Source organism: Amycolatopsis sp. NPDC004368, assembly GCF_053602515.1.
Genome location: NZ_JBSGDT010000046.1, coordinates 1 through 57671 on the forward strand (window position 1 = coordinate 1; position 57671 = coordinate 57671).

At 72.1% G+C, this 57671-nt stretch carries 49 protein-coding genes and 4 pseudogenes (1 of these 53 running past the window's edge); 25 read left to right on the forward strand and 28 right to left on the reverse strand.

Features of this window, described 5'->3' with window-relative positions; translation table 11 throughout:
• The 5 genes and pseudogenes from ACWEOE_RS37550 to ACWEOE_RS37570 all read right to left on the reverse strand — a co-directional run.
• Positions 1-211 (reverse strand): annotated as a pseudogene (locus ACWEOE_RS37550) (hypothetical protein); the annotation flags it as partial.
• 254 nt (positions 212-465) lie between these two features.
• A complete protein-coding gene (locus tag ACWEOE_RS37555; RefSeq protein WP_452017834.1) occupies positions 466-786 on the reverse strand; it encodes a putative quinol monooxygenase in 321 nt (106 codons plus the stop codon).
• A gap of 57 nt (positions 787-843) precedes the next feature.
• On the reverse strand, positions 844-1869 hold the full coding sequence (locus tag ACWEOE_RS37560) for an NAD(P)-dependent alcohol dehydrogenase (protein WP_452017836.1): 1026 nt from the start codon (positions 1867-1869) through the stop codon (positions 844-846).
• Positions 1866-2618, reverse strand: a complete 753-nt coding sequence (locus ACWEOE_RS37565; protein ID WP_452017838.1) for an iron-sulfur cluster assembly protein — start codon at positions 2616-2618, stop codon at positions 1866-1868. The genes ACWEOE_RS37560 and ACWEOE_RS37565 overlap by 4 nt, the downstream gene beginning before the upstream one ends.
• On the reverse strand, positions 2618-3643 hold the full coding sequence (locus ACWEOE_RS37570) for an amidohydrolase family protein (RefSeq protein WP_452017840.1): 1026 nt from the start codon (positions 3641-3643) through the stop codon (positions 2618-2620). The genes ACWEOE_RS37565 and ACWEOE_RS37570 overlap by 1 nt, the downstream gene beginning before the upstream one ends.
• Before the next feature lie 196 nt (positions 3644-3839).
• Between ACWEOE_RS37570 and ACWEOE_RS37575 the strand changes: the two genes are divergently transcribed.
• The 6 genes from ACWEOE_RS37575 (at position 3840) to ACWEOE_RS37600 (ending at position 12772) form a co-directional block, all read left to right on the forward strand.
• The gene (locus ACWEOE_RS37575) at positions 3840-5267 is read left to right on the forward strand and encodes a helix-turn-helix domain-containing protein (protein WP_452017842.1); all 1428 of its coding nucleotides are present in this window, start codon (positions 3840-3842) and stop codon (positions 5265-5267) included.
• 60 nt (positions 5268-5327) lie between these two features.
• Positions 5328-5744 (forward strand): YkvA family protein, encoded by a 417-nt coding sequence (locus tag ACWEOE_RS37580; protein WP_452017844.1) that lies wholly within the window; start codon positions 5328-5330, stop codon positions 5742-5744.
• Between the two features lie 132 nt (positions 5745-5876).
• Positions 5877-6692 (forward strand): nuclear transport factor 2 family protein, encoded by an 816-nt coding sequence (locus tag ACWEOE_RS37585; protein ID WP_452017846.1) that lies wholly within the window; start codon positions 5877-5879, stop codon positions 6690-6692.
• Between the two features lie 127 nt (positions 6693-6819).
• On the forward strand, positions 6820-7353 hold the full coding sequence (locus ACWEOE_RS37590) for a hypothetical protein (RefSeq protein ID WP_452017848.1): 534 nt from the start codon (positions 6820-6822) through the stop codon (positions 7351-7353).
• 442 nt (positions 7354-7795) lie between these two features.
• The gene (locus ACWEOE_RS37595; RefSeq protein WP_452017850.1) at positions 7796-10909 is read left to right on the forward strand and encodes an amidohydrolase family protein; all 3114 of its coding nucleotides are present in this window, start codon (positions 7796-7798) and stop codon (positions 10907-10909) included.
• Between the two features lie 123 nt (positions 10910-11032).
• On the forward strand, positions 11033-12772 hold the full coding sequence (locus tag ACWEOE_RS37600) for an amidohydrolase (protein WP_452017852.1): 1740 nt from the start codon (positions 11033-11035) through the stop codon (positions 12770-12772).
• A gap of 157 nt (positions 12773-12929) precedes the next feature.
• Here ACWEOE_RS37600 and ACWEOE_RS37605 read toward each other — a convergent pair whose 3' ends face one another.
• From ACWEOE_RS37605 to ACWEOE_RS37615, 3 genes are all read right to left on the reverse strand, one after another.
• Entirely contained in the window at positions 12930-13952 is a 1023-nt protein-coding gene (locus ACWEOE_RS37605; protein WP_452017854.1) for an LLM class flavin-dependent oxidoreductase, read from the reverse strand.
• 75 nt (positions 13953-14027) lie between these two features.
• Positions 14028-15374: an MFS transporter gene (locus ACWEOE_RS37610; RefSeq protein ID WP_452017856.1), complete on the reverse strand. Its 1347-nt coding sequence runs from the start codon at positions 15372-15374 to the stop codon at positions 14028-14030.
• 110 nt (positions 15375-15484) lie between these two features.
• The gene (locus tag ACWEOE_RS37615) at positions 15485-15760 is read right to left on the reverse strand and encodes a hypothetical protein (RefSeq protein WP_452017858.1); all 276 of its coding nucleotides are present in this window, start codon (positions 15758-15760) and stop codon (positions 15485-15487) included.
• Positions 15761-15961: 201 nt separating this feature from the next.
• On the opposite strand from ACWEOE_RS37615, the gene ACWEOE_RS37620 reads away from it, so the two are divergent.
• The gene (locus ACWEOE_RS37620) at positions 15962-16222 is read left to right on the forward strand and encodes a DUF6510 family protein (RefSeq protein WP_452017860.1); all 261 of its coding nucleotides are present in this window, start codon (positions 15962-15964) and stop codon (positions 16220-16222) included.
• Here ACWEOE_RS37620 and ACWEOE_RS37625 read toward each other — a convergent pair.
• Positions 16213-18912: an ATP-binding protein gene (locus ACWEOE_RS37625; protein ID WP_452017862.1), complete on the reverse strand. Its 2700-nt coding sequence runs from the start codon at positions 18910-18912 to the stop codon at positions 16213-16215. The genes ACWEOE_RS37620 and ACWEOE_RS37625 overlap by 10 nt on opposite strands.
• A 285-nt stretch (positions 18913-19197) precedes the next feature.
• Here ACWEOE_RS37625 and ACWEOE_RS37630 point away from each other — a divergent pair.
• The 3 genes and pseudogenes from ACWEOE_RS37630 to ACWEOE_RS37640 all read left to right on the forward strand — a co-directional run.
• Positions 19198-19494: pseudogene (locus ACWEOE_RS37630) on the forward strand (ATP-binding protein); the annotation flags it as partial.
• A 1705-nt stretch (positions 19495-21199) separates the two neighbouring features.
• Positions 21200-21466 carry a helix-turn-helix domain-containing protein gene (locus tag ACWEOE_RS37635; RefSeq protein WP_452017927.1) on the forward strand — a complete coding sequence of 89 codons (267 nt, stop codon included), beginning with the start codon at positions 21200-21202 and terminating at the stop codon, positions 21464-21466.
• Between the two features lie 52 nt (positions 21467-21518).
• Complete coding sequence (locus ACWEOE_RS37640) at positions 21519-24131, forward strand: AAA family ATPase (RefSeq protein ID WP_452017864.1); 2613 nt, start codon at positions 21519-21521, stop codon at positions 24129-24131.
• An 8-nt stretch (positions 24132-24139) separates the two neighbouring features.
• On the opposite strand, the gene ACWEOE_RS37645 is transcribed toward ACWEOE_RS37640, so the two are convergent.
• Positions 24140-24772 (reverse strand): GTP-binding protein, encoded by a 633-nt coding sequence (locus ACWEOE_RS37645; RefSeq protein WP_452017866.1) that lies wholly within the window; start codon positions 24770-24772, stop codon positions 24140-24142.
• Between the two features lie 3 nt (positions 24773-24775).
• Between ACWEOE_RS37645 and ACWEOE_RS37650 the strand changes: the two are divergent.
• Positions 24776-25313, forward strand: a pseudogene (locus ACWEOE_RS37650) (transposase); the annotation flags it as partial.
• 85 nt (positions 25314-25398) lie between these two features.
• On the opposite strand, the gene fabI reads toward ACWEOE_RS37650, so the two are convergent.
• Together fabI and fabG are read right to left on the reverse strand one after the other, a co-directional pair.
• Positions 25399-26166: an enoyl-ACP reductase FabI gene (gene fabI, locus ACWEOE_RS37655; RefSeq protein WP_452017868.1), complete on the reverse strand. Its 768-nt coding sequence runs from the start codon at positions 26164-26166 to the stop codon at positions 25399-25401.
• Between the two features lie 40 nt (positions 26167-26206).
• A complete protein-coding gene (gene fabG, locus ACWEOE_RS37660; protein WP_452017870.1) occupies positions 26207-26911 on the reverse strand; it encodes a 3-oxoacyl-ACP reductase FabG in 705 nt (234 codons plus the stop codon).
• 335 nt (positions 26912-27246) lie between these two features.
• On the opposite strand from fabG, the gene ACWEOE_RS37665 reads away from it, so the two are divergent.
• The 6 genes from ACWEOE_RS37665 to ACWEOE_RS37690 are packed head-to-tail and all read left to right on the forward strand — an operon-like array spanning position 27247 to position 32516.
• Positions 27247-28569 carry an MFS transporter gene (locus tag ACWEOE_RS37665; RefSeq protein WP_452017872.1) on the forward strand — a complete coding sequence of 441 codons (1323 nt, stop codon included), beginning with the start codon at positions 27247-27249 and terminating at the stop codon, positions 28567-28569.
• A gap of 14 nt (positions 28570-28583) precedes the next feature.
• A complete protein-coding gene (locus ACWEOE_RS37670; RefSeq protein WP_452017874.1) occupies positions 28584-29249 on the forward strand; it encodes a response regulator transcription factor in 666 nt (221 codons plus the stop codon).
• Complete coding sequence (locus ACWEOE_RS37675; RefSeq protein WP_452017876.1) at positions 29249-30643, forward strand: sensor histidine kinase; 1395 nt, start codon at positions 29249-29251, stop codon at positions 30641-30643. The genes ACWEOE_RS37670 and ACWEOE_RS37675 overlap by 1 nt, the downstream gene beginning before the upstream one ends.
• A complete protein-coding gene (locus ACWEOE_RS37680) occupies positions 30640-31581 on the forward strand; it encodes a TAXI family TRAP transporter solute-binding subunit (protein WP_452017878.1) in 942 nt (313 codons plus the stop codon). The genes ACWEOE_RS37675 and ACWEOE_RS37680 overlap by 4 nt, the downstream gene beginning before the upstream one ends.
• A 23-nt stretch (positions 31582-31604) precedes the next feature.
• Positions 31605-32039, forward strand: a complete 435-nt coding sequence (locus ACWEOE_RS37685) for an acyl-CoA thioesterase (protein WP_452017880.1) — start codon at positions 31605-31607, stop codon at positions 32037-32039.
• A gap of 9 nt (positions 32040-32048) precedes the next feature.
• On the forward strand, positions 32049-32516 hold the full coding sequence (locus ACWEOE_RS37690; RefSeq protein ID WP_452017882.1) for a tRNA (cytidine(34)-2'-O)-methyltransferase: 468 nt from the start codon (positions 32049-32051) through the stop codon (positions 32514-32516).
• A 3-nt stretch (positions 32517-32519) separates the two neighbouring features.
• Here ACWEOE_RS37690 and ACWEOE_RS37695 read toward each other — a convergent pair whose 3' ends face one another.
• The 4 genes from ACWEOE_RS37695 to ACWEOE_RS37710 form a co-directional block, all read right to left on the reverse strand.
• The gene (locus tag ACWEOE_RS37695) at positions 32520-33500 is read right to left on the reverse strand and encodes a VWA domain-containing protein (RefSeq protein ID WP_452017884.1); all 981 of its coding nucleotides are present in this window, start codon (positions 33498-33500) and stop codon (positions 32520-32522) included.
• 94 nt (positions 33501-33594) lie between these two features.
• Positions 33595-34542 carry a DUF58 domain-containing protein gene (locus tag ACWEOE_RS37700; RefSeq protein WP_452017886.1) on the reverse strand — a complete coding sequence of 316 codons (948 nt, stop codon included), beginning with the start codon at positions 34540-34542 and terminating at the stop codon, positions 33595-33597.
• A 5-nt stretch (positions 34543-34547) separates the two neighbouring features.
• A complete protein-coding gene (locus tag ACWEOE_RS37705; RefSeq protein ID WP_452017888.1) occupies positions 34548-35612 on the reverse strand; it encodes an AAA family ATPase in 1065 nt (354 codons plus the stop codon).
• A gap of 149 nt (positions 35613-35761) precedes the next feature.
• Positions 35762-35899, reverse strand: coding sequence for a hypothetical protein (locus ACWEOE_RS37710; protein ID WP_452017890.1), 138 nt, complete (start codon positions 35897-35899; stop codon positions 35762-35764).
• 80 nt (positions 35900-35979) lie between these two features.
• Between ACWEOE_RS37710 and ACWEOE_RS37715 the strand changes: the two genes are divergently transcribed.
• On the forward strand, positions 35980-36762 hold the full coding sequence (locus tag ACWEOE_RS37715) for a GNAT family N-acetyltransferase (RefSeq protein WP_452017892.1): 783 nt from the start codon (positions 35980-35982) through the stop codon (positions 36760-36762).
• Positions 36763-37816: 1054 nt separating this feature from the next.
• Here ACWEOE_RS37715 and ACWEOE_RS37720 read toward each other — a convergent pair.
• Complete coding sequence (locus tag ACWEOE_RS37720; protein WP_452017894.1) at positions 37817-39154, reverse strand: NlpC/P60 family protein; 1338 nt, start codon at positions 39152-39154, stop codon at positions 37817-37819.
• Between the two features lie 376 nt (positions 39155-39530).
• Between ACWEOE_RS37720 and acnA the strand changes: the two genes are divergently transcribed.
• Together acnA and ACWEOE_RS37730 are read left to right on the forward strand one after the other, a co-directional pair.
• Positions 39531-42341: an aconitate hydratase AcnA gene (acnA, locus tag ACWEOE_RS37725; protein ID WP_452017896.1), complete on the forward strand. Its 2811-nt coding sequence runs from the start codon at positions 39531-39533 to the stop codon at positions 42339-42341.
• A gap of 192 nt (positions 42342-42533) precedes the next feature.
• Positions 42534-43241, forward strand: a complete 708-nt coding sequence (locus ACWEOE_RS37730; RefSeq protein ID WP_452017898.1) for an IS630 family transposase — start codon at positions 42534-42536, stop codon at positions 43239-43241.
• Here ACWEOE_RS37730 and ACWEOE_RS37735 read toward each other — a convergent pair.
• The 6 genes from ACWEOE_RS37735 to ACWEOE_RS37760 form a co-directional block, all read right to left on the reverse strand.
• Positions 43238-43708 (reverse strand): nitroreductase family deazaflavin-dependent oxidoreductase, encoded by a 471-nt coding sequence (locus tag ACWEOE_RS37735; protein ID WP_452017900.1) that lies wholly within the window; start codon positions 43706-43708, stop codon positions 43238-43240. The two genes, ACWEOE_RS37730 and ACWEOE_RS37735, sit on opposite strands and share 4 nt — an antisense overlap.
• On the reverse strand, positions 43701-44672 hold the full coding sequence (egtD, locus tag ACWEOE_RS37740) for an L-histidine N(alpha)-methyltransferase (protein WP_452017902.1): 972 nt from the start codon (positions 44670-44672) through the stop codon (positions 43701-43703). Before egtD ends, ACWEOE_RS37735 begins: the two co-directional genes overlap by 8 nt.
• Complete coding sequence (gene egtC / locus ACWEOE_RS37745) at positions 44669-45433, reverse strand: ergothioneine biosynthesis protein EgtC (protein ID WP_452017904.1); 765 nt, start codon at positions 45431-45433, stop codon at positions 44669-44671. Before egtC ends, egtD begins: the two co-directional genes overlap by 4 nt.
• 5 nt (positions 45434-45438) lie before the next feature.
• A complete protein-coding gene (gene egtB, locus ACWEOE_RS37750; RefSeq protein WP_452017906.1) occupies positions 45439-46788 on the reverse strand; it encodes an ergothioneine biosynthesis protein EgtB in 1350 nt (449 codons plus the stop codon).
• Positions 46785-48047 (reverse strand): glutamate-cysteine ligase family protein, encoded by a 1263-nt coding sequence (locus ACWEOE_RS37755; protein ID WP_452017908.1) that lies wholly within the window; start codon positions 48045-48047, stop codon positions 46785-46787. Before ACWEOE_RS37755 ends, egtB begins: the two co-directional genes overlap by 4 nt.
• A 177-nt stretch (positions 48048-48224) precedes the next feature.
• Positions 48225-49151 carry a LysR substrate-binding domain-containing protein gene (locus tag ACWEOE_RS37760; RefSeq protein WP_452017910.1) on the reverse strand — a complete coding sequence of 309 codons (927 nt, stop codon included), beginning with the start codon at positions 49149-49151 and terminating at the stop codon, positions 48225-48227.
• Between the two features lie 119 nt (positions 49152-49270).
• On the opposite strand from ACWEOE_RS37760, the gene ACWEOE_RS37765 reads away from it, so the two are divergent.
• The gene (locus ACWEOE_RS37765) at positions 49271-50467 is read left to right on the forward strand and encodes a Glu/Leu/Phe/Val dehydrogenase dimerization domain-containing protein (RefSeq protein ID WP_452017929.1); all 1197 of its coding nucleotides are present in this window, start codon (positions 49271-49273) and stop codon (positions 50465-50467) included.
• A gap of 82 nt (positions 50468-50549) precedes the next feature.
• On the opposite strand, the pseudogene pip reads toward ACWEOE_RS37765, so the two are convergent.
• From pip to ACWEOE_RS37790, 5 genes and pseudogenes are all read right to left on the reverse strand, one after another.
• Positions 50550-51487: pseudogene (gene pip / locus ACWEOE_RS37770) on the reverse strand (prolyl aminopeptidase).
• 29 nt (positions 51488-51516) lie between these two features.
• Positions 51517-52266 carry an ESX secretion-associated protein EspG gene (locus ACWEOE_RS37775; RefSeq protein ID WP_452017912.1) on the reverse strand — a complete coding sequence of 250 codons (750 nt, stop codon included), beginning with the start codon at positions 52264-52266 and terminating at the stop codon, positions 51517-51519.
• Entirely contained in the window at positions 52263-53549 is a 1287-nt protein-coding gene (locus ACWEOE_RS37780; RefSeq protein WP_452017914.1) for a WXG100 family type VII secretion target, read from the reverse strand. The genes ACWEOE_RS37775 and ACWEOE_RS37780 overlap by 4 nt, the downstream gene beginning before the upstream one ends.
• A complete protein-coding gene (locus tag ACWEOE_RS37785; RefSeq protein WP_452017916.1) occupies positions 53550-54164 on the reverse strand; it encodes a DUF3558 domain-containing protein in 615 nt (204 codons plus the stop codon).
• A complete protein-coding gene (locus ACWEOE_RS37790) occupies positions 54161-54547 on the reverse strand; it encodes a hypothetical protein (protein WP_452017918.1) in 387 nt (128 codons plus the stop codon). Before ACWEOE_RS37790 ends, ACWEOE_RS37785 begins: the two co-directional genes overlap by 4 nt.
• Positions 54548-54731: 184 nt before the next feature.
• Between ACWEOE_RS37790 and ACWEOE_RS37795 the strand changes: the two genes are divergently transcribed.
• From ACWEOE_RS37795 to ACWEOE_RS37810, 4 genes are all read left to right on the forward strand, one after another.
• Positions 54732-55337, forward strand: coding sequence for a TetR/AcrR family transcriptional regulator (locus ACWEOE_RS37795; protein WP_452017920.1), 606 nt, complete (start codon positions 54732-54734; stop codon positions 55335-55337).
• A gap of 78 nt (positions 55338-55415) precedes the next feature.
• Positions 55416-55982: a TIGR03086 family metal-binding protein gene (locus tag ACWEOE_RS37800; RefSeq protein WP_452017922.1), complete on the forward strand. Its 567-nt coding sequence runs from the start codon at positions 55416-55418 to the stop codon at positions 55980-55982.
• A 203-nt stretch (positions 55983-56185) separates the two neighbouring features.
• The gene (locus ACWEOE_RS37805; protein ID WP_452017924.1) at positions 56186-57565 is read left to right on the forward strand and encodes a hemolysin family protein; all 1380 of its coding nucleotides are present in this window, start codon (positions 56186-56188) and stop codon (positions 57563-57565) included.
• Positions 57562-57671, forward strand: the beginning of a protein-coding gene (locus ACWEOE_RS37810) for a hemolysin family protein (RefSeq protein ID WP_452017925.1). Its footprint extends 952 nt past the window's final position; only the first 110 of its 1062 coding nucleotides appear in the window; it begins with the start codon at positions 57562-57564; the stop codon falls past the right edge of the window. The genes ACWEOE_RS37805 and ACWEOE_RS37810 overlap by 4 nt, the downstream gene beginning before the upstream one ends.

The following is a 57671-nucleotide window of genomic DNA, read 5'->3' on the forward strand; positions in this document are numbered from 1 at the left end:
CCGCTGCGACGTGCTCTACGCCATGCTCCGCAACGGCACCCACTACCACCATCCCGAACCCGCTGCGGCTTGACAACGACATAGGGACACCCCCCGCGAGCTGCGCACTCGACGGGCTCGATCCGAGCAGCCGGCACTGCGGGGTGTTGCCGATCGCTGGTGCCGCCGGCACGGGCCGGTCGCCGGCGAAGTGAGACAGCAGCTCCTTCACTTGCTCCACAAAGGGTTTCGCCGAGCGCGCGGCCTCGTCCCGGACCACGTCCGCCGCGGCGCGCGGACCGCCGGGGGCCCGGCCGGTAGAGCACCGCGAGCGTGCCGAACTGCTCGGCGACCACGATCGGCGGGTGGTTCGGCAGCACCCGCCCTGCCTACCACGGATCACAGCTGCGTACACGAACACGGCGGCACAGGAAAACGGCGGCACGCCCCCAGGGCGCGCCGCCGTGTCGTCGGGGCCGGGCCGGCTCAGCCGACCTGCATCTCCCCCAGCTCCGACCAGGTGTCCTGCTCGAGCGTGGTGTTGATGATGTCCGGGGTCTTGCGCAGGTACTGCGGGAAGTCGGCCTGCGCCTTCTTGAAGTGATCGGCGTTGACGTGCGCCGCGGCCGCGTCGTCTTCGAAGGCTTCGACCAGGACGTACTCGGTCGGGTCGTCGAGGCTGCGGGACCAGTCGAACCACTTGTTGCCCGGTTCGGCACGCGTGGCCTCGGTGAACTCCCGCGAGAGCTCCGGCCACCGGTCCGCGTACTCCGGCTTGATCTGCCACTTCACGGTGATGAAGATCATCTGCTCCTCCTTCGTGCCCTCAGCAGACTAGCGCCCGTCCGCTCCTGTGCGCCGCGCTCACGGGACGAGGATTGCCCGGCCGCGCACGCGGCCGCCGTCGAGGTCGTCGAGGGCCTGCTGGAAGTCGTCCAGCGCGTACTTCGCGGTGTGCAGCTTCACCTTGTCCTGCGCGGCCAGCACCATCAGCTCGCACAGGTCGGTGTAGGACCCCACGAGGTTCCCGATGAAGTTGATCTCAGTGGAGATCACGTCGATCGTCGGGATGTTGATGTTCTCGCCGTAGCCCACCACGTGGTAGTCGCCCGCGCGGCGCAGCATCGCCACGCCGTCGCGCGTCGCGCCGCCCTCGCCGACGAAGTCGACCACGACCTCGGCGCCGTTGCCGCCGGTCAGCTCCTGCACCGCGGCCACGTGCCCGCCGTCGGCGACCACGCCGTGGTCCGCACCGATCGCCTTCGCCAGCTCCACCGCGTCGGCGTTGCGGTCGACCACGATCAGCTCGGCGGCCGTCATCGCCTTGAGCACCTGGATGCCGATGTGCCCGAGCCCGCCGGCACCGATCACCACGCACTTGTCGCCCGGCCGCAGCCGGCGCGACGCCTTCGCCGCCGCGTGGTATGCGGTGAGACCGGCGTCGGCCAGCGCTGCGACGTCCGCCGGCTCCAGCGAGTCGTCGAGCTTCACCACACTGCGCGCCGACGTCTTGAGCACCTGCGCGTAGCCGCCGGCGGTGTCGATGCCGGGGAACTGGCTGTTCTCGCAGTGCACGTCGTCGCCGCGCCGGCACGCCGGGCACAGCCCGCACGTGATCAGCGGGTGCACGATCACCTTGTCGCCTTCGGCGACGTTGGTGACCGCCGAGCCCACGGCCTGCACCCAGCCCGCGTTCTCGTGCCCGATCGTGTAAGGCAGCGTGACACCCGACTTCTCCGCCCACTGCCCCTCGAGGATGTGGAGGTCGGTGCGGCACACGCCCGCCCCACCGATGCGCACGAGCACGTCGTGCGGCCCGGTCACCTCCGGCTCGGGAACGTCGGTCATGCGCAGCTTCTCGTCGTACCCGACGACCTGGACTGCCTTCACGAAGCTCGTGCCTCCTCACCGGCTGTCGCCGAAACGGACGGGTCGTGGGGCCGGGCCGTCTGATCGGTCTCCGACCCGGGGTAACGCGTGCGCAGCAGACCGCGGCAGAAGTGCGCGTTGCCGTCGATCGAGATCCGGATCGACCGGGCGAACCGCAACCGCAGCGGCACCTCCTCGCGCGGGTAGGGCTCGCCGTGATCGTCGACGAGCACCGGTTCACCCGGTTCGACGCTCAACCCGAGCGTCGCCCGCCGCCGCAGCAGGGCGTCGGTGGTGCGGCCCGCCGGCAGATCGCCGAGCGTGACGTCGTGCAGGGCTTCCTCGCGCAGCTCCTTGTCGGCCCGCAGCAGGCCCGTGAGCGCCCGCTCCATGGCGGCCGTGTGGGCCTTGCGGCGGAAGGTGAGCCGCAGCTCGTCGAGGTCCTTCTCGGCCTCGGAGCCGAACGTGCCGAGGTACCCGGCGTCGGCGGCGAGCCCGCGGTTGATCAGGTCGGAGTCGTGGTGGTCGTCGAGCCGCACGACCACGCGCCGCGCGCCCGGCAGGGCGGTGAGCACGTCCTTCGCGTCCGAAGCCATGAGGTAGGCGAAGTTGGGCGAGCAGAACGAGGTCGGCAGCCGCAGGTGCACGGTGAGCTCGCCCTCGGCGGCGGCCACGGAACGAACGAACCCCAGATCGGTGATGGGTTCGTCGAGCTCCGGGTCGTACACCGAGCCGAGCGCACCGCGCGCCAGCTCTTCGAGGTCGGGCATCAGGCAACCGCCGCCGCTTCGGCCTTGGCGTCCGCCGGCGGGTTGCTCACCTGCAGCTCGGCGGGCACCGGGATGTCGTACATGGCCGCGGCGTTGAGGCCGAGGATCTTCTTCTTGATCTCCGTGGTCAGCGGCGCGTACTCCGTCATGTCCTCGGGGATCTGGAAGTCCACGAACTTCTCGACGAGCCACTTCGGCGTCCAGATCGCGTAGTCGCTGGAGAACTGGATGCGGTTCTCGTCGAGCCAGTACAGCAGCTCGCCGATGATCTGCGCGAAGTAGCGCGGTCGCGTGTGGATGAACGGCATCGCCACCGCCAGACCGGCGTGCACGTTCGGCTCTTGCGTGGCGATCCAGCAGAAGTCCTCCAGGCGCGGCAGGCCGCAGTGCTCGATCACGAAGTTGAGGTCGGTGAAGTCGGTGGCGACCTTGTCCACGTCGGCGACGTCGAACGCGTCGCGGTCCAGCGGCCGGATCGTCGGGCCCTTGTGGATGTGGATGTTCTTGATCCCCAGCTCCTGCGCGGCCTCCAGGTAGCGGTAGCTCCACTTGTCGTCGAGCTTCCAGCCGCGCGAGTCGCCGAACCACTCGGCCGTGTACAGCTTGGCGCCCTTGAGGTTGAAGCGCTTCGCGTCTTCACGCAGCTGCTTGAGGCCGTCCTCGCCGTAGCGCGGGTCCCAGCAGTGGTTGTAGGTGAGCTTGTCGGGGTGCTTCTGCGCCAGCGCGAACGCCTCGTCGGTCTGCCCGAAGTTGTTGTTGTAGAAGGCGGGCAGGGCCGCGGGCTGGAAGATGGCGTGGTCCACGTACCCGTCGGTGAACAGGTCCTTCATCAGCCGCTCGCCACCGTAGTAGAGGTAGTCCTCGTACGACCACACTTCGGACTCGGGGCTGAGGTTGCGGTGGTAGTCGTAGAAGCAGTCGATGAACTGTTTGCCGTGGATGTTGCGCTGGTTCTCCGGCCGGGCGTCCCAGAGCGCGACGTGCGCGTCGAGGATGAAGTACTTCTCGCCGTCCTTGCTGTACATGGGCTTTCCTCCGCATTCGTGACCACATCGGCACGTCAAGACCGGAACTTAGGGGGATCATCGCGGGTGCGGGTGGGCCATGCTGTCTCGATTTGAGACATCGGACGGTGCCGTGGTTACCCTGGTCCTCGTAGCCTTGACCGAGCCGGGCACACGATCGGCAGCGGACGCGGTGTGGCGTCTTCCGGGAGGTGGCATGACACGCGGTGAGGGGCTCGAGCCCCGCGGGGACACCACGCCGAGGCTGCGGGCGTCGTGGCAGCGCAGTGCGCGCTACGGGGTTCCCGGCGACGAGGTGAAACCCGTGTTCACGGCGACGGTCGACACGGGTTCGCTGCTGTTCGAATGCGGCGACGAGGTGCTGCGAGCCCTGCACGCGACGCTGGCCAACGAACCCATCAGCCTGATGCTCACCGACAGCGAGGGCCTGGTGCTCAGCCGCCTGTGCGGCGACCCGGGCATCACGCGGTCGCTGGATCGGGTGCACCTGGCGCCCGGGTTTTCCTACGCGGAGAGCAACGCCGGCACCAACGGCCTCGCCCTCGCCCTCGCCGACCGCGCCCCGTCACTCGTCCGCGCGGGTGAGCACTACTGCACCAGCCTGCGCGGGTACACGTGTGCCGCGGTGCCCGTGCTCGACCCGATCACGGGTTCGCTGGCGGGCAGCGTGAACCTCACGACGTGGTCCGAGCAGTCCTCGGGCCTGCTGCTCGCGCTGGCCCAGACGGCGGCCGGGCACACCAGCTCCCTCATGCTGGCCCGTGCCTCGGGCCGCCGCCCGCGCCCGGCGCCGCGCGGCGAGGTGTTCCGCGTGTATGCCGACCGCATCGACCCGCCCGAGCTCTCGGCAGCGTGGCAGCACGCGCTGCTCGAGGTCATGGACCCGATGGGCGGCGGCCGCACGGTCGCGGTGGTCGGCGAGCCCGGTGCCGGCAAGACCGCGCTGGCCGCGCTCGCCCGCCGCGAGCTGCATCCGCGTGAACGCGTGCTCAACGCCCGCCCGCCCGCGCCCGACGACGTCGACGCGTGGCTCGCGATGTGGACCCCCGAGGTCGGCAAACCCGACACGTGCGTGATCGTCTCCGGCGTCGATTCCCTGCCCGCCTGGGCGGCCGGCGAGCTGGCGGCCCGCTTCGCCGGCCACCCCGACGGTTTTGTCCTCACCGCCGCCGACTCCGCCGCGATCCCGACGCCACTGCGGTCCTTCGTGGACACGGTCGTCGAGCTCCCGCCGCTACGCCTGCGGCCCGACGACATCCTGCCGCTGGCCCACCACTTCGCCCACCGCGCCCGCGGCCGCGCCGTCACGTTCACCCCCGCTGCCGCCCGCGCCCTGGCGACCCACGACTGGCCCGAGAACGCCAAGCAGCTGCGCCGCGTCGTCTCCGAGGCCGCCGCCCGGGCCGACACCGTGGACACCCACCACCTGCCGCCCGAGGTGTTCACGACGACCGGCCACCGCCTCAGCCGCCTGCAGGCACTGGAACGCGACGAGATCGTCCGGTGCCTCGCCCAGCCCGGCGCCACGGTCGTGCGCGCGGCCGCCGAGCTCGGCATGGGCCGCGCGACGATCTACCGCAAGATGGCCCAGTACGGCATCAAGAACGGCCGTCCGAGGTCCTGAGCCGCGGCGTTCGCCTACGATGCGGGGCGTGATGGCAGACCTCGCCCCCGGGCCGAACCGGTGACCGGCGCGTTCTGGTGGGACCTCTTGATCGGGATCGCCGCCGCGCTGCTGGTCGCGTGGCTCGCGCTCGTGGTCGTGCTCGTCGTCGCCCGCCCGCGCGGAAACCTGCTGCGCGAGGCGCTGCGCCTGCTGCCCGATCTGCTGCGGCTGGTCCGCCGCCTGGCCGCCGACCGCGACCTCCCTCGTGGTGTGCGGATCCGGCTCGGGCTGCTCATCGCGTACCTCGCGTTGCCGATCGATCTGATCCCCGACTTCATCCCCGTCCTGGGCTACGCGGACGACGCCATTGTCGTCGCCGTCGTGCTGCGCTCGGTCGTCCGCCGGGCCGGGATCGACGCCGTGCGCGCCCACTGGCCCGGCACCGACGACGGGTTCGCTGGTCTGGTGCGGTTGGCCGGCCTCCGGCCTGCCTGATCGCTGACCCTTGCCGCGCCGTATAGGGCGTTATACATCAAGAGTGGTCGGCTCTTCAGGACTGTCGCCGCGGCGCCCGAGGAGGCAGGGTGGGGTCCGGGTGTCCGCTCGGGAGAAGGAGCGTGGGTCGAGATGCCGTGGTTCCCGGACTTCGTCAACGCCGCCGAGCTGGCGCGCAACCAGGAGCGCGCGCAGGGGCACGCGGATCCCGTCGGGCAGTTCTTCGCGGCGCTGACCCAGGGCGACACACGCCCGCTGGAGACCGTGTGGCCCGGCGAGGTGGTGGTGTTCGACCCGCGGGCCGGGGAAATCCGCGGCCGCAAGGAGCTGCGGCAGTTCGTGCAGGCCAACCAGGCCTGGCTGGGTGAGCTGCACGCCCGCGCGGAGACGATCGCCACCACGCGGGCCAGCCGGCGCGCCGTGGTCGAGCTGCTCGCGCGGTTCGGCACCGACGACCAGTCGGCCTGGCCGGTAGCGGTCGTCGCCGAGTCGGCCGGCGAGCGGTCCGTCGTCTTTCGCACCTACTGCAGCCAGTGGCCGGTCGACGGGCACCGGCACCTGCGCCCGGCGATCCTCGCGTCGGCCGACACGCCGCTCGGTGACGTGGTCGGGCACTACCTCGAGGCGCTCGACGCGGGGGACGCCGACGCGATCGTGGCCACCTTCTCCCCCGCCGGTTCCCTGAGCGAGCCGATCGGCGCGAACGCGCACACCGGCCCTGACGAATTGCGCGAGTTCTTCGCCGAGATCTTCTCCGACGGCGGTGTGCACCTGGAACCGTGTGTGGTCACCGACGACGGCGTGCGCTGCGTCCTCGAGTACAACTGCGTGCGCTGGGGCCGCCACGCCGTGCCCGCCCAGGCTGGGGTGGCCGTGTTCGACCGCGGCCACGACGGGTTGCTGAGCGCGGTCCGCGTGTACGACGACATCGAGGCACCGTCCGGCTGAGCCCCTGCCGCTGATTTGCGGCCGCGTACGCACCCGGGAGTACGGGCAAGTACCGCAGCTCGACGGACGACGCCCGTCCGCTTTCACCCGACGATGGACCGCACACGGCCATCGAAGGGGAAGCGGCATGGCGACCGGACAGCAGTGGCGGCTCAGCGCCCACGCCCGGAAGGTGTGGCTCGTCGGGCACATCGTGGCCGCGGCGGCGTGGTTCGGCCTCGATCTCGCACTGGACTTCCTCGCGGGCACGGCCCTGCTGACCGACGACCCCGCGGGGAAAGCGACCGCGCTGGGTGCGCTGCGGTTCTTCGCGGTGTGGCCGATGTTCACGGCGAGTGTGCTCACGCTCGTCACCGGTGCCGTGCTCGGGCTGGGGACGAGGTACGGGCTGGTGCGCTACTGGTGGGTCGCCGCGAAACTGGCGGTGAACCTGCTGATGGCGGTGCTCATCCTGGTCGCGCTGCGGCCGGGGATCGACGCGGCCGCCGGCTACGCCCGCGCGCTCACGACCGGCGAACCGGCGCAGCCCGTCGATCTGCTGCCCCCGATGGTCGTGGCGCCGAGCCTGCTCCTGTTCGCCTATCTGCTCACGGTGTTCAGGCCGTGGGGCCGGATCCGGCGCACCGCGCCCGCGAAAGCCCTCGCCCACGACGGAGCGTGAGCGGAACCGGCGCCGCCGGCCCGAAAGCGTGCAAGATCGTTTTCGAGCCGGCGTCCGCCCTCTTCCTGTTACGGTCGATTCCGGAGAGCATCGGAAATCGACCGGGAGGAAAAACCATGGTTCGCCTTCGCAGGGTTCTCGGTCACGTCGTGAGCGGGTTCGCGACCGCGGGCATGTGCGTGAGCGGCTTCGCCGTCGCCGAAGCCTGACCATTCTTCGCGAATCTTCTTCGCGAAAAGGAATCGTTTTCTCTCCATCCTTCGCGTGTCCACTTCACTGACCGGCGTTCGCTGCCCGCGCGCCCCGGACCGTCCGGCGGCGATGAACGTCCGGGCAGACTTCGCTGCTCTGTTCGTGTCTTCCCCCGGTCGGTTATTCACTCACGGCTTGGGCCGGTACTAGGGTCCGGTTCGACGCGAGAGACGGCGGAGGCGGGGACTCGGTGACAGTGAACAGGCGCGGTTTCCTGACCGGGGTGGCGGGCGCGGTGGGGGCGGTGGGCCTCGGCTCGGCCGGAGCGGGACTCGCGATCGCCGAGCCCCGCGCGGGTCAGCCACTCGCGCTGCGCCAGGGCACGAACGTCGCGGCGCAGGTCTCCCCCGACGGCCGGCTGGTCGCGCTCGACCTGCTCGGCGTGCTGTGGCTCGTGCCGGCCGGCGGCGGTCAGGCGAAGCGGCTCACCGGGGACCTGTTCGACATCGCCGTGCCCACGTGGTCGCCCGACAGCTCGACCCTGGTGTTCCAGTCCTACCGCGAAGGCAGCTTCGACCTCTGGACCATCCGCGCCGACGGCACGGGCCTGCGCCGCCTCACGAGCGGGCCGTTCGACCACCGCGAACCCGTGTTCTCGCCGGACGGCAGGACGATCGCGTTCTCGTCGGACGCCCCGGGCAGCTACGGCATCCACGTGCTCGACGTCGCCTCGGGCAAGACCACGCTCGTCACCGACACCCCGGACGAGGAGTACGAACCGACGTGGTCGCCGGACGGCACGAAGCTCGCGTTCGTGGCGGCCGGGACGAGGATCGACGTGGTGACCGTCGCCGGCGGCGCCCGGTCCACGCTCGTCAGCGAGCCGGGCACGGTCCTGCACAGTCCGATGTGGACACCGGGCGGCGCGGACGTGGTCTACACCCGCTACTCCGGTGGCCTGCCACCGGTCGCGGTCGGCGTCGCGGAGCTGGTGCGCGGCGGGAAAGCGCTGTTCTCGGGCGAGGACGTGTTCCCGTTCCGCGTCTCGTGGCTCAGCGCCGACGAGTACCTCTACACCGCCGACGGAGCGTTGCGCCGGCGAAAGCTCAGCGGGGGCGCCGCCACGGACGTGCCGTTCACCGCGCCCGTCTCCATCGACAACGGACCGGTTCACGCGCGCCCGCGTGATTTCACCTCGCAGAAGCGGAATCCCGTGCTCGGCATCGGCAGCCCGGTGCTTTCGCCCGACGGCCGCAGTGTCGCGTTCCGCGCGCTCAACGACATCCAGGTCATGCAGTTCGGCCGAGCGCCGCACCCCCTGACCGGCGACGGCTGGTGGAAGAGCGATCCCGCGTGGTCACCCGACGGCACGCGGCTGTCGTACTCCACCGACCGCGGCGGCACGCTCGACCTCTGGATCCGCGACCTGAAAACCGGGCAGGACCGGCAGCTGACGAACCTGCCCGACCTCGCGGCGGTGTCGGGCACCTGGGCACCCGACGGCACGAAGATCGCGTTCCTCGACCAGACCGGCGCACTGCACACCGCCGACGTCGCGACGGGCGCGGTGCGGCAGGTCTTCACCGCGACGTTCGAGCCCGGCCGCCCGACGTGGTCGGCCGACGGCAAGGTGATCGCGTTGGCCGCGGTCAAGCCGTATTCGGCGCGCTACCGCGAAGGGCTCAGCAAGATCCTGCTCGTGGACGTCGCCACCGGCCGGGGCCGCTACGTCGACCCGATGCCGGAGCGCTCGATCCAGACCCGCGGCGACGACGGGCCCGTGTGGTCGCCGGACGGGCGGCGGATGGCGTTCGTGGTGGCCAGCGTGCTCCACGTCGTCGACGTGCACGCCGACGGCACCTTCGCCGGGAAACCGCGGCAGATCACCGACGAGGTCACCGACGCCCCGAGCTGGAGCGGCGACTCGCACACGCTGCTGTACCTCAACAACGGCCGCCTGCGGCTGGTCGCGGCGTCGGGCGGGACACCGCGCACCGTCCCCACCAACCTGACCTGGACCAACGCCCGCAGCCGAGGGCGCGTGGTGGTGCGGGCCGGGCGGGTGTGGGACGGCACCTCGCGCACGCTGCGGTCCGATGTGGACATCGTGGTGGACGGCGGCCGGATCACGGGTGTGGAACGCGCGGGCAGCGGGCTCGACGGCACCGTCGTCGACGCGCGGGCGGGCGTGGTCGTGCCCGGGCTGATCGACATGCACAACCACCGCCAGATGCAGGGCTACGGCTACGGCGACCGCCAGGGCCGGCTGTGGCTCTCGCTGGGGTTCACCACCACGCGCTCCCCCGGCAGCCCGGCCTACCACATGGTGGAGGAACGCGAGTCGATCCAGTCCGGCGCCCGGATCGGGCCGCGGTACTTCGCGACCGGCGAGGCGATCGACGGCTCGCGCATCTACTACAACTTCATGCGCCCCACGTTCGACGACCGCCAGCTCGAGCTCGAGCTGGAACGCGCGGAGAAGCTCGACTACGACCTGGTCAAGGCCTACGTCCGGCTCAGCCCCGAACGGCACCGGCGCGTGATCGAGTGGGCGCACGCCCGCCGCCTTCCCGTGACGTCGCACTACCACCACCCGGCGCTCGCGTTCGGCGGCGACGGCATGGAACACATGGGCGCCACCAATCGCCTCGGGTACTCGCGCACGGTGTCGCTGCTCGGCGCGGGTTACGACGACGTGGTGGACCCGTTCGTCCGCCGCGGCGCCGCGCGCACGCCCACCTTGTTCGCCGCCTCGGCCCTGTTCCGCGACGACACGAGCCTCGTGACCGACCACCGCGTGCGCACGCTGTACCCGGCGTGGGAGTACACGTCGCTGCAGAACTCCGTCACCGCCGCGCAATCGGCCGACCAGACGGCGTTGCTGGACAACCTCCGGCGCCAGGTCGGGCAGGCGGCCGCGATCCTGCGCGGCGGCGGGCGGGTGGTGACCGGCACGGACTCCCCCATCGACCACACCGCGGTGAGCACGCACATGAACCTGCGCGCGATGGTGAAGTACGGCTTCACGCCATACGAAGCGCTGACCACCGCCACCAGTGTCGCGGGCGAGGTGCTGGGCGAACCACTCGGCCGCGTCGCGCGGGGCTGCTACGCAGACCTCGTGGTGCTCGGCGGCGATCCCCTCACCGACATCACGGCCGCGGCCGATGTGCGGCAGACGCTCGTCGCCGGGCGCGTGCACACCGTCGACGACCTGCTCGCACCGTTCACGAAGGCGGCCTCGACGACCGCGGTGAGCACGCGCCTGGCCGCGGTGCCCGACCACCCCGCCAACGCCACCTTCTGGTGGCACGACCCGCACTACGTGGCCTCGGCCCGCACGTCGTGCTGCAGCGGGCACTGATGTCCCGGTAGCAAAACGATCCTCGCGGCGGAAGATCTGTTTTCCCCGGTGATCCGTTGATACGGTCACCGCCGCCACGAACACGCGATACACCACGGGTTCTTTCGTCCGAAGGGTCGGCGTATGTGCCAGTTGTGCGGTTCCGAAGCCCAGTCGACGGTTTCGCGGCGGACGTTGTTCGCCGCGGCGGCCGGGCTGGCGGTCACGCCGATGGTGCTCGCGACACCGGCGAACGCCGCGCCCCACCCGGATTCGGGCGCCGATCTGATCCTCCACAATGGACGCGTCGTGACCGAGGCCCTGCACGGGCGGACCACGCCGGCGATCGCCGTGCGCGGCGGCCGGGTCGTGGTGGCGGGCCCGTCGGACCAGGTCCTGCGCCTGCGCGGACGGCAAACGCGGGTGGTCGACCTCAAGGGTGCCGCCGTCGTGCCCGGGCTGATCGACAGCCACCTGCACCAGTTCACCTCGGCGCTCGACCGCCCGAACGTGTCGCTGCTGGAGTCGCGCAGCATCGCCGACGTCGTCGCGGCCATCGGCACACGGGTGGCCACGAGCGCGGCTGGTGCGTGGGTGCAGGCACGGTCGGGCTGGCACGAGAGCCTGCTCGCCGAGGGCCGGCTGCCCGCACGGGCCGAGCTGGACCCGGTCTCGCCGGACAACCCGGTGTTCATCCCGCGCGGTGGCCACGTCGCGACCGTGAACAGTCGCGCGCTGGCCCTGGCCGGCATCACCCGTGACACCGCCGATCCCGTCGGCGGCGTGATCGTGCGCGACGCGAGCGGCGAGCCCACGGGCGTGCTGCTGGAACGCGCGCGCTCGCTCGTCACGCCGTTCCTGCCGCCCCCGCCGTCGGCCGAGCAGCAGCGGCAGCTCTTGCGTGACCAGATGGCCGAGCACAACGCGCTGGGCATCACCGGTGTCACGGAGCCCGGGCTGTCGCCGGACCAGATCGCGACCTACACCGACCTGTGGCACGCCTGCGAGATGACCACGCGGGCGCACCTGCTGTGGCGGATCGCCGCGCTCGCCGACGTCGACGCGGCCGTCACGGCGTTGAAGCCCCGCACGGGCGACGACATGCTCCGCTTCGACGGCCTGAAGTACCTCTCCGACGGCGGCGTGGAAGGCGGGTTCCTGCGCGACCCGTACCGGATCGTGCCCGGCGAGCAGACCGGTCCGGACTACCACGGCGTGCAGCTGCTGCCCCCGGGCGGACGCGACGAGCTGACCGAGATGTACCGCCGCGCCGCACGCCACGGCTTCCAGGTGCAGACCCACGTCGTGGGCGACGCGGCGATGGACTTCATCGTCGACGTGCTCGCCACCGTGCACCGCGACACGTCGCTCGAGCGGCTGCGCTGGGTGCTGATGCACCTGTTCCTGCCCAGCGGCCCCAACCTGGCGCACATGCGGAAGATGGGCCTGATCGCGAGCGTGCAGGACCACCCCGTGCTGCTCGGCGCCAACCAGGTCAAGTGGTGGGGCCCCGAACGCGGCTCCCGCGCCGTGCCGATCCGCGACATCCTCGACGCCGGCCTCGTCGCCGGCGGCGGCACCGACGCCCCGGTGGTGCCGCCGAGCCCCCTGTGGTCGCTCGGCTGGATGGTCACGCGCCGCACCCTCCGCGGCGACGTCCTCGGTCCCGAGCAGGCGATCACCGCCCGCGAGGCGCTGCACCTCTACACCCTCGGCAGCGCGCGCACGCAGTTCGCCGAGCACACCCTCGGCACCCTCGAACCGGGCAAACTCGCCGACCTCGTGGTCCTCGACGCCGACCCGCTCACGGTCGGCCCGGAGGCGATCAAGGACCTGTCGGTGAAGATGACGGTGGTGAGCGGGCGCGTGGTGCACGAAGCCTGACCGGCCCGGGTCAGTGCGGCCCCGTGGTCGCCTGCCGGGACGTCGTGGTGCTCACCGTGCCTCCCGGCGGTGTGCGCCGGCCGCCGAATGCGGACCTGCGTGGGTGAAGCCCAGACGGCAGGCCCGGCCCCCGCGGGACCGGGCCTGCACGCGGAACTCAGCGCCAGCCGAGCTCCGGCGCCACGTACTTCACGATGCTTTCCAGCACGTGTGCGTTGTACTCCACACCCAGCTGGTTCGGCACCGTCAGCAGCAGGGTGTCCGCGGCCTCGATGGCCTCGTCCTCCTTGAGCTGGCGCACGAGCTCGTCGGGTTCCGCCGCGTAGGAGCGGCCGAAGATGGCCCGCGTGTTCTCGTCGATCATGCCGACCTGGTCGCGCGAGTCGCGGTCGCGACCGAAGTAGGCGCGGTCGAGGTCGTTGGTCAGCGCGAAGATGCTGCGGCTGACCGAAACCCGCGGTTCGCGGTCGTGGCCGGCTTCCTTCCACGCCTCGCGGTAGGCCTCGATCTGCTTGCGCTGCTGGACGTGCAGCGGCTCGCCGGTCTCGTCGTCCTTGAGCGTGGAGCTCTGCAGGTGCATGCCGTGCTTCGCGGCCCACACGCCGGTGGCGTTGGAGCCCGAGCCCCACCAGATGCGTTCGCGCAGGCCGGGCGAGTGCGGTTCGACGCGCAGCAGGCCGGGCGGGTTGGCGAACATCGGGCGCGGGTTCGGCTGGGCGAAGCCCTCGCCCTCGATCACCTTGAGGAACACCTCGGCGTGGGTGCGGGCCATGTCCGCGTCGGACTCGCCGTCGGCGGGCTGGAAGCCGAAGTAGCGCCAGCCGTCGATCACCTGCTCGGGGGATCCCCGGCTGATGCCGAGCTGGAGCCTGCCGCCGGAGATGAGGTCGGCCGCGCCCGCGTCCTCGGCCATGTACAGCGGGTTCTCGTAGCGCATGTCGATCACGCCGGTGCCGATCTCTATCTTCGACGTGCGCGCGCCGATGGCCGAGAGCAGCGGGAACGGGCTGCCGGCCTGCCGCGCGAAGTGGTGCACGCGGAAGTAGGCGCCGTCCACGCCGAGCTCCTCGGCCGCCACCGCCAGGTCGATGGACTGGTGCAGGAAGTCCTTCGCCGACCGGGTCTCGGAGTGCGGGGTGTCCGACCAGTGGCCGAACGAGAGGAAACCAATCTTCTTCACGCCCGTGGAAGCGTACGCGGCCCTCGATTGATTCCCGCACGCGGTCCGGGTCACGTCCTCGCCGTGCGCCCTCCGTCAGGTGTCGTGCGGCACCGATCCCGGCAGCGGTTTGCGCGCCGACTCCCGCATGAAGACCACGCAGACGCCGCCGATCACACCGGCGATCATCAGGTAGTAGGCCGGCCAGTTGAGGTCCCCCGTGCCGGAGACCAGCGCGCTCATCACCGTCGCCGTCGTGCCGCCGAACAGCGACACCGACAAGTTGAACGCGATCGACAGTCCACCGGCGCGCACGCGCGTCGGGAACAGGGCCGGCAGCGTCGAGGGCAGGATCGCGGAGAACAGCACCAGCACGAGACCCATCACCAGCAGGCCGAAGAATGTCGAGGTGGTCCCGCCCGCGCGCACCAGCAGCACGGCGGGCAGCGACAGCACCACGAGCCCGAGGCAGCCGGCGAGCAGCACCGGCCGCCGCCCCGCCTTGTCCGACAACCGGCCGACGAAGGTGATCACCACCATCAGCAGCACGAGCACCACGATCTGCAGGATCTCCGACGCCGTCTTGCCGATCCCGGTGTGCTGCGCGGGCAGCGTCTCCGTGAGGTAGGTGGGCATGTAGCTGGTGAGCATGTAGTTGGCGACGTTCCACGTCAGCACCAGCCCGGCGCACAGCAGCATCGCCGGCCAGTACTTCGTGAACACCGCCCGCAGCTCCCCGCCGAGCGACTGCTTCTCCTTCTCGGTCTCCTGCAGCTTCGCGAACGCCGGCGACTCCTCCAGCCGCTGCCGCAGGTAGAGGCCGACGGCCCCGAGCGGCAATGCGAGCAGGAACGGGATGCGCCAGCCCCACGTCAGCAGTTGCTGGTCCGAAAGCACCGCGCTGAGCACCGTCGCGATCGTGGCGCCGAACGCGTAGCCGGTCAGCGTGCCGAACTCCAGCCAGCTGCCGAAGAATCCGCGCCGCCGATCGGGGGCGTACTCGGCGATGAAGGTCATGGCGTTGCCGTACTCGCCGCCGGTCGAGATGCCCTGCACCAGCCGCGCGAGCAGGACCAGCAGGGGTGCGGCGAGGCCGATGGCGCCGTAGCTCGGGATCACGCCGAGGGCGAACGTGCCCAGCGCCATGAGGATCACCGTGAGGGACAGCACCCGTTTCCGGCCGATGCGATCACCGAGCGGTCCGAAGATCAGCCCGCCGAACGGCCGGATCAGGAACGAGACGGCGAACACCCCGAACGTCGCGATCTGCCCGGCCGAGGCCGGCAGGTCCGTGAAGAAGACCTTCTGGATGGTCGTCGCGAGGTACCCGTAGACGCCGAAGTCGTACCACTCGGTGATGTTGCCGATCGCCGCCGCACCGACCGCCCGCTTGACCATCGCGGGCTCGACGACCTGGACGTCGCCGGTCTGCCCCTCCACCATGAATCCACCTTCCGGCCACCCGTCGTCCCAGCGGCCGCGTACGAGTGTCTCCCGGATCGGCGGGGTTCGCCGGTTCACCGGAAACCGCCCAGGTGAGGAGTGGATCAAGATCACCGTGGTCGCGGCAAGCCCGCCGGCTGCAGCCACTCCACGCACAGGACGCGACGGTCACCGGCCCGGTGCAGCCGGCCGCCGACGGAGACGCGGCGCAGGATCCTGGCCCGGGCCGGGGTGACGAGGTCAGGGGGCAGTTCGAGTGCCACGCAAGCCTGTCGGCCGTGCGGGGTGACGACGAGGCCGAGCCGCCCGTCCTGTGCGGATCGCACCTCCAGCACCCCCGTGACCACGACCCGCATACCGGTCGCGGAGCCGATCGTGCCCCTCACCCCGTCAGTCCTCCCCTGCGCCACCCGGCCCCTCAGCCTGCGCCGGCGCCGGGCCCGATCGCATCGGGAAGCCCCCGGGTGAGTGACCCCGGTGCCGCGCCCACGAGTTCACCCGGCTCGGAGGATGCGCCGGCCCTGCCGCCTGCGGCACGCTCGTGCGGATGAGCTCGGATCCGAACGCTCCGGCGGAACGGGGACCCCATGACCACCTTCGACGGCAACGCGATCGCCGGCACCCTCAACGCGGTGTTCGGCGGCGAGATGACCGCGGCCGCCGGAACGTGTGCCGCGTGTGGCGCGACCGAACCCCTGGCCTTGCTGCGCGTCTACCGCGACGCACCGGGTGTGGTGGCCCGCTGCGCGCACTGCGACACCGTGCTGCTGGTGATCGTCGAGAAGCGCGGGGTGTCCTGTGTGGACGCTTCGGGGTTCGCGGTGCTGGAGCAGCCCGCTCAGCTCTGAAGCCGGCGCCGGGAAGTGACGTTGAGCTTGTCGTAGATTCGGCCGAGGTGCCATTCCACCGTGCGCGGGCTGAGGAACAGCCGCGCGCCGATCTCCGCGTTGGACAGTCCTTCGCGCACCATGCGCACGATCTGGGCCTCCTGCGCGGTGAGTTCCGTGCCGGTCTCGACCGACCGCTTGCGCGCGGTGCCGCCGGTCGCGCGCAGCTCGCGGCCGGCGCGTTCGGCGAAGGCCTCCATGCCCATCTCGGTGAACATGTCGTGGGCCGTGCGCAACTGCCCGCGCGCGTCGGCCCGGCGGCGGGCGCGGCGCAGCCATTCCCCGTACAACAGGTGCGCCCGCGCGCATTCGCCGCGCACCCGCGTGCGGGAAAGCCGCTCCACCGCCTCGCGGTAAGCGCTCTCGGCGGCTTCGCCGGTGGCGAGCAACGCGCGTGAGCGGGCCTCGACGCCCAGCCCCCAGTCGGTGCCGCCGGCCCGCGTGGTTTCCGCGAGCTTCGCGAACGCCTCCTCGGCCACCGCGGTCCGCCCCAGCCGGGTGGCGGCCTCGACCAGCTCCACCAGCGCCAGCCACGGTTCCACGCCCATCACCGGCGGCCGCTGCCGCGCGCTGTCGGCCGAGTCCAAGGCTTCGGCGTAGTAGCCGAGGCTGTTGCACAGCACCGCGCGCGAAGCGCCGACGATGAGCAGCCCGAACCCCTCACCCCGGCGCACGGCCTCGGCTTCGGTGCGGGCGATCACGTCACGTGCCTCGTCTTCGCGGCCGCGCCACGCGGCGAGCAGGAGCGACCCGTAGGTGGCCGCGGGGATGCCGGTCGCTCGCGACACCTCGGCCAGCTCGTCGCGCAGGTGCGCCGCGATGATCAGATCGCCCGCGTAGACGTGGGCGCCGATGTGCGACGCGAGCGCGAGCGGCAGGGTGTCGAGCGCGCCCATGTCCCGCGCGAGCTGCAGGTGGCGCGCGGTGTCGAGGGTCTGCTCGTCCCACATGTTCCCGGCCATGATGTGCGCGAGCCAGAGCCAGTGCAGTTCCTTGAGCGAAAGCTCCGGCGTGCGGAAGGCGCTCAGTGCCCGGCGCAGCATCGGCAACGACGGCGCGAACCCGGCGGTGAAGCGGATCGCGAGGCCGTCGAGGAGCAGGTCGGCCGGGCCCGGCGGCCGCGGCGAACGAGGAGCGGCGCGGGCCGCCTCGGCCACTTCACGCAGCTCGGCGGCGGTCGCGCCCGCGAACATCCCGGCGAGCAGGGCGTCGAGGTAGGTCTCGCGGGCGAGCCCCACGTCGAGCTCCTCGAGCCGGCGGGCCGCGGCGAACAGCAACGGAGGTGCCTCGCGGCCTCGGTTGACGGTCAGCGAGATCCGGCCGCGCAACAGGTCGGCCTTGGCCTTCTCGAGCCGGGCGAGCGGGCCCGCCTCGGCGATCGACAGCAGCCGCAGCGCCTCCTCGGGCGCGCCGGCCACGTGCGTGATGTGGGCCGCTTCGAGCGTTCGCTTCGCCCGCGTCGCCGGGGTCGCCGAGAGTTCCGCGGCGCGTTCCAGCATGGCCGCCGCGGCCGCCATGCCGCCCCGGGCCTGCGCTCGGCAAGCAGAGCGCACGAGCTGTTCGGCCGCTTCCTCGGCGGGCGCTTCCGCCGCCTGCGCCGCGTGCCAGGCGCGGCGGTCCAGGTCGGCGTCGGCGTCGGTGACCTGCGCGAGCGCCCAGTGCGCGCGCCGCCGTTCGCTCGGGGCGGCGGCCTGGTAGATCGCCGAGCGCACCAACGGGTGGCGGAACCGCACGTGCGTGCCGATCTCGATCAACCCGGCCGACAGCGCCGGTTCCGCCGCCTCGGCGCCGATGTCGAGCAGCCTGGCCGCGCGCCACAGCGTCACGGGGTCGCCCTGGGGTTCGAGCGCGGCGACCACGAGCAGGCGTTTCGTCTCGGAGCCGAGCCGGGCGAGGCGGGCCTGGTACCGCTGCTCGACACGCCGCGGGATCGTGGTCGCCCCGGCCAGCGCGAAGCCTTCGGCGAGCTCCTTCGGGCTGAGTCCGTGCGAGAGCTCCACCAGCGCCAGTGGGTTGCCGCGGGTCTCGGCGACGATCCGGTCGCGCACCCGGTCATCGGCGGGCAGGCGCAGCACGGAGTCGAGCAGCGCGCGGGCCGCCGCGTCGGGCAGCCCGCCGACGACGAGCTGGGCGACGCCCGTGAGGTCCGTGACCGGCGCCGGCTCCCGCACGGCGAAGACCAGCGCCACCGACTCGGCGACCAGCCGCCGGGCCACGAAGGCCAGTGCCTGCGCGGATGCGCTGTCGAGCCACTGCGCGTCGTCGATCACGCACAGCAGCGACCGCTCGCGCGCGGCCTCGGCCAGCAGGCCCAGCACGGCGAGGCCCACGAGGAACCGGTCGGGGGCGGGGCCGGGGCTGAGGCCGAACGCGGTGCGCAGCGCGACCCGCTGCGGGTCGGGCAGAGCCTCGGCGCCGTCGAGCATCGGCGCGCACAGCTGGTGCAGGCCGGCGAACGCGAGCTCCATTTCGGACTGGACGCCCGCGGCCCGCGCGATCCGGAACCCGGCGGCACGGCCGACGAGGTGCTCCAGCAGCACCGTTTTGCCCGCCCCTGCCTCGCCGCGCAGCACGAGTGCCTGGCTCTTGCCACCGCGGACGGAGTCCAACAGCCGCTCGAGTGTCTCGCGTTCCGCGCGCCGGTCCAGCACTCACCCACCTGCCCGTGTGCTCGTTGTTCCCATCCGGTCACGGCGACCAGCAGGCCCCCGCAGGATATCCCGGCCCGTCGGCGGCGCCGGGTACACGGCGTTCACCGAACGGTCCGGTTCGTCCGGGTTCACCCGGGTCCCGGGGCCGCGCCCGGGTCGGCCCGGGTTCGAAGCGGCCGGGGGCGGTCCAGCGTCGACGCCGTGCCCGACCCGATCCAGCCCCGTCCGGTGGCCGACGTCACCCTGCACGGCCGTGCGGCCGAGGTCCGCCGCCTCGACCGGCACGTGCGGGACGGCCGAGGCGCGCTCGTCCTGCGGGGCGCCGCGGGCGTCGGCAAGACGGCGTTGCTGCGGCACGCCGTTGCCGGAGCCCGAGGGATGCGGGTGGTCGCGGTGTGTCCGTCGGGACCGCGGCCGTATGCGGCGCTGTCCGATCTGTGCGCCGCGCTCGGCCAGGCGCCGCCGGAGGACTCCGGCCCGTTCACGATCGGCGTGGCGATGACGCAGCTGCTGTCCGCCGCAGCGCCCCTGCTGTGCGTCGTGGACGACGCCCAGTGCGTGGACGCGCCCTCGGCCCGCGCTCTCGCGTTCGCCTCGCGGCGGCTGCGGGGGCGAGTGGTGCTGCTCTTCGCCGAACGCACGCCGACCGGGGTGCTGGACGCGCTGCCCGAGCTCGCGGTGCCGCCGCTGTGCCGCGCCGGGGCGCGTGCGCTGGTGCGTTCGCTGGCGCCGGGGCTCGTGAACGAAGCAGTGGTGGAGCGGTTCGTCGCGGAGACGGGCGGGAACCCGGGTGCCATTCTGCGCGGCGACGCAGGTCGCCCGGCCGCCACGCTGCGCGCCCGGGTGCGGCGGCTCGACACCGCGGGCCGCACCCTGCTGCTCGCCGCCGCGGAGCCGACCGGTGACGTGGCTCTGCTGTGGCGAGCCGCCGCGCGGCTGGGGGTCGCGGCCGCGGAGCTGCAAGGACTGCTCGAGTTCGGGGAACTGGTGATGTTTCCGGACCCGGCTTTGCGCGCCTGGGTGTATCACGCGGCCACGGTCGCGCAGCGCCGCCGGGTCCACCGTGCGCTGGCCGAGGTGACCGACACCGACCGCCGCGCTTGGCACCACGCGCACGCGACGCCGGGCCCGGTCGCCGCCGACGGCCTCGTCGCTCAGGTCGCCCGTGCCCGCGCTCGGGGCGGCCCCGGCGAGGCGGCGGCGTTCCTCCGCCTGGCCGCGGCACTCACCACCACGCCCGGCCCGCACACCGACCGCACCCTGGCCGCGGCCTCCGCCGAACTCGACGCCGGACGCCCTGCCGCGGCGCTGCGGCTGCTCGAGACAGTGGACGCGCACCAGCCCGAGGCCGTACGGCTGCGGGCTTGGCTCACCTTCACGACGACCCGGACCCCGGCCGCCGCTGAAGCGCTTCTCCTGACCACGCGCGCCGCCCCGTCGAGCCGAGCGTGTTCCGATGCGCTGGGCGCCGCAATCCTCACCGGGGTGGCTCCCGGGGCGGCGTGCGGTTCGGCGGACACTCCGGTCACCGGTCTGCTCGCGCGCGAGGCCGAGGGGTTCGCACAGCTGCGGAGTGCTCTCGCGCCCACCAGGTCTTCGTGGTTGGCAGGATTCGCCGCCGCTGAACTGTGGGACGACCGGGCGTGGCACCGGGTGACGCTGGGCACGGCTGATCCGGTTGCCCTGCCCGACTTCCTCACCGGACGCGCGTTGTTCGCGCTCCACACGGGCGATTTCGCCGGAGCGACCGCGCTCGACGACGAGGCCGCCGCGCTGAGCCTGAAGCTGGGCCAGGCTCCGCTGACACACGTGAGGGTGCTGATCGCGGCTTGGCGGGGTCGGGCAGCCGGCCGCGCGTCGGGCGCCGGCCTCACCCGCTCCTGCGCGGACCTCGCTGACGCGGTCGCGGCCAACGCCGTCGGCGACCACCGGCGAGCCCTCGCCGCCGCCCAGCGCGCCGTCGACTGCGCCGCCCCGGCGACGACGGGCTGGGCGCTCACCGAACTGGTGGAAGCCGCGGTGGGCGCGGAGCGGACCGACATCGCCGCGCGGGCCCTCGACCGGCTCGTCGACCGCACCGACCGCTGCGGCACGGACTGGGCGCTCGGTGCCCAAGCCCGCGCTCGCGCCCGGCTTTGCCGCGACCGCACCGCCGGCGAGCTGTACACCGAGGCGATCGTCCGGCACTCCCGGACGCGCCTGCGTCCCCTGCTCGCCCGCACCCGCCTCGACCACGGTGAGTGGTTGTGCCGCCAGGGGCGCCACAGCGAGGCAAGCGAGCTCCTGCGTGCCGCGCACGACGCGTTCGCCCGAATCGGAGCGACGGCGTTCGCGGCCCGCTCTCGGCCATCCCGAGCCGGCCCTCTTGACCTCCCAGGAGACCGAAGTCGCGGCGTTGGCCCGCGACGGCCTCACCAATGCCGAGATCGGTGCCGCGTTGTCGATCAGCCCACGCACAGTCGAGTACCACCTGCGCAAGGTCTTCGCGAAGCTCGGCCTCACCTCGAGGACGGAACTCCACCTCCGTTCCGGAAACGAACCGGCGGCCCGGTGAAGCGAATCGGCGGAACAACCCCGCCCGAACACGAAAGTGAGGCGGCCCGGTGATGGGAACCCTCGTCGGCCGCGACCGCGAGAGCGCCCGGCTCCGAGCGCTGCTGGAGGGCGGCGGCGCGACCGTGGTCCGCGCGGCGCCGGGCCTCGGGAAGACCGCGCTGCTCGAGCACGTCGCGACAGCGGCTGTCGATCGGCGGGTCGTGTGGGTGCGCGCGGTGGCGGCCGAGGCGGAGCTGCCGTATGCCGCCGTGGATCTGTTGTGTGCGCAGCTGGGTGAGGTGCCGCGGAGCGAGGTGCTGGAGCGGGCGGTCGGTTCACGGCCCGGCCCGGTACCGGGGCCGCTCGCGGTCTGCGGGGCCGTGGTGGAGCTCCTGGAGCACGCGGCGAGGGATCGGCCGTTGCTGTGCCTGGTCGACGACGCGCACTGGCTGGACGAAGCGTCGGCGGCTGTCTTCGGCGCGGTGGGACGGCGGCGGCGAGCGGGGGCGGTCACGGTGGTGTTCGCCGAGTCCGGTGAGCGGGTGAGCGGTCTGCCGGCGATCGAGCTCGGGCCGCTGGGCCACGCCGACGCGCGACTGCTGCTGGACGCGGGGCTGCGGGAGCCGTTGGACGACGCCGTGCGCGACCGGATCGTGGCGGAGGCGCGGGGGAATCCACGGCAGTTGCTGGAAGCGCCCCGCTCGGCCACCGCGGGTGGGTACGGCGTGGCGCCCGTGGTCTGTCCCGAGTTCGCGGCCGCGGCCGAAGAGCTGACGGCCGAGAGCCGGTTCCTGCTCGTGCTCGCCGCGGCGGAGCCGCTCGGCGATCCGGTGCGCCTGTGGCGGGCTGCCGCGCGGCTCGGCGTCGGAGTCGAGGCCGCGCAGCCGTTGGAAGCCGCGGGTTTCGTCGACTTCGGGGCGTGGGTGGCGTTTCGAGACGCACGGTTGCGACAGTGCGCATACGGCGTCGCGTCCGCCGCGCACCGACGGCTCGCGCACGACGCGCTCGCGTCGGTGACCGACCCGCGGCTCGAACCCGACCGCCGGGCGTGGCACCTCGCGCAGGCGACGATCGAGCCCGCGGAAACCCTGGCCGACGACCTCGCGCGGCTCGCCGACGACGCCGGCCGGCGTGGCGGCCTCCCCGCCACGGCCGCGTTCCTGGAGCACGCCGCGCTGAGCACCGCCGACCCGCGGCTGCGTGCCGAGCGAGCGATCACGGCGGCCGACGCGCACCACGCGGCCGGCGCCGTCGACGCGGCGGTGCGGCTGCTCGCCGTCGCGGAGCTGGGGTCCCCCGGCGCTGCCGGGCGCGCGCGGACAGACCGGGTGCGGGCACGCATGGCGTTCGACGCGGGGCGTGGCGGGCCCGCGGTCCGCCGGCTGCTCGCGTCGGCCCGGGAGCTGGAACGGTGCGAACCTCGGCTCGCGCGACCCGCGTACCTGGAAGCGCTGGGGGCGGCGATCTTCACCGGCCACGTCGACGTGGTGCGGGCCGTGCTGACGCGGCCGGCCGGCCGCCGGCCGACCGGGTCCGACCGGCTGCTCGAAGGCGTCGCGCAGCGGTACACGGCCGGCTACGCGGCGGCCGTCGAACCGCTCAAGCTCGCCCTCAAAACGCTCGACAACGACCACGAGAGCGACGCCCGCTCCCGCCTGCTGGCGTGCCTCGTGGCCCCTGACCTGTGGGACGACGACACCTGGCACGACCTCACCCACGCCGAGCTCGCCGGGGCCCGCGCGAGGGGCGCCCACGCGACCCTGCCGTACGTGCTCACCCACCGCGCCCTCGCCGAAGTCCACTTCGGACGGTTCGCCGTCGCGGAGTCGCTGGTGGCCGAGGCCGAATCACTCACCCGCCGCATCGGCACGCCCGCGCTCCCCCACGCGGCGACGGCGCTGGCCGCGTGGCGCGGGCAGGAGCTCCCGGCGTTCGCCGAGTCCTGCTTCGAAAACGGCGGCGTGGCACTCGCCACCGCCCGCTACGCCACCGCAGTGCTGCGCAACGGCCACGGTGCCTACGCCGAAGCCGCCGACGCCACCCGCGAAGTCCTCGAACGCGACGGAATCGAACTGCAAGGCTGGTCACTCGTGGAGCTCGTCGAGGGCGCCGCGCGCTCCGGCGACCTCACCACCGCCGCCGCGGCCGCCGAGCAGCTGTCCGAACGCGCGTGCCTCAGCGGCACGGAATGGGCCCTCGGCCTCGACGCCCGCTGCCGCGCGCTGCTCACCGACGGCCCCGCCGCCGAAGACCTCTACACCGAAGCCGTCGATCGCCTCGGCCGTTCCCGCATCACCCCGCACCTTGCGCGCGCCCACCTCCTCCACGGCGAGTGGCTCCGCCGCCGCGGCCGCCGCGTCGACGCCCGCGGCCCGCTGCGCACCGCCCACGAAGCCTTCGTCGCCCTGCGCGCCGACGCCTTCGCCACCCGTGCGCTGCGCGAACTCCTCGCCACGGGCGAACGCGCGCGCCGCCGCGTCCCCGAAACGCACTCCCAGCTCACCCCCCAGGAGCACCGCATCGCCATCCTCGCCCGCGACGGCCGCTCCAACCCCGACATCGCGACCACCCTGTCGATCAGCCCGCGGACGGTGGAGTACCACTTGCACAAGGTGTTCACGAAGCTGTCGATCACCTCGCGCACCGAACTCCACCTCGTCCTCACGACCCCCGCGGACGGCTGACCGCCTCCTCACCCCTTCCGCAGATCAGGCGGCGGCGCACCCGGCAACCGCCTCCGCACCCGGTCCCAGGCACTGTGCATCGCCGCCTGCACCCCTTTCGACGTGTGTGTGCCCCAGCAGCCGCACCCCCACCCCGCACCCGGCGGGCAGCTCGGAAACCCCGGCACACCGCGGGCGCCCCGCCCAGCGTCGAGCGCAACAGTTCCACGAGCTCGGCTGGAGGCACCGCCCGCGACACCACGAACAAGCTCCCCACCACCTGGTACCACCACGTCCGCGTCGGGGTAGCGGTTCGTGAGCTCGGCGACGGCGTCGAGGTTCATGGTCGGGTCGTCGTGCACCGCGGTGTGCGGGCACGAACCGGTTTCCACGCCGACGACCCGCTCCGGTGCCGGCACACCCGCCAGCGTGCGCCGCACGTGCAGGGCGTCTTCGCTCGTGAAGATGTCGTTGGTCACCACCAGCGGGCGGTGGCCCTGCGCGACAAGCATCGGCACGAGCGCCTCGATGAGCGCGGTCTTGCCCGACCCGACCGGGCCGCCGATGCCGATCCGGGCGACGCCCGGCGTGCGCACGGCGGAGAACTCGAGGTGGGAGTGGTCCGCGTACTGCCGCGACTCCGGGTCGCGCACACCGCCCACGGCCCCAAGGAGCCCAAACCCGCCCACGACGGCCGGCTGCGCGACTACGTCACCAGCCGGCTGCAGCAGCGATGGTCACCTGAGCAGCTCTGTCACGCTCTGGTCATCGAGACCCCCAACGACGAGGGCATGCGAATGAGTCCGGAGACGACCTACCAAGCGATCTACGTCCAGGCACGCGGCGGGCTGCGGCGCGAGGTCGCCGCCGCCCTGCGCCCGCACCGAGTCCACGATCGTGACCCTCGTCGAACGCTCCACCCAGAACGTCATGCTCGGGCACCTGCCCGGCGGGCACACCGCCGAGGAAGTCCGCGACGTGCTGTACCGCTGATCCAGACCCTGCCCGAACACCTCCGCGGCTCGCTGAGCTGGCACCAAAGCTGCGAGATGGCCGCCCACAAGCAGTTCACCGCGACAACCGGAGCTGTCCATCCACAACGCCACAGAACTCGAGCACGTCGCCCAACAACTCAACAGCCGACCACGCAAAACGCTCGGCCGGACAACCCCAGCCGAGCGCCTGCGTGATCCACTGACAACCGCAGAAACCATCAGGGGTTGCGAGGACCCCAAGAATCTGCCGAGGGTCCGGGGTCGCTCGCGAAAGCAGCTGTCAGTCGTGGACCTCAGATGCCGAGCGCGTGCACTCCGCCGTCGACCATGATCATCGAGCCGGTGGTGGCGGGCAGCCAGTCGGACAGCGCGACGCAGACGGTCTTGGCCGTCGGGTCGGGATCGGAGCTGTCCCAGCCGAGCGGGGCGCGGTCGTTCCAACCGTCCTCGAGGTCGGTGAAGCCCGGGATGGACTTCGCGGCCATCGTTTTCATCGGGCCGGCGCTGACCAGGTTCACGCGGATGCCACGCGGGCCGAGGTCGCGCGCCAGGTAGCGGTTCACCGACTCCAGGGCCGCCTTCGCGACACCCATCCAGTTGTAGGCCGGCCACGCCACGCGCGCGTCGAAGTCCATGCCGACGATCGACGAGCCGCGCGAGAGCAGCGGCAGCGTGGCCACGGCCAGCGACTTGAACGAGAACGCCGACACCTCCACCGCGACCTTCACGTCGTCGGCCGGCGCGTCCAGGAACGGCGCGCCCAGGCACGTCTGCGGCGCGAAGCCGATCGAGTGCAGCACACCGTCGAGACCGTCGACGTGCTCGCGCACGCGGTCGGCCAGCGTGTCCAGGTGCTCCTGGTTGACCACGTCGAGCTCGATCACCGGCGCGGGCTTCGGGAGCCGCTTCGCGATCGTCTTCACGAGCGACATCCGGCCGAAACCGGTGAGCACGACCTCGGCGCCTTCCTGCTGCGCGATCTTGGCCGCGTGGAACGCGAGCGAGGCGTCGGTGATGATGCCGGTGATCAGCAGCCGCTTGCCTTCGAGCAGTCCGGGCAACGGGTTCTCCAGTCCAGTCGGTGGGAGTCGGGAAGGAAGGTCAGTGACCGAGGCCGAGGCCGCCGTCGACGGGCAGCACCGCGCCGTTGACGTAACCGGCCTCGTCGGAGGCGAGGTAGCGCACCGCGGCGGCGATCTCGGCCGGCTCGGCGTAACGGCCGCTGGGCACGTTGGCGAGGATCTCCTTCTTGCGGTCCTCGCTGAGCCCGTCGGTCATGTCGGTGCGCACGAAGCCGGGCGCGATCACGTTGGAGGTGATGTTGCGCGAACCGAGCTCGCGAGCCAGCGAGCGCGAGAAGCCGACCAGGCCCGCCTTCGCCGCGGCGTAGTTCGCCTGGCCCGCCGAGCCCGAGAGGCCGACGACCGACGAGATGAACACGAACCGGCCCCAGCGGGCGCGCAGCATGCCTCGCGACGCGCGCTTGGCGACCCGGAACGCACCGGTGAGGTTGGCGTTCACCACGCGCTCGAACTGCTCCTCGCTCATGCGCATCAGGAGCGTGTCGTCGGTGAGCCCGGCGTTGGAGACGAGCACCTCCACCGGACCCTGGTGCTCCTCGACGAGCTTGAACGCGGCGTCGATCTGCTCGGCGTCCGTGACGTCGGCCTGCACCCCGAAGAGCCCTTCCGGCGCGCCGGAACCGCGGTGGGTGATCGCCACCTGGTGACCCTGCTCGGCGAGGTCGCGGGCGATCGCCAGACCGATTCCCCGGTTGCCGCCGGTGACCAAGACCGACCGTCCCACTGCACGTCTCCCTCTGCTCGGTGTCGCTGAGCGCTTTCGCGCCGGAACGAGGCTATCGGCCGCGCGAGACGCCGCCGCACCCGCGTCCGGCCGGGCGCGCGAGTCCGGTGTGGAGGTTAGGGCCCGGCGCGCCGGTCCGTTTGTGCAGACCAGAGGGTTCCTACAAACGAGGGGAAGGCGGGGCGTGCGATCCGCACAAAACGTGATCAGGATCGCCGGGCCGCGGAGCCCGACCGTGGCCGGGAAGTCCCCTAAGGACAGGTAAGGAACAGCGCCGGGACCTTGCCGCACGCGGATCGGGTGGTCACCGTGAGTCGCGACACAGGAGGTCAAGGATGACAACCCGGATCCCCACCCCGGCCACCCGTGAGGGCGAGCGGCGGGTCGTCGGCAACGTGCTGCGCGGCTCCATCGGCAACCTCGTCGAGTGGTACGACTGGTATGCCTACTCGGCGTTCACGATCTACTTCGCCAAGGCGTTCTTCCCCGGCGGTGACGCGACGGCCCAGTTCCTCAACACCGCGGCCGTGTTCGCCGTCGGGTTCCTCATGCGCCCGCTGGGCGGCTGGCTGCTCGGCCGCTTCGCCGACCGCTTCGGCCGCCGCAGCGCGCTCGTGCTCTCGGTGTCGATGATGGCGTTCGGCTCGCTGCTCATCGCCGCGACGCCGGGCTACTCGGCCATCGGCGTCGCCGCACCGATCCTGCTCGTGCTCGCGCGGTTGTTGCAGGGCTTGTCGGTGGGCGGTGAGTACTCGACGTCGGCGACCTATCTGTCCGAAGTGGCCACCCCCGGCAAACGTGGGTTCTATTCGAGCTTCCAGTACGTGACGCTCGTCGGCGGGCAGCTGCTCGCGCTCGGGCTGCAGCTCATCCTGCAGAGCGTGCTCACCGAGGCGCAGATGGGCGACTGGGGCTGGCGCATCGCGTTCGTGGTCGGTGCCGTGGCAGCGGTCGTGGTGATGGCGTTGCGGCGCAGCATGGACGAGTCGGCGAGCTACGAGCGGGTGGTCGCGGAACCGGGATCCGGGTCGGGCGAGCGCGGCGCGTTGCGCACACTCGTCAAGTACCCCAAGGAGATCGCGCTCGTCGTCGGCCTCACGCTCGGCGGCACGGTCGCGTTCTACACCTACGCGACCTACACGCAGAAGTTCCTCGAGAACACCGCCGGCATCCCGCGCCGCACGGTGACGTGGATCCTCTTCATCGCGTTGCTGGTCTTCGCACTGCTGCAGCCGGTGGCCGGCCGGCTCTCGGACCGGATCGGCCGGCGGAAGCTGCTGATGTTCTTCGGCATCGCGGGCACCGTGCTCACCGTGCCGATCATGACGACCATGGCGCACACGAAACAGCCGGTGCTCGCGTTCCTGCTGCTGCTCGGCGCGCTCGTGATCGTGACGGGATACACGTCCATCAACGCGATCGTGAAGGCGGAACTGTTCCCCACGCACATCCGCGCGCTCGGCGTGGGCCTGCCGTACGCGCTCACCGTCGCGATCTTCGGCGGGACGGCCGAGCTGATCGCGCAGGCGCTGAAGAAGGCGGGGCACGAGTCGCTCTTCTTCTGGTACGTCGCGGGCTGCATCCTCGTGTCGTTGATCGTGTACGGGACAATGCGCGAAACGTCGCGTTCGTCCGCCCTGGAGCGTGACGAGGACTGAGCGGGAGGACGGCCGTGCGCGTGCTGCTCGTGGAGGACGACCCCGGCGTCGCCGCTGCGCTCGCCGAGCCCCTGCACGCGCGCGGCCACACCGTGACCGGCGTCGGGCGCGGGTCCGACGCGCTGCACCGCCACCGCGAGGCCGACCTGGTGCTGCTCGACCTCGGGCTGCCGGACCTCGACGGGCTCGACGTGCTGCGCAAGATCCGGCAGGTGTCGCCGGTGCCGGTGATCGTGCTGACCGCGCGCGGCGACGAGCGGTCAGTGGTCCGCGGGTTGCGGCTCGGCGCCGACGACTACCTCACGAAACCCGTGCGGCTGGCCGAGTTGCTCGCGCGGATGGACGCCGTGGTGCGCCGGGCGAGCGCGCGCACCACCGCGGCCGACCAGGCCGTGGTCCAGGTCGAGGACGTCGAGATCGACCTCGGTGCGCGCCGCGTCCTCGTGGCTGGCCACGACATCGGGCTGACGACCAAGGAGTTCGCCGTGCTGGCCGTGCTCGCCGCGCGGCCGGGCACCGCCGTGAGCCGCCAGCAGCTGATGGACGAGGTGTGGGGCGACGCGTACCTGGCGATCTCGCGCTCGCTCGACGTCCACATGACCCAGCTGCGCGCGAAGCTCGACCGGCCGGGCCTGCTCACCACGATCCGCGGTTTCGGCTACCGGCTGGGCCGCGGCTGATGCGGACCCGGCTGCTGATCGTGCTGGTCGCGCTCGCGCTGCTCGTGGTGGCGGCGTTCGCCGTGCCGCTGCTGGCGAGCACGGCGGAGCAGCGCACGCAGCAGCTGGTGATCTCGCGCAGCAGCGACGTCGACCGGTTCGGGGTGCTGGCCCAGCAGGCGGTCGACGCCCGCGACCCGGCGGCGCTCGACGCGGAGGCCGAGCGGTACTCGTCGCTCTACGGCGAAGCCGTGGTGGTCGTCGACGCGCAGCGCGAGCCGCTGGTGCAGACGGGCGGGCTCACGGCTTCGGCGCCGGACGTGCGCGCACTCGTGGAGGCGACCATGCGCAACGAGCCGGCGCCGCGGGTCGAGCAGCTGAGCCCGTGGTCGGCGGCGCCGGTGCTGTTCGCGCGCCCGGTAGGCTCGGGCACGCGGGTGGCGGGCGTGGTGGTGCTGCGGGCCTCGGTGGCCGCGGCGGCCGCGGACGTCGCCGCCCGCTGGAGCGCGATCGCCGCCGGGTCACTGCTGGTGGCCACGGTGTTCGTGCTGCTGGCGGTGCTCCTGGCGCGGTGGATGGTACGGCCGCTGGTGGAACTGGAGACCGGCGTGCTGGCCGTCGCCGGCGGGCGTCGCGCACAGGTGCCCGAGAGGTCCGGGCCGCGTGAGCTGCGGTCGCTCGCCGCATCGGTGAACCGCATGTCCGACGCCGTGGCCGAGGCCGCCGACCAGCAGCACCGGCTCGTCGCCGACACCTCGCACCAGCTGCGCAATCCCCTGGCCGCGCTGCGGTTGCGGGTCGACTCACTCGCCGTCGGCGAAGGCGACCGGCCCGCCTACCGCGCGATCGCCGCCGAGGTCGAGCGCCTCGAACGCATCCTCGACGGCCTGCTCGCCCTGGCCACCGCCGAAAGCACCGCCACCCGCATCGCCGCCGGTGCGGACGGTGCGGCCGGCGAGCCCGCCGACCTCGCCGCCGTGATCGCCGAGCGCGTCGACGCCTGGCGACCCGCCGCCGACGACGCGGGCGCCACCCTGCTCCCCTGCCCCGGCCACGACGAGCCGGTGCTCGTCCACACCCCCGAGGGCGAGCTCGCGCAGATCCTCGACGTCCTGCTCGACAACGCCGTGCACCACGCCGGCCGCGGCGCCACGATCTCGGCCACCTGGGAAACCACCCCGGCCACCGCGACCCTCGTCGTGATCGACGACGGCCCTGGCCTCCCGGAAGCCGACCTGGCCCGCGCGACGTCGCGCTTCTGGCGCGCCGGCGGCGACGGCGCACCCCGCGGCACCGGTCTGGGCCTGGCCATCGCGCGCGAGCAGACGCGCGCCCGCGGCGGCACGCTGGAGCTGCGCGGCAACTCACCGCGGGGGTTGCAGGCGCGCGTGACCCTGCCGGCGGTGACGCCGTGACGATCACCCGCCGCACCGCCCTGCTGGGTGGGCTCGCGCTGGCCCTCGCCGGGTGCGCGCCCGCGTACCGCGGACCCGAGCGGAGCGTGACGATCGCCGCCGGGGAGCAGGGCGGGTTCTACCTGGCGTTCGCGGAGGTCCTGGCGGCCGAGGTGAGCCGGGCGGAGCCGCGGTTGCACTGCACGGCCGTGGAGACCGAGGCGAGTGTCGTGAACGTCGAGCGGGTGCGCGACGGCGGGGCGGACCTGGGGCTGGTGCTGGCGGACGTCGCGCAGTCCGCGCTGGCGGGCCGGGCGCCGTTCCCTGCGGCGGTGCCGCTACGGGCGCTCGGGCGGGTGTACGAGAACTACCTGCAGCTCGTGGTGCGGGCGGGTGACCAGCTCACGCAGCTGCGTGAGCTGGCCGGACGGCCGGTGTCCGTGGGCGCGGCCGGGTCGGGAGCGGCGCAGCTGGGCGAGCGGGTGTTCACCGCGGCCGGGGTGACCGTGTCGGCGCGGCACCTGCCGCTCGCGGACGCCATCGCCGCGCTGGCGGACCGGCGCATCGACGCGTTGCTGTGGTCCGGTGGCCTGCCCACGCCGGCGCTGGCGAAGCTCAACCGGACGACGCCGCTCGCGTTGCTGCCGCTCGCTTCGGTGATCCCCGCGCTGCGCGCCGCCCACGGACCGGTCTACGAGCAGGTCCAGGTGCCCACGGGTGCGTACCCCGGGGTCGGCGCGCCGGCGACGATCGGGGTCGCGAACCTGCTCGTCTGCGCGCCGCGGCTGCCCTCGGACGTCGCCGCGGCGGTGGTGCGGGTGCTCGCCGGGCGGGCGGCGGACCTGGTGCCGGCGCAGGCCGTCGGGACGCAGTTCCTCGACGTGCGCACGCTCATCGGGACCCAGCCCGTGGCGCTGCACCCCGGCGCCGCCGACACCTACCGGGCGCTCCACGGCTGACCGGCGCTCGCTAGATTGGGCGGGTGACCCCACCGCGCCGACCGCTCGTCGAGATGCCCTCGCGCGTGCGCTACCACGAGTGCGACGGCCAGGGGATCGTCTTCAACGCCCACTACCTGGCCTACGTCGACATGGCCTCGTTCGAGGTCGAGAAGACGCTGTTCGGCTCGCACGAAGCGTTCCTGGCCACCGGGATCGACGTGGTGGTCGCGGAGTCGAACCTGCGCTACCGCGCGCCGTGCCGCTACGACGACGACCTCGTGGTGTCGGTGTTCCTCACCCACCTCGGCACCACGTCGATGGTCTACGAGTCGGAGATCCGCCGCGACGGGCGGCTCACCACCGAGGCGAAGATCCGCTACGTGTTCATCGACCCGGCCACACTGCGCAAGACCGAGCCGCCCGCCGCCGTGCGCGAGATCTACTCGGCCCACCTGCCCGCACCCACCGCTTCCTGAGGTCCGGCCATGTTCCGCGTGCTCTTCTACCAGCCCGAGATCCCGCCGAACACGGGCAACGCGATCCGGCTGATCGCCAACACCGGCTGCGAGCTGCACCTGGTCGAGCCGCTCGGGTTCACCCTCGAGGACAAGCAGCTGCGCCGCGCGGGCCTCGACTACCACGACCTCGCCCGGGTCCGTGTGCACGCCGATCTCGCGACCGCGTGGCACGCGTTGCTGCCGGCCAAGGTCTACGCGTTCAGCGCGAAGGCCACCCGCCTTTACACCGACGTGGCCTACGAGCCCGGCGACGTGCTGCTGTTCGGCCCCGAGTCCACCGGCCTGCCCGACGACGTGCAGCGCGCGGCCGAGATCACCGATCGCGTGAAGCTGCCGATGGTACCCACGAGCCGCTCGCTCAACCTGGCCAACACGGCGGCGATCACGGTGTACGAAGCCTGGCGGCAGAACGGCTTCGCCCTGCCGCCAGGCTGAGGGCTACGGAAGTCTCTGGCCGATCAGCAGCGCCGCCGCCGCGCCGATCATCAGCACCAGCGTGCCGATCACGACCCACGGTTTGCTCGCGTCGGCGTTCTTGAGCTCGTAGCCGATCTGCTCGCCGAGGTCGGCGTAGACCTTCTTGAGCTCGTCGGCGCTGGCCGCCTTGTAGAAGTCGCCGCCGGACAGGCGCGCGATCTCCTTCAGCGAATCGTCGTCGACCCGCACGTCCTGCGGTTTGCCCTCGATGTCGACCGATCCGTGGGTGGTGCCGAACGAGATCGACGAGATCGGCATCTGCGCCTGCTTCGCCGCCTGCGCCGCCGTGTACGCCCCGCGGGGTGCGTACAGGTCCTCCGGCACGGTCTGCTTCCCGTCGCTCATCAGGACGATGCGCGCGGGTGGCGGTCCTTCGGCGCCGCCGACCACGGCCGAGAAGCTCTCGATCGACTGCATGGCCGCGAAAATACCTTCGCCGGTGGCCGTCGACTGCGCGAGCTTCAGGTTGTCGATCGCCTTCACCACGCCGGCGCGGTCGGTCGTCGGGTTGACGAGCACGGTCGCGGTGCCGGCGAAGGAGATCAGGCCCAGGTTCACGCCGGGGGTCATGTTCTCGGCGAACTGCTTCGCCGCGTCCTGCGCCGCCTTCAGCCGGTTGGGGGCGACGTCGGTGGCCTCCATCGACAGCGACACGTCGATCACCAGGACCACGGTGGCGCGGTTGCGCGGCACCTTCTGCTCGGCGGTCGGCCCGGCCAGCGCGACGGTGAGCACCAGCAGCGACAGCACGATCAGCACCGCGGGCAGGTGCCGGATCCAGCCCTGCGTCTTCGGCGCGACCTTGTCGAGCAGCTCGAGGTTCGCGAACCGCATCACGCGCTTGCGCCGCGCCCGCTGCGCCAGCACGTACGCAACAGCCACGGCCGCCACCAGGATCAGCAGCAGGAACCACCACGGTGAGGTGAAGCCGCCGAGGCTCACTCGACCACCTCCCCGCCCCGCGCCGGCACGGCCGGTCCGAAGCGGTCGTCGCCGGGCCGGGCTGCGCCACCGTGCGGCCGCTCGCTGCCGAGGCTCATGCGACACCTCCCGACCAGCGGCGCTTGCGCGCGACGACGAACCGCACCATGTCGGCGATCCAGTCCGAGTCGGTGCGCAGCACCAGGTGCGCCGCGCCGGCGCGGCGCAGCCCGGCCGCGACCTCCTGCCGGTGGGCGTGCGCCGCGGCGCCGAACTCCTTGCGCAGCAAGGCGGAAGCGTGCACTTCGCGCTGTTTCCCTGTCTCCGGGTCGGCCAGCACGACGGTGCCCACGTCGGGCAGGTCCACGTCGCGCGGGTCGAGGACTTCGATGGCGATGAGCTCGTGGTGCCCGCCGAGCGCGCGCAGCGGCCGCTGCCAGTCCATGGGTCCGAGGAAGTCCGAGATCACCACGCCCAGGCCGCGGCGGCGCGGCGGCCGGCGGAGCTGCTCCAGCGCGTCGGCGAGGTCGCCGCGCACGCCTTCGGGTGCGCGTGGGGTCTCGGCCAGCCGCCGGATCAGGCCGCGCGCGTGGGCGAGCCCGCCGCGCGCCGGGATGCGGTTCACGCCCTGGCCGTTGGACACCAGCGCGCCGATGCGGTTGCCGCCCCCGCCGGTGAGGTGGGCGACGGCGGCTGTCGCGCACACCACCAGGTCGCGTTTCTCGCACAGCGCGGTGCCGAAGTCGAGGCTCGCCGACAGGTCCGCGACCACCCACGTCTCGAGCTCGCGGTCGGCCACCGTCTCGCGGATGTGCGGCGTGGTCGTGCGGGCGGTGACGGCCCAGTCCATCCGCCGCACGTCGTCGCCCGGCTGGTACGGCCGTGCCTCACCCGGTTCCGAACCGGGTCCCGGCACGAGGCCGAGGTGGTTGCCCTGCAACAGCCCGTCGAGCCGGCGGCGGACGTCGAGTTCCAGCGTGCGCAGCCCCGCCTCCAGGCGGTCGCCGCGCAGCACCGGGGGCGCCCACGCGGGACGCTGCTCTTTCTGCCCCTTCGCTGCCACGCCGACTACCTGACGGGCGCGCCCGCCGGCACCGGCCCGGTCCCGCCCTGCGGCCGGGCCGAGACCTGCGGCAGGGGCACGGTCTGCAGCACGCGGGTGATGATGTGGTCCACGGGCACACCGTCGGCGAGGGCGTCGTAGGACAGCACGAGCCGGTGGCGCAGCACGTCGGGCACCACGTCGACCACGTCCTGGGGCAGCACGTAGTCGCGGCCGCGCACGAGGGCGAGCGCGCGGGCCGCGGCGATGATGCCGAGGCTGGCGCGCGGCGACGCGCCGTAGGAGACCCAGCCCGCGACGTCGGCGAGGCCGTGGTCGTTGGGTGTGCGGGTGGTGAGCACGAGGCGCACCACGTAGTCGACGAGCGCGTGGTGCACGAACACCTGCGACGCGACGCCCTGCAGGCGCACCAGCTCGGCGGGGCTGAGGACCTCGTGCGGCACCGGGGGCGTGACACCCATCCGGTAGATGATCTCGCGCTCTTCCTCGGCGGTCGGGTACTCGACCACGATCTTGAACAGGAAGCGGTCGCGCTGCGCCTCCGGCAGCGGGTACACACCCTCGTTCTCGATCGGGTTCTGCGTGGCGAGCACGAGGAACGGGTCGGGCATCGGGAAGGTCTGGCCGCCGATCGACACGTGGCGCTCGGCCATCACCTCGAGCATCGCCGACTGCACCTTCGCGGGCGCGCGGTTGATCTCGTCGGCGAGCACGAAGTTGGCCACCACCGGGCCGAGCTCCACGTCGAAGCGCTCGGCGCCCTGGCGGTAGATGCGCGTGCCGAGGATGTCGGCCGGCACGAGGTCGGGCGTGAACTGCACCCGCGAGAACGAGCCGCCGACCACCCGCGCGAAGGTCTCCACGGCCAGCGTCTTCGCGACGCCGGGCACGCCTTCCAGCAGCAGGTGCCCCTTGGCCAGCAACCCGACGAGCATGCGCTCCACCAGCCGGTCCTGGCCGACGATGATGCGCTTGACCTCGAACACGGTGCGTTCCAGCAACTGGGCGTCCCGCGCCGGCGTGCCGGGCTGTTGCCCGTTGCCGCCCTCGGCGTAGCCGGGCTCGGTCACTCTGCCTCCTGTGGTTCTGCTTCCTCCGGGCTCGCCCGCGACCGTACTGCGTCCCGGAGGCCGACGCCCGAGTGGTCTTCGTGCGCACGGCACGCCGGCCCGTCACGGTAGCCAAGCGCATCGGCGGTGTGACAGCTGTGAAGACGGTCTCAGCGGGCCACGGTCGTCTCGTTTGCCCGGTTCGGCCGGCGCGCCCGCCACGCTTCGACCCAGCCGATCACCACCGCCGCCCCCGCCATGGTGTCGGGGTGGTCCACTGTGGATTTCCGGGGACCCGGGACGTCCACGACCGGCGTCCACACCGGACAGTCGGCACCGCCCGCGAAAACACCACGCGCTCAGCACCCACGCGCGCTAGCGTCTCCGCATGGACGATCCCCTGCTGGCCGCCTACGACACCGAGGTCCGCGGGGCCGAGCTCACGACCGCCGAGCCGGGCACGAGGCTGCTGCGCGACGGACCCGTGGCCCGGATCGTCGGCGCGCGGCGCGGCCAGGTCGTGGGCTTGCCCGACCTCGGCGTCACCGGGGCGGCGCTGGCAGCGCTCATCGAGCGGCAGGTGCGGTTCTTCGGCGCGCGCGGCGAGCTATTCGAGTGGAAGACCCGCGCGCACGACCGGCCCGCCGAGCTGCCCGAGCGGCTGCTGGCCGCCGGGTTCACCGCCGAGGAGACGGAGACGGTCCTCGTCGCGCCGCTGTCTGCGATCGCCGCCTCCGCGCCTTCTTCCCCGGACGTGCTGATCCGCGAGGCCTCCGAGCCACGGGACCTGCGCCGGATCGCGGGGCTCACCGCCGAGGTGTTCGGCAGCGACGAGCAGGCCGTGGCGCGTGAACTCCTCGCCCGCGCCCGCGAGGACCACGGCACGACCGTGCACGTCGTCGCCGAATCGGACGGCCGGCTCGTCTCCGCGGCGCGCCTCGAGCTCGTCCCGGGCACCACGTTCGCGGGCCTCTGGGGCGGGGCGACCCTGCCGGAGTTCCGCGGCCGCGGGCTCTACCGGGCGCTCGTCGCGCACCGGGTGGCCGTCGCGCGCGCCCGCGGGGTCCGCTACCTCCAGGTCGACGCACTGCCGCCGAGCCGCCCAATTCTCCGGCGGCTGGGTTTCACGCCGGTGACCACGACGACACCCTATGTCCGCGATCCCGCCTGAGTTCGTTGTTCCCCGACCCGGCAATTCATGAGTTTTCTTTTCACCATTGTTTCTATCGATACGCCGATAAAGGCCGGTGACCAATACCACCGGAATTCCCCATTGCACGCGGCGACCTGGCCCCTTCACCCGGGAGCCCGTTCCCACACCGGCCTGACCTTGCACTTCTCGATCTTCCAGTAGTTCTTCCAGTAGTTACAGACGGCGAGCTGCACTTCGTGGGCCGGGCGGACCAGCAGGTGAAGTTCCGCGGGTTCCGGATCGAGCCGGGTGAGATCGAGGCCGCGCTGCTCGCCCGGCCCGAAGTCGACCAGGCAAGCTCCGAATGCTCGTCCAGATGGGCAGTTGCCGCTTCAGCGTCGTGACCACCACGGCGCCCTGTGATCCCGCCGCGGGCCGGCCCGTCGCTCGGCTTCGGCGAGCCAGTCGAGGTACCACCGGTCGAACGTCAGCGGCTCACCGGCGCCGCCGATCGGCCCGATCCCGCCGTCGGATGCCTCCGCGTCGGCCCACACCGTGCCGCGGTCGGGGCCGGTGACGGCGAGCAGGTCGTAGTGGCCGCAGCCGTGGTGGCACAGCGGCAGGGTGCCGTGCGTCGCGGCCTCGGCGTCGGCGTCCAGCCGCTGCCTCAGCGCCGTCCACTACCCCTGGGGCACCCGGGTGAAGTCCGGCTCGGGAGCGTGGTGGAACAACCTTCGGTGCGGGAACTCGGTGCGGGAACTCGGTGCGCAGGTTCACCACCTCCGGCCCGCTCCCCTGGCGCCGGCGAACTCCCGGTGCCCAGCGGCCCGCCTGAAGCCGAACACCCCGTACCCGGGGCCGGCGCCGAGTGCGCCGACCTCGAGCAGGTACGTGCGGTACTCCGCGGGGCAGGGGGGCGCCGTAGCGCTCCTCGACCGCGCTGACGTCAGTTTCGTCGAGCTACGGGATCGAGCCGGAAGCGGTGTCCCCAGGCGCTGCTGCTCCGAACACCGAAGCCGCCCCACGGGTGCGCGCGAGTCGTTCGACCCGCGCTCGCACGCCGTCCCACGTCACGAGGACGAAGCGGAGGACCTCAGCCGATCAGCCGGGTCGCGTACGGCATGATCCCGCCGTAGCGCACAGGGGCCACGCGCACGTACGAGCCGGACTGCGGGGCTTCCACCATCTGCCCGTTGCCGAGGTACAGGGCGACGTGGTGGATGCCGCCGGAGCCGCCCCAGAAGAGCATGTCGCCGCGGCGCATCTGGGACAGCGGGACGCGGCGGCCGGAGGTGTACTGGTAGCCGCTGTAGTGCGGCAGCGACCGGACGCCGGCGAAGGCGTAGATCATCAGGCCGGAGCAGTCGAAGCCGATCTTGCGGTAGTCGCCGTACAGGTCGGCGACGCCGCCGTCGTGGATGCCGCGCGTCGGGCCGCTGCTGTTGCCGCCGCCCCAGGCGTACGGGCGGCCCAGCTGCGACAGCGCGCGGGCGATCACGGCCTCGATCGACGAGCCCGCGGCCTGCGACGGCCGGCCACCGCCACCCGAGGACGGACGACCGCCGCCGCCCGAGGACGCGTTGAGGGCGGCCTGGCGGGCGCGTTCCTCGTCCTCCCGCTGCTTCTGCGCGAGCCAGTCCGTGTAGCGCTGTCGCTGGCCCTGCAGGCCGTTGACCTTCGACTGCGCCGCGTAGAGCTGCTGCTCCACCGAAGCCTTGTTCGCCTGCAGCTGCTGGTTCTGCGCCGTCTGGGCCTGCTGTGCCTGCACGGCGTCGGCCTGCGCGGCGTCGGCGCCGCTCTTGGCCCGGGTCGCGGCGTCCTGCTTCGCCTGCGCGATCTCGACGGCCTTGCGCGCGGCGGAGTCCTTGTTGGACTTCTCCGTCTGCGCCTGCTGGAGCCGGTCGAGGGCGTTGAGCCGCGAACCGCCGATGGAGTCGAGCATCGCGGCGCGCGCGAGCAGGTCCTTCGGGCTGTCGGCGGTGAGGTACGCGGAGATCGAGCCGACCGTGCTGCCCTGCTCGAAGCTCGCAGCGGCGAACGTCTTGAGGTCCTGGCGCGCCTTTTCGATCGCGCCGGCCGCGGCGTCGGCCTCCGTGCGCGCGGACTTCGCGGCCTGCTCGGCCTGGCTCGCGGCGTCCTGCGCCGCCTGCAGGTCGACCAGGGCCTTCATGGCCTGTTCCTGCTTCAGCTCGACATCGTCCTGCAGCGAGCTGAGCTTCTGCTCGGCCTGCGCGAGCTGGTTGGTGAGCTTGCCGACCTCGCCGGCCTTCTCGTTGGCCGCGGCCTTCGACGAGTTGAGCTCGGAGTCACTCGGGTTCGGCGGGGGCGGCGGCACGGCCAGACCAGTGCCCGTTGCTCCGAACAGGACCACGAGAGCGAAGGAACCGACGGTGAGACCACGCCGCACGACCCGTTTACGCCGGACCTCCACGACCCGCCACCTCCCGCTCACCCGACCGCTCACCAGCATCTGCCAGCAGTGATCACACCGCGTGCCACTGCAGTCACACCACTATCACAAGCCTCAGGCGGAACTCACACACCGTAGACACCAATTCCCCTCATCGGGGGACCCCCGCCGGTCGGCGTGTTCGAATGGCCCAGCTCACTCCGCGTGTCGTCTTGAAGTGAATACAGGACACGCGTACTGTTTGGGGCGACGGACGAGGTGTGCCATCCCGATTCCGGTCCTACGGTGGGGGTGCGCAAGACTCGGTCGCGGTCTTCCCGAGGGCCGCGAAACACACACCGAACTGACCCGGGGCCCGCACCCGCGACGGCGCGAGTCCCCGCCACTGGAGTTAGACGTGACTGCACCTGCCAGCAAGGACAGCTTCGGCGCCAAAGACACGCTGAAGGTCGGAGACAACTCGTACGAGGTCTTCCGCCTGAACAAGGTCGAGGGCTCCGAGCGGCTGCCCTACAGCCTGAAGATCCTCCTCGAGAACCTGCTGCGCACCGAGGACGGCGCGAACATCACCGCCGACCACATCCGCGCGCTCGGCAGCTGGGACCCCAGCGCCGACCCGTCGATCGAGATCCAGTTCACGCCGGCCCGCGTGATCATGCAGGACTTCACCGGCGTGCCGTGCGTCGTGGACCTCGCGACCATGCGGGAGGCCGTCACCGACCTCGGTGGCGACCCCGACAAGGTGAACCCGCTGGCCCCGGCCGAGCTGGTCATCGACCACTCCGTGATCATCGACGTGTTCGGCCGCGCCGACGCGTTCGAGCGCAACGTCGAGATCGAGTACGAGCGCAACCGCGAGCGCTACCAGTTCCTGCGCTGGGGCCAGGGCGCCTTCGACGAGTTCAAGGTCGTACCGCCGGGCACCGGCATCGTGCACCAGGTCAACATCGAGCACCTCGCGCGCACGGTCATGGCCCGCAACGGGCAGGCCTACCCCGACTCCTGCGTCGGCACCGACTCGCACACCACCATGGTCAACGGCCTGGGCGTGCTGGGCTGGGGCGTCGGCGGCATCGAGGCCGAGGCCGCCATGCTGGGCCAGCCGGTGTCGATGCTCATCCCGCGTGTGGTCGGCTTCAAGCTGACCGGCGAGATCCCGACCGGCGTCACCGCCACCGACGTGGTGCTCACCATCACCGAGATGCTGCGCAAGCACGGTGTGGTCAGCAAGTTCGTCGAGTTCTACGGCGAGGGTGTCGCCTCGGTGCCGCTGGCCAACCGCGCCACCATCGGCAACATGAGCCCCGAGTTCGGCTCCACCGCGGCGATCTTCCCGATCGACGACGAGACCATGCGCTACCTCAAGCTCACCGGCCGTTCGGCCGAGCAGGTCGCGCTCGTCGAGGCCTACGCCAAGGAGCAGGGCCTCTGGCACGACGCGAACCGCGAGCCGGTGTACTCCGAGTACCTCGAGCTGGACCTCTCCACGGTCGTCCCCTCGATCGCCGGCCCGAAGCGCCCGCAGGACCGCATCGAGCTGTCCGACGCCAAGGAGTCGTTCCGCAAGTCGGTGCACGACTACGTGGAAGAGCAGCACCCGGCGCCGCACACCAAGGTCGACGAGACCATCGAGGAGACCTTCCCGGCGAGCGACCCGGCTTCGCTGTCGTTCGCCGACGAGGACGCCGTGCCGGTGGCCTCGGCCGCCAACGGTGCCTCGGGCCGCCCGTCCAAGCCGGTCACGGTCACCTCGGCCGAGCGCGGCGAGTTCGTGCTCGACCACGGCGCCGTGGTGATCGCCTCGATCACCTCGTGCACCAACACCTCGAACCCGTCGGTGATGCTGGGTGCGGCGCTGCTCGCCCGCAACGCGGTGGACAAGGGCCTCGCGGTGAAGCCGTGGGTCAAGACGTCGATGGCGCCGGGCTCGCAGGTCGTCACCGACTACTACAACAAGGCCGGCCTGTGGCCGTACCTGGAGAAGCTGGGCTACCACCTGGTCGGCTACGGCTGCACCACCTGCATCGGCAACTCCGGCCCGCTGTCGGACGAGATCTCCGCCGCGATCCAGGAGAACGACCTCACCGCCGTCTCCGTGCTCTCGGGCAACCGGAACTTCGAAGGCCGCATCAACCCCGACGTGAAGATGAACTACCTCGCGTCGCCGCCGCTGGTCATCGCCTACGCACTGGCCGGCACGATGGACTTCGACTTCGAGAGCCAGCCGCTGGGCCAGGACACCGACGGCAACGACGTGTTCCTGAAGGACATCTGGCCTTCGCCGCAGGAGATCCAGGAGACGATCGACTCCTCGATCACCCAGGAGATGTTCTCCAAGGACTACGCCGACGTGTTCGACGGCGGCGAGCGCTGGAAGGCGCTGCCCACCCCCGAGGGCAAGACCTTCGACTGGGACACCGAGTCCACCTACGTGCGCAAGCCCCCGTACTTCGAGGGCATGCAGGCCGAGCCGGCGCCGGTCGCCGACATCTCCGGCGCGCGCGTGCTGGCGAAGCTGGGCGACTCGGTCACCACCGACCACATCTCCCCCGCCGGTGCGATCAAGGCCGACACCCCGGCCGGTCAGTACCTGACCGAGCACGGCATCGACCGCAAGGACTTCAACTCCTACGGCTCGCGCCGCGGCAACCACGAGGTGATGATCCGCGGCACCTTCGCGAACATCCGGCTGCGCAACCAGCTGCTGGACGACGTGCAGGGCGGCTACACCCGCGACTTCACCCAGGACGGCGCCCCGCAGGCCTTCATCTACGACGCCGCCCAGAACTACGCCGCGGCCGGCACCCCGCTGGTCGTGCTCGGCGGCAAGGAGTACGGCTCGGGCTCGTCGCGTGACTGGGCCGCCAAGGGCACCTCGCTGCTGGGCGTGCGCGCGGTGATCACCGAGTCGTTCGAGCGCATCCACCGCTCGAACCTCATCGGCATGGGCGTCATCCCGCTGCAGTTCCCGGCCGGCGAGTCGGCCGCGTCGCTGAAGCTGGACGGCACGGAGACCTTCGACATCGAGGGCATCACCAAGCTCAACGACGGCGAGACCCCGCGCACGGTGCACGTCACCGCCACCAAGCAGGACGGCACCAAGGTGGAGTTCGACGCCGACGTCCGCATCGACACCCCGGGCGAGGCCGACTACTACCGCAACGGCGGCATCCTGCAGTACGTGCTGCGCAAGATGACGCACGCCTGATCCGTCTGGTCCGAACACGTGCGAAGGCCGCTCCGCAAGTTTCCGGGGCGGCCTTCGCCGTTCGTTGCTTCACGCTTTGGCGGCTTCCGCTACACGTTCGTCACCGGCGGGTCCAGTGACGGGATCGACCTCACCGAACAGCACACCTAGTGTTGCGAGTCGTTAGTTCGACTGTGGTTGGTGGGGTGTGGCATGCCGAACCCGAAGGCTGAGCCGGTGGTGTTGTCCGAGGAGGAACGGCGGGTTTTGCTGGCCTGGATTCGGCGTCGTATGACGGCGCAGGCGTTGGCGGCGCGAGCGCGGATTGTGTTGCGGTGCGCCGAAGGTGGCACGATCGGGCAGGCGGCCGCGGATCTGGGTGTTTTCCGGGACATGGTCTCCAAGTGGCGGTCGCGGTTCCTGACCGGCCGTCTGGAAGGTCTCTCGGACGAGCCGCGTCCGGGGCGACCGAGGTTGATCACTGATGACCGCGTGGAGCGGATGATCACCAAGACCCTGGAAGAAACGCCGGGCAAGGACACGCATTGGTCGACACGGTCGATGGCCTCGGCCACGGGCCTGTCCCAAACAGCGGTCTCGCGGATCTGGCGCGCGTTCGGATTGAAACCGCACGCGATCGAAACCTGGAAACTGTCGACTGACCCCCAGTTCGTGGACAAAGTCCGTGACGTCGTCGGCCTGTACATGGCCCCGCCGGAGAACGCCTTGGTGCTGGCGGTGGACAAGAAAAGCCAGATACAGGCAATCGACCGAACCGCAGCCATCCTGCCGCTGATGCCGACGACGCCGGCGCGGATGACCCGTGACTACGTTCGTCACGGCACTACCAGCTTGTTCGCGGCGTTCCACGTCGACACTCTCGCAGCCTACTGCGGCCGAATCAACGACTCACGAAACTAGCGACGCGACAGCACGAACACCGGCAACGGCCGCCCGGCCGCGACGCGTTCCATCTCGTAGCCCGGCCAGAACGCGAGCAGCTCCGACCACATCCGGTCGTACTCGGCGCCTTCCAGCTCGCGGGCCTTGACCTCCACGACCCGCGCGCGGATCCCGACCGTCGCCTTCGGATCCGCGCGCAGGTTGTAGGTCCAGGCCGGGTTGTTCGGCCGGCCCCAGTTCGAGCCGGTCAGCACGAAGTCGTCGCCGTGCGGGAAGTACAGGAGGTTCGTGCTGCGGGGCAGCCCGCTCTTGCGCCCGGTCGTGGTGAGCCGCAGTGACGGCAGGCCGGCCAGGCCGACCAGCGTGACCCGGCCCCCGAAGAAGCGGTGCAGCTTCTGGTCGGTCCAGATGATGCCGCGCGAGAGCGTCATCACGAACGGCAGGGTGCCGAGCTTGCGGGCGAAGGACTCGAGGGGGTTACGCACGCACCGATCTTGCCAAACTCACCCCGAACCGCTGCTGGGAGTCCGTCCACCAGCGCTCGACCGCGAACCCGGCGGCCGCCAGCTCCGATCCGACGCCGGCGGGGCGGAACTTGGCGGAGATCTCCGTGCGGATGTGCTCCCCCGCCGCGAAGTGCACCCGGAGGTCGGCACCCGGGATGTCGACGGTGACCTCGTGCCGGGCCCGCAGCCACATCTCGATCCACTCGTGCTCGGCGTCCCAGTGCGACACGTGCTCGAAGGCGTCGAGGTCGAAGTTCGCGCCGAGGCGGGCGTTGATCACGCGCAGCACGTTGCGGTTGAACGCCGCGGTGACTCCGGCCGCGTCGTCGTACGCCCGCTCCAGCGTCTCGGGGTCCTTCACCAGGTCGGTGCCCAGCAGCAGCCACTCGCCCTCGTCGAGCACGTCGCGCACCGAACGCAGGAACGTGGCGCGGTCGGCGGGCAGGAAGTTGCCGATCGTGCCGCCGAGGAACGCCACCACGCGCGGCGCCGTGCCCGGCAACAGGTTCAGGTGCTGGGTGAAGTCGCCGACGACCCCGCGCACCGCCAGCTTCGGGTAGTCCCCCGCGATCGCCTCGGCGGCCTCTGCGAGGGCCGACTCCGACACGTCCAGCGGCACGAACGATTCGAGCGTGCCGTGCTCGGTGAGCGCGTCGAGCAGCAGCCGCGTTTTCTCGCTCGACCCCGAGCCCAGCTCCACGAGCGTGTGCGCGTCGGTGAGCCGCGCGATGTCACCGGCCCGCGCGGCCAGCACCTCGCGCTCGCTGCGGGTCGGGTAGTACTCGGGCAGCTCGGTGATCTTCTCGAACAGCTCGCTGCCCTCGGCGTCGTAGAACCACTTGGGCGGCAACCACTTCCGCTCCGCCGTGAGCCCCGCGCGCACGTCGGCGCGCAGTTCGCCCGCGACGTCGCGGTGATGGCTTTCGAGATCGACTTCACTCATGAGGCGCTGCTCCGATCCAAGGTCAGGGGAAGAAGGTCGACGACGTCCGCGGTCACGCGCACGGCGTGGTGCTCGGGCACGGGCGTCCAGGCCGGGTCCGGGTCGCACGGCTCGGACGCCAGCACGAGACCGCCGGGCACCGGCCGCATCGCCAGCGCGTGTGTCCACGTGGTGCCGATCAGCGTCGTGCCGTCGGTCAGCAGGAAGTTGAGCCGCGAACCCGGCGCGGCGGCCTCGACCTCGGCGATGAGGTCGGTGACCGCGGCCAGCGGGTCGGCCCCGCCCCGCAGCCGCGCGCGCAGCAGCGCCCACAGCAGAGCCGAGTCGGTCGGGGCTTCGAGAGTGAGCAGTTCGGTCACGTCGAGGGATTGCGCCAGCGCGGCCACGGATCCGGGCCAGCCGCGGACCACGCCGTTGTGGCTGAAGAGCCACCGGCCGTCGGTGAACGGCGCCGCGGCCGCCTCGGTCACCGGCATGCCGGTGGTGCCGTTGCGGGCCGCGGCGACGAACGCCGTGGTCTTCACCGACGCGGCCAGCGCGGGCAGCGTCTGGTCCGTCCACAGTGGAGTCTGCCGCCGGTAGCGCTGCGGCGCGCCCCCCGGCTCGGGGTACCAGCCGAGGCCGAAGCCGTCGGCGTTGACCGAGCCCCCGCCCCGCATGTCGCGCGGGGCGTAGGACTGCACGAGCAGCGCATGGGGCGCCGCGAACACCAGCTCGGCGGGCGAAACGGGCGCACCGAGGTACGCGAGGTGCCGGCACATGCCGTTCAGTTCACCTCGCCGGGCCGGGGATCGCGCGCGCACCGGAAGCCGGAGAAGATCTGCCGCCGGATCGGGTAGTCCCAGTTGCGGAACGTGCCGCGGATCGCCGCCGAGTCGGTGCCGAACGAGCCGCCGCGCAGCACCTTGTACTCCGGACCGAAGAACACCTCGGAGTACTCGCGGTACGGGAACGCCGCGAACCCCGGGTAGCCGTGGAAGTCGGTGCTCGTCCACTCCCACACGTCGCCGATCAGCTGGTGCACCCCGAGCGGCGACGCGCCGGCCGGGTACGCGCCGGCCTCGGCCGCGCGCAGGTGGCGCTGCCCGAGGTTGGCGTGCTCGGCCGTCGGTTCCTCGTCGCCCCAGGGGAACCGCCGCGACCGCCCGCTGACCGGATCGTGGCGCGCGGCCTTCTCCCACTCGGCTTCCGTGGGCAGCCGCTTGCCGGCCCACGCCGCGTACGCCTCGGCTTCGTAGTAGGACACGTGCACCACCGGCTCACGGACGGGCACCGGCTCGTGGACACCGAACCGCGTGCGCCACCAGCCGCTCGGCTCGCGGTGCCAGAAGCGCGGCGCCGTGATGTCGTGCTCCTGCCGGTATGCCCAACCGGCCTCGCTCCAGAACCGCCGCTCGTCGTAGCCGCCGGCTTCGAGGAACTCGACGTACGCGCCGCAGGTGACCGCGCCGGTGTCGAGGAAGTACGCCGGCACGTGGATCTCGTGGGCCGGGCGTTCGTTGTCCAGCGCCCACGGCTCGGCCGTGGTCCCCATGGTGAAGCGCCCGGCGGGCACGAACACCTCGGCCGGCAGGCGGCCCGCCGCCGCGGGTGGTGGTTCCGGCGCGTGCAGCACGGGTTCGCCGCGGCGCAGTTGGTGCGTGGCCAGCATGGTCTCGTCGTGCTGCTGCTCGTGCTGGGTGATCATGCCGAACGCGAACGCGCTCTCGGTGAGCCGGCTGCCTTCCAGCGGCGCGGTCTCCAGCACGTCGAACGCCTTCTCGCGGACCTCGCGCACGTACGCCCTGGCCTCGGCCGGGCCGAGCAGCGGCAGGGCGGGCCGGTCGGCGCGCGCGTGCTGGAACGCGTCGTAGAGGTCGTCGATGTCCGGGCGCAGCGGCTCGCGGCCGCCGACGTCGCGAACCAGCCACAGCTCTTCCTGGCTGCCGATGTGCGCGAGGTCCCAGACCAGCGGCGACATCAGCTTCGAGTGCTGGCGCACCAGGTCCTCGTCGTCGACGGCGTCGGTGAGGACCACGCTGCGCGCCCGGGCCCGGGTGAGGGCCTCGGCCGCGTGGGCCCGCAAGTTCTGCGGGCTCAGCTCCAGCAGCGGGTTGTGTTCCGGGGTAACGGTCATCGCTCCTGACTCCTCGATCCGTTCACGCGTGCGCGCACGCTCTCGGTGATCCCGGTGATGGTCTCGGCGCCCAGCCCCGTGGTCGGCAGCTCGGTGATCGCGAGCTCCACGAGCTCGCGCGCGACCGCCGCGATCCGTTCGTCGGCCAGACCCCGCTTCGCGGCCTCGACCCAGCGGTCCGCCACCGGCGCGCACAGCCGGCGCACCTCGTCCACTGTGGACGGACGGGCGAACAGGGCCGAGACGAGGGCGACCGGGGGCAGCCATTCGCCCGGGGCCTGGGCGTCGAGGTACCGGATCTCCAGGTATCCGTGCGGCCGAACCGGGGTGAACATCGTGGTGATGTGGTAGTCGAGGTCCTCGGCCGTGGGGCGGCGCAGCACTCCGGCAGCACCGCGGCCGTCGATCCAGTCGGCGAACGTGACTCCGTCCGGGGCGTCCCACGGCCGCTCGCCGCGGGGCAGCACCATCAACGGCGTGTCCATCATGCGCCGGCCCCAGTCGGCCGCCGGGTCTGGACCTGGGACGGCCGAATGGGTCCGGACCGGTTCGGTGTCGAGCACCGCGAGCCAGCGCGCGGACTCGCACCCGGTGTCACGGCCGGCGTGCACGCGGGAGTTGGCGAACGTGGCCAGCAGCGGCGGACCCATCACGTGGGCCGCCTCCCAGCGCGCCGCGACCTGGTCGGCTTCCCCCGTGTCGACGCAGATCTGCAGCCCGGCGGTGCTGCACATCATGGTGATCCCGCCGGCGCCGATGGGCTCGAACCGGCGTTCCATCGCGGCGTAGCGAGGAGTGCGCAGGGCGCGCCGGGGTGGGCGGTGGACGTCGATGCCCGTCTCGCCGAGCACGAGTCCGTGCCGCGCGAGAAGGGTGACGAGATGGGAGAGATCGGCCGAGACGGCTGCGTGCAGATCGGGCAGCGAGGCCTGGGGAAGAGCGGAGATCTCCACCTGGCACCCGGGCTCGAGACTCACGGGAGAGCCTGCCGGGAGCGGGGTGGCCGGGCTGTCGGGGCGCAGTGTCCGCGGGGTGTGCGGGCCGAGCGCCGTGGCCAGGACATCGAGGTCGAGCGGGCGGGCCGGGTCCTCGGTGTGGTGCACCGTGAACTCGAGTTCCACGCCGAGGAGTCTCGGTGGGCCGTGTTTGAAGCACACCGAGGCGACGTACGCCTCCCCGGCCGCGCGATCGGAAAGCACTCGCGCGGTCCGGTTCGACGCACTTCCGGACTTCTCCGGAAAATCGTGCACCGCAGTCATGTTCGCCGTCCGGGTCAAGGAGGCCCGCGGGGTGGGACCTCTCGCCTCCGGACGCTACACGGAGGGTCTGACAAAATCAGGTGACCGCGAGCGCCGCGAAGATCCGCAAGACTCTCGTAAGGACTCCTGACCTGCGCGTTTGTCCTGAAGTTCCCGACCGTTGCGCCATCCGGATGATCAAGGCAACGCGGCTTCGGTCCCCAGGCCCAGCTCGGCGGCCGCCGACTGCACGGCCCCGATCACCAGGTGCAACGCCGGGCGCCGGATCTCCGTGCGCCGGTAGGCGATCGACACCGTGCGCAGTAGCGGCGTCGTCAGCGTGACCACGTCGATGCCCGGCGGCCGCAGCAGCCGCAGCCCGAGGTCCGACACGAGCGTGACGCCGAGCCCCGCGCCCACCATGGCCATCGCCGTGGACTGCTCCTCGACCTCGTGGTTGATCTTCGGCGCAAAGCCGTGGCGGTGGCACGCCATCCGCATCGCCCGGCCGAAGTGCGACTTCGGGCTCGCGAGGATCCACGGGTGCTCCGCCAGCTCGTCGAGTGACACCGCACCGGTGGGGAACGCACCGGCCGGCACCGCCGCGTGCAGCCGTTCGACGGCCACCACCGCGCGTTCCAGCCCGTTGTCCCACTGCGTCGGCGAGTCGGAGTAGTCGAGCACGAACGACAGGTCCAGCGCGCCGTCGCGCACCGCCTCCGCGGTGTCCTCGGGGGCCAGTTCCCGCGTCCGCAGCTGGATGCCGGGGTACTCCGCGGCGAGCGCGGTCAGCGCCGAGGGCAGCAGACCGGACGCGACCGAGGCCCACACCCCCGCGGTCAGCCGGGCCGCCATCGTGCCCTGCGCTTCCTCGAGGGCGAGCGTGGCGCGCTCGACCGAGCCCAGGATCTCCTCCGCGTGCTCGGTGAGCAGCACGCCCAGTTCGGTCAGCTGCACGCGCCGGCCGAGCCGTTCGAACAACTTCGCGCCCACGTCCCGTTCGAGCTGCGCCAGCTGCTGCGACACGGCCGAAGCCGTGTAGTGCAGCGACACCGCGGCAGCGGTGACCGTCCCCCGGCGTCGCAACTCCCGGAGCATCCGCAGGCGGTGCAACGAAAGCTCCATGCAGAAACCCTAAACAACTTCGTGCAGCTTCGTTAACTGGACGCGAAGGCGCCGCTGACCGCACCCTCGAAAGCGACGGCCCGCCCGGGCCGCGAGGACCCCTGGAGGTGAGCGGCCCGATGCTCGTGCAGAACGCCGAACCGTTGATGAGGCTGACGTGGACCGACCCCGTCACCGGTGCGCACGGCTATCTGGTCGTGCACAGCCTGGTGTCCGGCGTGGCCACGGGCGGCACGCGGATGCGGGCGGGCTGCACGATGGGCGAGGTCGAGGACCTCGCGCGCGGCATGGCGAACAAGACGGCCACGTTCAACCTCCCCGTCGGCGGCGCCAAGGGCGGTCTCGACTTCGACCCGAAGGACCCGCGGGCCTTCGGCGTGCTCACGCGGTTCTGCGAGTTCCTGAGGCCGTGGCTCGACGCCAGCTGGGTCACCGCCGAGGACCTCGGCGTGCCGCAGCACCTCATCGACTCCGTGTTCGAGAAGCTGGGGCTGGAGCAGTCGTACCACGCCGCGATCCGCCGTTCGGCCGATCCGGAACGCACTCTGCGGCGCGTGCAGGCCGGGCTCAACGCCCCCGTGCCCGGCGGGCTGCTGCTCGGTGACGTGATCGGCGGCTACGGCGTCGCGCAGGCCTGCCTCGGCGCCGCGGCGGCGTGGGGCTGGGAGCCGGCCGGGACGACGGTGGCGATCCAGGGCATCGGCACCATGGGCGGCGGCGCCGCGTGGTACCTGCACGAAGCCGGCGTGAAGGTGGTCGCCGTGGCCGACGCCGCGGGCACGCTCCACAACCCCGAGGGCCTCGACGTGCCGGCCCTGCTCGACCTGCGCGACCGCTTCGGCGAGGTGGACCGCTCGCGGCTGCCCGAAGGCGTGCAGGTGCTGCCGCGCGAGGCGATCGTGGCGACCGACGCCGACATCCTCGTGCCGGCCGCGATCTCGTACGCGCTGCGCGTGGACAACGAGAACCTCGTGAAAGCCCAGGTCGTGGTGGAAGCGGCGAACGCGGCCACGACGGCTGAGGCCGAGGCGGCGCTGTCCGCCCGCGGCGTCGCGGTGATCCCGGACTTCGTCGCGAACGCCGGCGCGGCCGCGTGGGCGTGGTGGCTGCTGCTCGGCGAGGTGGGCGCCGACCCGGCCGACTCGTTCCTGCGGCTGCGCACCGAGATGCAGGCCAAGGTGGCGCTGCTGCTGACCGAGTGGCACCTCGACCGGGTGCCGCCGCGGGTGACCGGGCTGCGACTGGCCGAGACCACGCGCGCCGCGCGGGCACAGGCGCAGGCGAACGAGGGTGCGCCTGCCCTGCTCATCCCGTAATCAGGCGCATCCCCCATGAACCGGGGGTCGCGTGGTGCCCCGCGACGGGGGCGGGGCACCACGCGAGCTCCCCCGGCGAGCGTCAGGTGCGAGCGAGGCGGTCGAGTTCCCGGACGAGCACGTCGCTCGCCGAGCCGGTGGCCGTGGTGTGCCCCGAGTCGCCGACGAGCACCAGCCGCGCGTCCGGCAGCGCGCGTTCGAGCAGCCACGGTGTGCCGGTGAGGTTGCCGAGATCGAGCACGCCCTGCACCAGCACGGCCGCGGTCCCGGCAAGGCGGTGGGCATTGCGCAGGATGGCGCCGTCCTCGCTGAAGCAGCCGTTGGCGAAGTAGTGCGTGACGAGCCGCGCGAAGGCGAGCCGGTGGACCGGGTCCGCGAACACCGGCGACGGCGATTCCTGCGACAGCATCGCGTCTTCCCACTCGCACCAGCGGATCGCGGCCGGCTCGTGCACGGCCGGGTCCGGATCCATCAGGAGCCGGTGGTAGGCCCGGCCGAGGTCCCCGTCGCGCTCGGCCGCCGGCACGCCGGCGCGGAACTTCGCGAAGGCCGCGGGGAACACCCCGCCGAGCCCGCGCGTGAGCAGGTCGAGCTCGGCCTGCCGGTCCGTCGCCAGGCCCAGCAGCACCAGCTCGCTCACGCGGTCGGGATGGCGTTCGGCGTACAGCAGCGAGAGCGCGCAGCCCCACGAACCCCCGAACAGCAGCCAGGTGTCGATGCCCAGCGTGGTGCGCAGCGCCTCCACGTCGGCCAGCAGGTGTGCGGTGGTGTTCGCGGACAGATCGGCGACGGGCCCGCGTGGGGTGTGCTGCGTCCGCACCCGCGCTGGTCGAACAGCACCACGCGGTAGCGGTCGGGGTCGAAGAAGCGGCGGTGCGCGGGCCGGCAGGCGCCCCCGGGACCGCCGTGCACGACGAGCGCGGGCTTGCCTTCCGGGTTGCCGCACTCCTCCCAGTACACGGCATGACCGTCACCGACGTCGAGCAGTCCGCTGCGGTAGGGGGTGATCTCGGGGTGCAGTCCGGGCACAGGATGTCCTTCCGGCGGGGTCAGACCAGGGTTTGCGCCAGCTCCCCGAGCGTGTGGCACAGGGCCGTGGGAGTGGCGGGGCCGAGGTGGATCACGGCGTCGGCGCCCGTGCCGGTGGTGTGGCTGAGGTAGCGGCCCCAGTCGGTGTCGGCGTAGTGCAGGGGCTCCTCGACGCACACCCGGCGGCCGACCTCGTCGCGGCGCGCGGCGTACAGCTCGCCGCTGCCGTGCACCGGCCGCTGCACCAGGCTCACCACGTCGGCGAGTTCCGGTTCGAGCGGGTACGCGTCCTCGCCGCGGCGGGCGGCGTCGGCGAGGTCGGAGACCCGCACCGAACGCGGCGTGCCCCCGCCGGCGCCGACGGCCGGCAGCTGCTCCACGAAGGTCTCGACCAGCCGCTGCCGGTCGATCTCCTGCACGCCCACGTGCTCGCCGTCGGACACCGCGAGCACCGCCTGCAGTCCGCCGGCGGCCACCAGCACGCCGTACGTGCGGCCGCCGGTCGCGACCCAGCCGTAGAACTCCTCGGCGGGCCGCGCCAGCAGCGGCAGCCAGTCGAGGAAGTCCACCGTCGCGCGCCCGCGCCGGTCGACGAGCCCGGCCTGCGCGAGCGCATCGTCCACGCGCTCCGCCGCTTCTTCGCGTTCGAGGTCCGACAGCCACACCGGTTCGGGGCGCAGCGTCACGTGCAACAAGCCGACCTGCTCGCGCTCGGCGAGCGCAGCGAGTGCCTCCAGCGGCAGGTCGACCCGTCCGGCCACGGCGGTCATTCGCCGATGACCGGCGGGATCGTCCGCTGGTCGGTGCCGAAGAGGGCGTCGGGGTCGGGCTCCACGAGGAAGTCGGGCCGCCGGTGCTCGGCGTCCTCCTCCTCTTCCCCGCGGCGGCCGGCGGCTCCCGCGGGTCCCACGGTCGTACCACCGCGTCCGGTGGAGGCGGCCCGGGCCGCGGCGGCTTCCTCGGCCGCCACGGGGTTCAGACCACCGAGACCCGACCGGGCTCCCGGGCCGCTTCGCGCGGCTCCCCCTTCGGCCACGCCGGCCGAGCCACCGAACCGGCCACTCGCGGCCCCGCCCCGGCCGGCCGGGCCTTCGGCGCCGAACAGTCCGTTCGCACCCGGCACCAGGTCGAATCCGGCCCGCGAGAACAGCGAGCCACCGGAGGATCCCGCGCCGGGCCCGAACGGCTGGTTCGGACCGGCCGGCGGCACCGTCGGCCGCGTGCCCGGTGGCGTCACCGTGGTCGTGCCGCCGGTGCTCTGCGTGGTGGTCGTGTCCGTCGGGTGGTGCGTGCCGCCGGTGTCCGTCGTTCCGCTGCCCGTGTCCGTGCCGCCGGTGTGGCCGGTCCCGGGGTGCCCGCCGGTGACGTGGCCGGTCCGATCGCCGGTCTGGTCGCCGGTGGTGGCGTGGAACCCGGTGGCCGGGTTGTGGCCCCCGCTCGTCGCGCCGCCGGTGGTCGTGGAGCCGGGTGATCCGGGCACGATCACGTGGCCGGGGGGCGTGGGCGTGGTCAGGCGGATCGCCGCGCCGTCGGACTCGAGCGTGCCGTACTGCGTCGGCAGCACCGACTTCGTGCTGGTGGTGACGCCGTTGTACTGGTCCATCACGCGCACGTTGGTGTCGTTGGCGGCGTTGTACTTGTTCAGCTTGTCCTGGTACGAGTTCTCGTCGTGGGCCGCCATGAACGGCCCCGCGATCGGGATCGCCGCCTTCAGCCCGGCCGTCCACGGGTTCGGCTTGTCCGGCTTCGGCGGCACCTCGACCACGGCGTGGCTCGAGTCCTCGAAGCTGCTCGCCTGCATCTCCACCGAAGCGTTGGTCATGTCGAGCGGGTCGGCGGTGTCCGCGAACGCCTTCTCCAGCGGCCCGGCCCCCGCGTTGGCCGCGTCGGCGCCGTTGCCCGACCACGACTTCGCCATGCGGTCCTGGAGGTCCTTGATGCTCTGCGCGCGCTCCAGGTACGCCGACGACAGCTCCTGCACTTGCGCGGCCGCGGCGCGCAAGCCAGCGGTGTCACCGGTTCTGAAGTTGTCGTAGATCTGCTTGCCGTCCACCTAGTCCCCCTTGAGTGTGCCGACGACGGCGCCCGCCACGGTCCGGGCGACCTGGCACGAATCCTGCTCGCCCTGGTAACCCTGGGCCGCGGTGGCGAAGGCGAGGTCGTCCGCGAGACCCACCCAGAGGTTGCAGTCGCCCTTCGCGCGCCGATCGGTGAGGTCGCTGAACACCGCCGGGTAACCGACCACCGACGGTGCGGGGTCGACGAAGCCCAGTTGCCCCGCGTCCTTCGCGCGGTAGACGCCGGCGAGGCCACCCATCCCCTGCGCTCGGTTGCCCGTGCCGATGATGATCTGGACGCTGAGCCCCTCGGCTCCGATCTGCCAGCCACAGCCGGGCCCCGCCTCGGCGAACGGCCCGGTCACGGTTGCTTCGCCCTGCGCGGGATAGCGCAAGGGGGCGAGCACGCTTTGCGGGACGAGCGCACAAGGCTTGCCCAGGTATGCGGCCGGATCGAGTGGATCCTTCACCTTCGGCGCCCGCGAGTCGGGGGCGGAGGCAGCAGTGCTGCTCGGAGCCGGCTGCGCGATGCCCGGTGTGGAGGTCGAGCACCCGGCCACCGCGGCGGCCACGAGCACGGCGCACGCCGCCCTCGCACTGGTTCGCCTCATCGTGCCTGGCCGAGCTCGGCGTTCGCCTGGTCGGTCGCCACGGTCTTGTCCTTCGCCGCCTTCAGTTTCGCGACGTAACCCTGCACGTACTGCCGCATCGAATCGTTCTGCTCCTGCAACGCGCGCAACGAGTCGCCGCCCGTGCTGACATAGCCGCTGCTGGCGGGATCCTTCCCGGGAGCCTTCAACGCCGTGACGATCTCCGCGATCTTGCGGCCGTCCGCGGTGATCTTCGTCAATTGGTCTTCCCACAGGCCGATCACGGCGTCGAGCTCCGCGGGCTCCATCTCGAACGTGCCCCCGCCGCCACCACCGCCGTAGACGGGGCCGGACACGTCGCCGAAGACGCGTTGGGCCGCACGGCCCGCTTCGCCGATGATCAAGGCGCGTTCCTCTCCCCAGTCTCACTCACCGTGATGGCGCACAGCGTAGCCATCGCCCACGGCCGTGTCAGCATTACGCGGCCGCCGTGAGACGGAGAAAAACAGGCAGCGGTTCCGGCGACTCGCGGTCACAGTACGTACGTACGGATTGCGAGGACCCCGTCCCGGCTGTCAGGATTCCAGGATGCCACGGGTCAGCCAGGATCACCTCGACGCACGCCGGCGCCAGATCCTCGACGGTTCGCGCGTGTGCTTCGCCCGCTACGGGTACGAGGGTGCCACAGTCCGCCGCCTCGAGGAGGCCACGGGTCTGTCCCGTGGCGCCATCTTCCACCACTTCCGCGACAAGGAGTCGCTGTTCCTCGCGCTCGCCGAGGACGACGCCGTGCGCATGGCCGACGTCGTGGCCGAGCAGGGCCTGGTCCAGGTCATGCGGGAGCTGCTCTCGGGTGACAGCGAGCACCCCGCCGACTGGCTCGGCACCCGGCTCGAGGTGTCGCGCCGGCTGCGCACCGACCCGGAGTTCCGCGGCCGCTGGGCCGAGCGCTCCGAGCAGCTGACCACCGCCACGCGCGAACGGCTCATGCGCCAGCGCGAAGCCGGCAACCTGCGGGACGACGTCAACGTGGACGTGCTCACCGCGTTCCTCGAGCTCGTGCTGGAAGGCCTGGTCTCGCACCTGGCGATGGGGCTGCCCGGCGACGACCTCGGGCCCGTGCTCGATCTGGTCGAGGAGACGGTGCGGCGCCACCGGCTCGGCGCCGGCCGTTACCCATCCGACCAAAAGTAGGCCGACCCCCTGGCGCACGACCATCGGCACAGTAAGTCTCACACTGCGCCGCGCGCGTGGTCGTGTTGAATGTGCCCGGTGGAATTCCTCGACGCCCACGGCCAGTCGCTCGCTGTCTTCGACTGGGCCGTGCACGAGATCGGGCCGGGTGACTGGGGTCGGGCCACGCCGTGCAGCGACTGGTCCGTGCGCGATCTCGTGAACCACCTGGTCGTCGAACAGCTGTGGGTGCCACCGCTGCTCGACGGCGCCACCCTCGACGACATCGGCGACCGCTTCGACGGGGACCAGCTCGGCGACGACCCGGTCACCACGTGGGACGCCGCGTCGCGAACGGCTCGCGAAGCCTGGCTGGTGGCCGGCGTGCCGCAGCGCACCGTGCACGTGTCCTTCGGCCTGATCCCGGCCGAGGAGTACGGCTGGCAGATGGCGATCGACTTCGCCGTGCACGCCTGGGACCTCGCCGTGGCGCTCGACCGGCCGAACCCCATTCCCTCGGACCTCGCGGCGCGCCTGCTCGAGGTCGTGCGCCCGTGGGTGGACGACTGGCAGGGCATCGGGCTGTTCGGCCCGCCGGTGGCGGTCGGGCGGTCGGCGAGCGACGTGACCCGGCTCGTGGCGCTGCTGGGCCGGCGGCCGCGCTGAGGCGCCCGACACGCCGGTTGTCACCCGTCCGACGGCCGGCGCACGTTAGGATTGTCGGCATCGTCGCAGTACAAGCCGATTTCCCGAGTAGGAGTGACTCCATTCGTGCGCGCCGCGCAATCGCCCGGTGACAGTACCGGGCCGGGTCGACATCCCGGCTGTTCCCTGACCGCCGCCCCCTCCGCCGTCCAGGACGGTGCGGCATGATCCACGTCCTGCTCTCCGTGGCCGGCGTGCTGGTCTTCATCCTCCTCACGATCGGCACCGGCCTCGCCGTCGCCGCCGAGTTCTCGCTGACCGCGCTCGAGCGCAGCACCGTCGACGCCGACGTGCGCCAGGTGGGCGACCGCCGGTCGCTCTCGGTGCAGAAGGCACACCGCACGCTGAGTTTCCAGCTCTCGGGCGCGCAGGTCGCGATCACCCTCACCACGCTGGTCACCGGTTACCTCGCCGAGCCGCTCATCGGCGAGCTCGTGCGCCCGGTCTTCGACGCGGTCGGCCTCCCCGAGCCCGTCGCCGCGGGCGTGTCGATCGCCGTCGCGCTGGTGCTGGCCACGTTCCTGTCGATGATCCTCGGCGAGATGGTGCCGAAGAACATCGCGATCGCGCGCCCGCTGCGCACGGCCCGCGCCGTGACCGGCTACCACTCGCGCTTCTCCGCGCTGTTCCGCTGGCTCATCACGCTCATGAACAACAGCGCCAACTTCGTGGTGCGCAAGTTCGGCGTCGAGCCGCAGGAAGAGCTGCGGTCGGCCCGCTCGCCACAGGAGCTCGGCTCGATCGTGCGCTCCAGCGCCGAGAGCGGGAAGCTCGACACCTCCACGGCGGAGCTGCTGGACCGCTCGCTGCGCTTCGGCGAGCGCACCGCGGAGGAGCTCATGACCCCGCGCGTGCAGGTCGAGTCGCTGACCGTGGACGACACGATCAACGACCTCATCGGGATCTCGCAGCGCACCGGGTTCTCGCGCTTTCCCGTCTACCGCGAAGACCTCGACGACGTGCAGGGCGCCGTGCACGTGAAGCAGGCCTTCGCCGTGCCCGGTGACGAGCGCGCCAGCGTGCGCATCGGCTCGGTCATGCGGCCGGTGCCGACCGTGCCCGAGTCGCTCCCGGGCGACGACCTGCTCAACCGCCTGCGCGACTCGCGTTACCAGCTCGCCATCGTCGTGGACGAGTACGGCGGCACGGCGGGGCTGGTCACGCTGGAGGACGTGGTCGAGGAGATCATCGGCGACGTCCGCGACGAGCACGACGAGCGCGAAGCCCCGGCTTCGCAGCAGCTCGGCTCCGACAGCTGGCTCGTGTCCGGCCAGCTGCGCGCCGACGAGGTCAGCGAGGTCACCGGCTTCCGCATGCCCGACGGCGATTACGAGACGATCGCCGGCCTGATCCTCGAACGCCTCGGCCGCATCCCGGCCGAAGGCGACGCCGCGGTCGTCGACGGCTGGCGGCTCACCGTCACGAGCATGGACCGCCACCGCATCGCCGAGGTGCAGGTGCGGCCCGTGCAACCCGGCCCGGCCCCGAACGCCGGGCCGGACGCCGAGCCCCGGCCGGTCACCGAACGCGAGGTGGTCGCGTGACCGACTGGCTGAACATCGCCCTCGTCGTGGTGCTGCTGCTCGCCAACGCGTTTTTCGTCGGCGCCGAGTTCACCCTGATCTCGTCGCGGCGCGACCGGCTGGAAGC

Coding starts and splice junctions, on each gene's coding strand:
- ACWEOE_RS37555 (WP_452017834.1), bottom strand. CDS start 786: ATGATCTTCATCACCGTGAAGTGGCAGATCAAGCCGGAGTACGCGGAC.
- ACWEOE_RS37565 (WP_452017838.1), bottom strand. CDS start 2,618: ATGCCCGACCTCGAAGAGCTGGCGCGCGGTGCGCTCGGCTCGGTGTAC.
- ACWEOE_RS37570 (WP_452017840.1), bottom strand. CDS start 3,643: ATGTACAGCAAGGACGGCGAGAAGTACTTCATCCTCGACGCGCACGTC.
- ACWEOE_RS37575 (WP_452017842.1), top strand. CDS start 3,840: ATGACACGCGGTGAGGGGCTCGAGCCCCGCGGGGACACCACGCCGAGG.
- ACWEOE_RS37585 (WP_452017846.1), top strand. CDS start 5,877: ATGCCGTGGTTCCCGGACTTCGTCAACGCCGCCGAGCTGGCGCGCAAC.
- ACWEOE_RS37590 (WP_452017848.1), top strand. CDS start 6,820: ATGGCGACCGGACAGCAGTGGCGGCTCAGCGCCCACGCCCGGAAGGTG.
- ACWEOE_RS37600 (WP_452017852.1), top strand. CDS start 11,033: ATGTGCCAGTTGTGCGGTTCCGAAGCCCAGTCGACGGTTTCGCGGCGG.
- ACWEOE_RS37610 (WP_452017856.1), bottom strand. CDS start 15,374: ATGGTGGAGGGGCAGACCGGCGACGTCCAGGTCGTCGAGCCCGCGATG.
- ACWEOE_RS37620 (WP_452017860.1), top strand. CDS start 15,962: ATGACCACCTTCGACGGCAACGCGATCGCCGGCACCCTCAACGCGGTG.
- ACWEOE_RS37640 (WP_452017864.1), top strand. CDS start 21,519: ATGGGAACCCTCGTCGGCCGCGACCGCGAGAGCGCCCGGCTCCGAGCG.
- ACWEOE_RS37665 (WP_452017872.1), top strand. CDS start 27,247: ATGACAACCCGGATCCCCACCCCGGCCACCCGTGAGGGCGAGCGGCGG.
- ACWEOE_RS37675 (WP_452017876.1), top strand. CDS start 29,249: ATGCGGACCCGGCTGCTGATCGTGCTGGTCGCGCTCGCGCTGCTCGTG.
- ACWEOE_RS37690 (WP_452017882.1), top strand. CDS start 32,049: ATGTTCCGCGTGCTCTTCTACCAGCCCGAGATCCCGCCGAACACGGGC.
- ACWEOE_RS37715 (WP_452017892.1), top strand. CDS start 35,980: ATGGACGATCCCCTGCTGGCCGCCTACGACACCGAGGTCCGCGGGGCC.
- ACWEOE_RS37730 (WP_452017898.1), top strand. CDS start 42,534: ATGCCGAACCCGAAGGCTGAGCCGGTGGTGTTGTCCGAGGAGGAACGG.
- egtD (WP_452017902.1), bottom strand. CDS start 44,672: ATGAGTGAAGTCGATCTCGAAAGCCATCACCGCGACGTCGCGGGCGAA.
- egtC (WP_452017904.1), bottom strand. CDS start 45,433: ATGTGCCGGCACCTCGCGTACCTCGGTGCGCCCGTTTCGCCCGCCGAG.
- egtB (WP_452017906.1), bottom strand. CDS start 46,788: ATGACCGTTACCCCGGAACACAACCCGCTGCTGGAGCTGAGCCCGCAG.
- ACWEOE_RS37755 (WP_452017908.1), bottom strand. CDS start 48,047: ATGACTGCGGTGCACGATTTTCCGGAGAAGTCCGGAAGTGCGTCGAAC.
- ACWEOE_RS37760 (WP_452017910.1), bottom strand. CDS start 49,151: ATGGAGCTTTCGTTGCACCGCCTGCGGATGCTCCGGGAGTTGCGACGC.
- ACWEOE_RS37765 (WP_452017929.1), top strand. CDS start 49,271: ATGCTCGTGCAGAACGCCGAACCGTTGATGAGGCTGACGTGGACCGAC.
- ACWEOE_RS37775 (WP_452017912.1), bottom strand. CDS start 52,266: ATGACCGCCGTGGCCGGACGGGTCGACCTGCCGCTGGAGGCACTCGCT.
- ACWEOE_RS37785 (WP_452017916.1), bottom strand. CDS start 54,164: ATGAGGCGAACCAGTGCGAGGGCGGCGTGCGCCGTGCTCGTGGCCGCC.
- ACWEOE_RS37795 (WP_452017920.1), top strand. CDS start 54,732: ATGCCACGGGTCAGCCAGGATCACCTCGACGCACGCCGGCGCCAGATC.
- ACWEOE_RS37805 (WP_452017924.1), top strand. CDS start 56,186: ATGATCCACGTCCTGCTCTCCGTGGCCGGCGTGCTGGTCTTCATCCTC.